This is a genomic window from Pseudomonas sp. PVC-3-1 (genome assembly GCF_057444315.1).
Window position 1 is genome coordinate 2,829,241 of sequence record NZ_CM172023.1, and the last position, 57,671, is coordinate 2,886,911.

Genomic DNA, 57,671 nt, shown 5'->3' on the forward strand with positions numbered 1-57,671 from the left:
GCCGATCTGCTGGCGCAGGTCGGAGACGTCGAGTTGGCGCAGGTCGAGGCCGTCGAGCAGGATCTGCCCTTCGTCCGGGTGATAGAAGCCCATCAGCAGGCGGCCGAAGGTGCTCTTGCCCGAACCGCTCTTGCCGATGATGCCGATCTTCTCGCCGGGAGCCATGCGCAGGCTGACGTGGTTCAGCGCTGGGGTGGTCTGCTCCGGGTAGCTGAAGCTGAGCTGGCGAACCTCCAGCGCGCCGTGCAGCTGGGTGCGCTCCAGCGGGCGTTGCCGGGCCTGGCGCTCCTGCGGCAGTTCCATCAGCGCGTCGGTGCTTTTCATGGTCAGGCGCGCCTGCTGGTAACGGGTAATCAACCCGGCGATCTGTCCCAGCGGGGCGAGTACGCGGCTGTTGAGCATGTAGCTGGCGACCAGCGCGCCGACGCTGAGGTTGCCGTCGAGGATGCTGTAGACCCCGGCGCAGATCATCGCCAGGCCGGCGAACTGCTGGAGGAACAGCGTGCCGTTGGTGGCCAGGGCGGAGAGGAAGCGCGCGTGGTTGTCCAGCCGCGCCAGGGCTCCGTGGGTGGACTCCCAGCGATACTGGCGCTCGCTTTCGGCGCCGCAGGCCTTGAGGGTTTCCAGGCCGCCGAGGGTCTCGATCAACAGGGCCTGGCGCTCGGCGCCCAGGGTCAGGCTCTTCTGCACGGTGTCGCGCAGGCGGCTCTGGATGATCAGGGCGAACACGATGGTGATGGGGAAAGCCAGCAGCGGCACGGCCACCAGCCAGCCGCCGAGCAGGCCGATGACCAGGATCATCAGGAGCGAGAAGGGCAGGTCGATCAGGCTGGTCAGGGTCAGCGCGGTGAGGAATTCGCGCAAGCCCTGGAAGTCGTGGATGCTCTGGGCGAAGCCGCCGACGGTCTCCGGCTTGGCCTTGAGCGACATGCCGGTGATGCGTTCGAACAGGGTGGCGGAGAGCACCACGTCAGTCTTCTTGCCGGCCATGTCCAGCAGGTTGGAGCGCAGTACCCGCAGCAGCAGCTCGAACAACGTACCGATCAGCAGGCCGGCGGCGAGCACCCAGAGGGTCGACAGCGCCTGGTTGGGCACCACGCGGTCGTAGGTCTGCATGACGAACAGCGGCACCAGCATGCCCAGCAGGTTGATCAGCAGGCTGGCCACCAGGGCATCGGTGTAGAGCCAGCGCGACAGCCGCAGGGTGTCGCGGAACCAGGCTTCAACGCGCGGCACCAGGGGTTTGCGCGCGGCTTCCAGTTCGTGGCGCGGGCGCGCGAAGAGAGCCTGGCCGCTGTACTGGGCGGCCAGTTCATCGGCGCTGACGGCCTGTTCGCCGCCTTCGGTCTCGCAGGGCAGGATCAGCGCCTGGCCATCGTCGCGCCACTGGCGCAGCACCGCGCTGCGGCCGTCGTTGAGCAGCAGCAGGACCGGCAGGTTGAGGTTGGAAATGCTCTTCAGATCGCGGCGTAGCAGTCGCCCTTGGAGCCCGGCACGGGCGGCGGCGCGCGGCAGCAGCGCGGCAGACAGGCGCTGGTTGGGCAACGGCAAACCGGCGGCGAGGCTGTTGCGGCTCACCGCGCAGCCGTGCAGTCGGCAGAGGATCAGCAGTCCGTCGAGCAGGGGGTCGTCATGGCTCAGGCGCGGATCGCCCGGCGCGGGTGCGCCGCGCTCCTGGATGATCATGGTCACGCTACTTCCTCCCGGGCCGGGCCGACCCGCGCCGGCGGCATCCGGCGAACACTTGCAGGTGCTCGCCGGGCCACGCCGGTCGTCGGGTTTTCCGTGCCCTGTCGTATCGCTTCACGGCCGTCGCCCCGACACCGGGCGGCGCGGGGCTGAATGACGGAGGCGAGCGACTTTCTTATTTCAGGTCAGGCAGGCGTGCCTCGTTCTTCACATCCGACAGCGCCACGGCTTCGTGCGGCGCCACCACATGCTGCGATTTCAGCAGGTAACCCATGCTGCCCAGCACGCGGTACATCGAGTATTCCTCGGTGTAGCGCACTTCGGTGTAGCGACGGTTGGCGGTGAACAGTTCGTTCTCGCTGTCCAGCAGGTCGAGCAGGGTGCGCTGGCCGAGGGTGAACTGCTGCTGGTACGCCTCACGCACCTTGCGGGTGTAGTCGGCGTATTCGCGGGCCGGCTGGGTCTGCTTCTTGGCGTTTTCCATCGCGTCCCAGGCCAGCGAGAGGTTTTCGTTGAGCAGCCGCAGCGCGTTGTTGCGGATGTCCTGGGCCTCGTTGATCTGGTGCGAGGTGGCGTTGAGGTGGGCCTTGTCGCGCATCCCGTTGAACAGGTTGTAGCGCATCACTACCTGGGCTTCCCAGCTGTTGTAGTGGCCTTCGTCGCCATCGACGTTGTTGTTGGCCGCCTTGGCCAGCTCGGCGTCGAAGCGCGGGTAGAAGGGCGCCTTGGCAGCCTCATACTGGGCTTCGGCGGCGTTGACGTCGGCCTGCGCCGATTTCAGCAGCGGATTGTCGCTGAGCATGTTCTGCCGGGCGACCAGCAGGTCCGGCGGTACTTCGGCCTTGACCGTGGAGGGCGCCTCCAGTTGGTCCGGCATGCGCCCGGTTGCGCTATAGAAGCTGGCCTCGGCATCGGCCAGGTTCACTTCCTCGGTGTAGAGGTTGTTCTGCGCCAGGGCCAGACGGGCGATCGCCTGGTCGTTGTCGGCGGTGCTGCCGACACCGCGCTCACTGCGCAGACGGATCTGGTCGCCGATGCGCTCGTGGGCCTGCAGGTTGTTCTTGGCCAGCGTCACCATCTCGCGGCGCTTGAGCACATCGAGGTAGACCTCGACGGTGCGCAGGGCGGCGGTTTCCGAAGTACCGAGGATACGGAATGCCTTGGAGTTGACGTTGGATTCGTTGCGCTTGACCTCGTTGGGGGTGCCGAAGCCGTCGAACAGCATCTGCCGCAGACGGATCTCCGCATCACCACGGGTCAGGGTTTCATCGTTGTGGTTACCCGCCGCTCGCGTGGTCGGGCTGTCGGTGTTCTCCCGGCCGTAACCGGCCACGAGGTCGACGGTTGGCAGATAGCCTCCCCTTGCAAACTTGAGTTCTTCATCCGCAGTCAGGCGGCTGTTTACGCTCTGACTGATTTCCGGGTGGTACTGCAGCGTGCTTTGTATAGCTTCAGTCAGGGTCATTGCCTGCCCATGGGCCCCTGACACCGCCAAAAATACACCGCTCCATAGTGCCGCGTTACGACTGCGCATGGCTTTGCTCCTGGTGTTCTTGTACTTCGATGCTCTTTGATCGCCAATTTATTGGCTTTTTTCTCTTATCAAGCGTTTCACGCCTGTAACATCAGAGCTAAGAACAACTTTTCGAAAAGCTCAGAAGAATTTTTCACAAGGGTTATTCGGAAAAAATCTTATGAGCCCTGTGAAAAGCAGCACATTGTTTGAACGTGCAAGCCCTCGTGTTTCCTGGGTATGGGCCGGATAAGGCGCTTGCAGAAGAAGCCAGGTACGGTTTGTAGCAGTTAGGGCGGGGACCACCGCAGAAGGACAAGAAAACGCGTGGCCAGCATGACAGAAAATTGTCGCTGGCTTTTTGATGCAAAAACGCTAGCAGTCCTTTTTGCCCCCTTCGCAACTTTCTTCGCAGCATCCCGATACAAGCGTGCCATGGCCTGTTTCGGTCAATCGTGCGTCGGTGGAACCGGCCGCGGGATGTGCAGCGGAGGAAGGACTCATGGCTACTTTGATGGGTGTCGTCAGCAAGGTAATCGGCGAAGTGTTTGCGGTAGCCGCCGATGGATCGCGTCGTCCTTTGGAACAGGGAGACAAGGTTTTTGTCGGTGAGCAGCTGGTCACCGGCGCCAATGGCGCGGTAGCGCTGAAGGTTGCAGGAGGAGGCGAGATCACGCTGGGGCGTGACAGCTCACTGCCGCTGACCTCGCAGATGCTTTCCGCCGCGCACCAGGCGGAGCAGGGTGACCAGGCGGTTGCCCAGCAGCAGCCGGCCACACCGACCAAGCAGGACGTCACTGACGTCAAGGCCCTGCAGGCTGCCATCGCCGCGGGCGTCGACCCGACCCAGGCCGCCGAAGCCACCGCCGCTGGCCCGAGTGCCGCTGGCGCCGCCAACGGCAAACCCGGTGGCGGGCACTCCTTCGTCCTGCTGACCGAGGTCGGCGGGCATATCGATCCCACCATTGGCTTCCCTACCGGGCCGATCGGCTCCGGGCCGCTGCCCCTGCGTGAGTTCGACGGCACCCCGGATGTACGCCCCGAGGCTGAACCGCCCGTGGTTCCGCCGGATGGCCAGCCGACCGCCGGCCCCAGCGGCCCTGGCACCGCCAATGTGTTCGAGGCTGGCCTGCCTGGTGGCCTGCCCGATGGCGCAGGAGAAGGAGCAACCATCACCGGCAGCCTGGGCTACAACTTCGGCCCCGATGGCGTCGGCAGTTTCTCCTGGGGGACTGCGGGGCTGCCCAGCCTGACCTCTGGAGGTGTCGCCATCACCTACAGCGTCAGCCCTGACGGCCATGTGCTCACCGGTAGCGCCAATGGCACGCCGGTCTTCACCGTGACCCTCACCGATATCAACACCGGCGCCTTCGAAGTCACCCTGCTGCAGCCGGTGGACCATCCGGTGAAGGGCTCCGAAGACAGCCTGAATTTCGATATTCCCTACACCATCACCGACGGCAATGGCACTTCGGCCAACGGTTCCCTGACCGTGGGCATCGTCGACGATGCGCCGCAGGCCAGCCTGTCCGCCAACAGCGGCGTGGACGTGCTGCTGCAGACCCACGACGCCAACACCGCGGGCGCGGCCTTCGACACGTCCACTGCCGACTACAGCTCGGCCTTCCAGGTGACCGCCAACTACGGTGGCGACGGCGCTGGCAGCACCCAGCTGAGCTACAGCCTGAACCTGGTCGGCGGCAACGGCGCTGACTCGGGTCTTACCAGCGGCGGGGCGACTATCTACCTGTACAGCGTGGGCGGCGCCATCGTCGCTTCCACTTCCGCCAGCGCCGCCGGCATCACCGGCGAGAACACCATCTTCAGCCTGTCGGTGAACGGCAGCACCGGCGTTGTCACCCTGACCCAGTTCAGTGCCGTCGACCACGCGCTGCCAGGCAGCGAGGGCAACTACGCCAGCCAGAACTCCGTGCTCGATTCCGGCCTGGTGCAACTGCAGGGCAATCTCACGGTAACCGATCGCGATGGCGACAGCGTCTCTTCCAGCAGCTCCATCGACCTGGGCGGCCGCGTCAGCTTCACTGATGACGGCCCGAGCATTGCCGTGGGCAACACCGAAGGCCTGCACCTGACGGTGGACGAGTCCAACCTCAGCCAGGACGCCACCAGCAGCGTGTCTGCCAGCGACCTGTTCAACGCCCAGTTCGGCGCTGACGGCGCCGGCTCGATCACCTACAAGATTCAGACCCAGGACAACACCGACAGCGGCCTGAAGGACACCGCCACCGGCAACTCGATTTTCCTGTTCAACACCGCCAATGGCGTGGAAGGCCGCGTGGGCGGCGTGAACGGCGAAGTCGCGTTTCGCGTGAGCCTGGGCCAGGACGGCAAGATCACCCTCGACCAGGTCCGCGCGCTGGTTCATCCGGACAACACCGATGCCAACGAACCGCTGAGCCTGGCCGAGGGCAAGATCAGCCTGACCGCCACCGTGACCGACGCTGACGGCGACCATCAGAGCGCCGGTCTCGATCTGGGCAGCAAGCTCACCTTCCTCGACGACGGCCCGAGCATTTCCGTCGGCAGCAGCGAGGGCCTGCACCTGACGGTGGACGAGTCCGACCTCAGCCAGAACGCTACCAGCAACGGCTCGGTGGCCGATCTGTTCAATGCCCAGTTCGGCGCTGACGGTGAGGGTTCGATCAGCTACAAGATCGAAACCCAGGACAACACCGACAGTGGTCTGAAGGACACCGCCACCGGCAACTCGATCTTCCTGTTCAACACCGCCACCGGTGTGGAAGGCCGCGTGGGCGGCGTGAACGGTGAGGTCGCGTTCCGCGTGACCCTCGGCCAGGACGGCAAGATCACCCTCGACCAGGTCCGCGCACTGGTGCATCCGGACGACACCAGCAACAACGAACCGCTGAGTCTTGGCGAAGGCAAGATCAGCCTGACCGCCACCGTGACCGACGCCGACGGCGATCACCAGAGCGCCGGTCTGGACCTGGGCAGCAAGCTCACCTTCCTCGATGACGGCCCGCGCATCGCGCCCATCGAAGGCGGCGACCTGCACCTGAGCGTGGACGAAACCACCCTCGGCCAGCCGGCGACCAGCACCGGCTCCGTGGCCGACCTGTTCAGCGGCCAGTTCGGCGCCGACGGCGAGGGCTCGATCACCTACAAGCTTGAAGCCGCGAACAACTCCGACAGCGGCCTGACCGACACCTCCAGCGGTCAGCGGGTGTTCCTCTTCAACACCGCCAATGGCGTCGAAGGGCGCCTGGAAATCAGCGGCGAAACCGCGTTCCGCGTGACCATCGGCCAGGATGGCAAGGTCACCCTGGAGCAGCTGCGCGCGCTGGTGCATACCGATACCAGTGATCCCAATGACTCGCTGAGCCTGGCCGGCAAGATCGCCCTCAGCGCGACCATCACCGACAAGGACGGCGACAGCGCGACCACCTCGATCGACCTGGGCGGCAAGCTGAGCTTCCTCGACGATGGTCCGAGCATCACGCCAAACACGGGGCACGACATCCAGCTGACGGTGGATGAAACCAACCTGAATCTGGATGCCACCAGCACGGCCAGTGTCTCCGACTTGTTCACTGCGCACTTTGGCGCCGATGGTCCGGGGCAGATCACCTACAGGATCGAGACCGAAGACAAGACCGATAGCGGCCTGAAAGACACGGCCACCGGTGACCATATCTTCCTGTTCAACACCGCCAGCGGTGTGGAAGGCCGGGTCGGTGGCGAGAACGGCGCGGTCGCCTTCCGCGTGACCCTGGGCCAGGACGGCAAGATCACCCTCGACCAAGTGCGCGCTGTCGTGCATCCGAATCCGGGTGATAACAACGAAGGTGTCAGCCTCGACCAGAACACCCTGACCCTGACCGCCACCATCACCGACAAGGACGGCGACAGCTCCTCGGCGCACATCGACCTGGGCAGCAAGCTGACCTTCCTCGACGACGGCCCGAGCATCGCGCCGTGCGAGGACGTGGACATCAAGCTGACGGTGGATGAGACCCACCTGAACGTGGATGCCACCAGTTCGGTCACGGTCTCCGACCTGTTCACCGCCCACTTCGGCAACGATGGTGCGGGCGGGATCACCTACAAGGTCGAGACCAACGACAACACCGACAGCGGCCTGAAGGACACTGCCACCGGCAGCAAGATCTTCCTGTTCAACACTGCCACCGGTGTGGAAGGTCGCGTAGGGGGTGAAGACGGCACCGTCGCCTTCCGCGTGACCCTGGGCCAGGACGGCAAGATCACCCTCGATCAGGTGCGCGCCGTCGTGCATCCGGATGCCACCCAGGCCAATGAAGGCGTCAGCCTCGCCCCGGACAGCGTGACCCTTACGGCCACCATCACCGACAAGGACGGCGACAGCGCCCAGGCCCACATCGACCTGAGCGGCAAGCTGAACTTCCTCGATGACGGCCCGAGCATCACGCCGTGCGACGACGCGGATATCAAGCTGACCGTGGACGAAACACACCTCGGCGTGCCGGACACCAGCAGCGCTTCGGTGGCCGACCTGTTCACCACCCACTTCGGTGCGGACGGCGCCGGTACGATCACCTACAAGCTGGCCGGAGCCGACAACACCGACTCCGGGCTGAAAGATACCCAGAGCGGTGAGAAGGTCTACCTCTACAACACCGACAACGGCATCGAAGGTCGCCTGCAGGGCACCGACACCGTCGCCTTCCGCGTCTACGTCGATGGCGATGGCAAGGTCACCCTGGAGCAGCTGCGCGCCCTGGTGCATTCGGACACCAGCAACCCCGATGATTCCCTGAGCCTCAGCGGCCAGGTCACCCTCACCGCGACCATCACCGACAAGGACGGCGACAGCGCCAGCGCACACATCGACCTGGGCAGCAAGCTGACCTTCCTCGACGATGGCCCGAGTATCGTTCCGTGCCTGGACGCCGACATCAGCCTGGAGGTGGACGAGTCCGACCTGTCGAACAACGCCCGCGTCGAAGTCAGCCTGGTGTCCCAGCTGTTCACTCCGAACTTCGGTGCTGACGGCGCAGGATCCATCACCTACAAGGTGACCACGGTCGACGGGACCGATAGTGGAGTGCAAACCACCAAGGGTGAGTCCATCCTGCTGTACAACGTGGATGGCACCGTGGTCGGCAAGGTCGCCGGCACCGGCGCTATCGCCTTCGTGGTCAGCGAGGACCAGGGCGCGCTCATACTCGACCAGCGCCTGGCGCTCAAGCACCCGGATGCGACCAACCCGGATGAGGCGCTGCGCCTGCCCGACGGCAAGATCACCCTCACCGCCACCATCACCGATGGCGACGGCGACAAGGCTTCGGCCCACGTCGACCTCGGCACCAAGATGGTGTTCTACGACGATGCCCCGACCATCACCGCGAATACCCAGGGCGCTCCCAGCCTGGTGGTGGACGAGACCAACCTGGCCAACAATGCCAGCGCGGACTTCTCCGGCCAGTTCAACGGCAACTACGGTGCGGACGGCCAGGGCTCGCTGACCTACAAGGTCGAAGCCGTCGCCAACGGCAGTGACAGTGGCCTGCAGACCAGCCAGGGCCAGACCATCCTGCTGTTCAACGAAGGCGCCAGCGTAGTCGGTCGCGTAGGCGGCCCGGCCGGCGCCATCGCCTTCAAGGTGACGGTGGCCGACGGTGTGGTGACCCTCGACCAGCAGATGGCGCTCAAGCATTCGGACGCCAGCAACCCCAATGATTCGGTGAGCATCGCCGGCGGCAAGATCAACCTGGTCGCCACCATCACCGACGGCGATGGTGACTCCAGCCGCGCCCAGCTCGACCTCGGCGACCGCCTCACCTTCAAGGATGACGGCCCGAGCATCAGCGCCAACAGCCAGGGAGCGCCGGCACTGACGGTGGACGAAACCAACCTGGCCAGCAATGCCAGCGCGGACTTCTCCGGGCAGTTCACCAGCAGCTTCGGCGCCGACGGCGCCGGCAGCCTGACCTACCAGCTCAGCGCTGTTTCAAACGGCATGGACAGCGGCCTGAAGACCACCGATGGCCAGACCATCCAACTGTTCAACGAAGGCGGCAATGTCGTCGGCCGCGTCGGCGGAGACCAGGGCGCTGTCGCCTTCAAGGTCACCATTGCCGGTGGCGTGGTCACCCTCGACCAGCAAATGGCGCTGCAGCACCCGAACGCCAGCAACCCCGATGATTCGGTCAGTCTGCTGAGCAACAAGATCAACCTGGTCGCCACTATCACCGATGCCGACGGCGACTCGCTCTCCGCCAGCCTCGACCTCGGCGGCCGGCTGACCTTCAAGGATGACGGCCCGAGCATCACCGCCAACGCCGGCCAGGCGCCGGTCCTCACGGTGGACGAAACCGTGCTGACCACTGACGCCACCGCCAACTTCAGCGGCGCCTTCACCTCCAACGGTGGTGCCGACGGCGGCACCGTCAGCTACAGCCTGTCGGCGACCGACGGCACGGCGAGCGGTCTGCAGACCACCAGCGGGCAGAGCATCGTGCTGGTCAAGGTCAGCGATACGGTGGTCGAGGGCCGTGTGGGCAACACCGGCGGTGCGGTCGCCTTCAGCCTGACTCTCAACAGCACCACCGGTGACCTGACGCTCGATCAGAAACTGGCGTTCAAGCACGCTGACGCCAGCAACCCCAACGACTCGGTGAGCCTGCTGGGCAGCAAGATATCCCTGGTGGCGACCATCACCGACGGCGATGGCGACCAGCAATCCGCGAGCGTCGACCTGGGCGGCAAGCTAGTCTTCAAGGACGACGGCCCCGCGCTCATCGCCGGTGGCAACGTGAGCGGCCAGGTGATGGAGGATGCGCTGCCCGGTGGCAACCCCGATGGCGCCAGCGACACCACGACAGCCAAGGGTTCGCTTGCCAGCCTGGTGAACTTCGGTGCGGACGGCCCCGGCGCCTTCTCGCTGACCGGCGACTACTCCTCGCTGACCTCGCAGCACCTGACCTCTGGTGGCGTGGCACTGGCCTACAGTGTGGTTGGCAACCTGCTGACCGCCATGGCCGGCGCCAAGACCATCTTCACCCTGTCGGTGGATGCAGCGGGCAACTATGAGTTCAAACTCGTCGGCCCGCTGGATCATCCGCTGCACAACGGCAGTGATGCGGAGCAGCTGGCGCTCAACCTCGGCGGCGTGATCAAGGCCACCGACGGCGATGGCGACCCGGTCAGCCTGGGCTCGGGCTCGCTGGTGATCAACGTGCAGGACGACCTGCCGGTGGTACACAGCGAACCACCGTGCCAGGACGTTTCCGAGGTCCCCGGCTTCGTGCTCAATGGCACGCTCGACGTGAGCTTCGGCGGTGATGGCCGCGGCGCCTTCGACCTCAGCGGCAACACCGCGCCGGACGGCCTGACCTACGTGGTTACCCAATTGGCCGGTGGCGGGTCGCAACTGATCGCCTATGACGGCAACAACGAGGCCTTCTTCGCCCTCAAGGTCAATGCCGACGGTACCTACAGTTTCGAGGTACTCAACTCGCGGCCGATCACCCAGGTGGAATACGACCTGACACAGGTTTCCGCCGGTGGCCCGCGGCCTTCCGTCACCCTGTCCTCGGATGGTCTTTCGGTGGTCTTCACCAGCCCCAACGGCAACGTGAACCCCTCCGACAATGGCATGGGCGTGGGCGGCAACAACCTCATCACCCCCGGTGAGAACCTCAACATCGCCTTCAGCGAGAAGATCTACGACGTCAGCTTCGACGTGCAGAAACTCTCCACCAGCGATGTGCTGAGCTGGAAGGTGCTCGGTGACGGCGGGGTAGTGCTGGCGACCGGGACCTTCTCGCCGCCGGCAGGCTATGGCGAGAACAGCTCGGTGTCCTTCAACTTGCTCACCGATGGCCACTTCACCACGGGCTCGGCCTTCCAGCTCCAGGAAGGCGGCTTCAACTCCGTGGTGTTGAGCAGCAACAGCGGCGACTACCGCCTGGTCACCGTCTCCGCCGGACAGTCAGTCCTGCCGGAGAATATCGACCTCAACTTCCACGTCGGCATTACCGACGGCGATGGCGACAGCACCGGGCTGAACCTGTGCGTGGACCTGAGCGCTCCTCAGCCGCTGCTGGTTGTCGGCAGCAACAGCAGCGACATTGATGGCTCCAGCACCCAGCACACCCTGCCCAACCCGCAGGATGCGGACAAGGCCGGTACCATCAGCGGCGGCGCCGGCAGCGACGTGCTGATCGGCGACCCAGGCGGCGTGTCGGTCTATACCCAGCCGGGCAAGAACTACAACATCTCGCTGATCGTCGATACATCCGGCAGCATGGCCGACGGGTCGGGCACCGTGGGCCAGGATCGCATGACCCTGGCGAAGAACGCGCTAATCAACCTGGTGAACACCATCAAGGGGCATGACGGGGTCATCAACGTCAACCTGGTGTCCTTCGCCGACAATGCCAAGAGCGTCAGCTACAACGGGCTCACCGCGGCCAACGTGACGCTGCTGATCGCGGCGATCAACGCGCTCAGCGCGGGGGGAGCGACCAACTACGACGATGCCATGCAGAAGGCTTCGACCTGGTTCAACACCCAGGTCAGCACCAACCACGCCGATGCGGCCCACGGCTACGTCAACCTGGCGTTCTTCCTCACCGACGGCAACCCCACCGTGTGGAACGGCTACAACGGCAGCGGGGACACCACCAACTACAACGACATCAACGTCGCGCTGACCTCCGGGAATGACATGCTGCATGGCGTGGGCGCGCTCAGCGGAGCCAACGCGGTGGACGTCAATGCCATCGGAATCGGCAACGGCATCAACAGCAACTACCTGAAGTTCTTCGACAACACCGATACCACCGGGACCGGGTCGGTGACAGTCGACAACCAGACCATCACCAATACCGTCGGCCAGCCGCAGATCATCAATACCGCCGAGCAGTTGCAGGCGGCGCTGCAGGAAGGCTTCAGCACCAGCACACCGGTGACCGTGGGCAACGACCACCTGGTCGGCGGCGCGGGCAACGACATCATGTTCGGTGATGTCATCAACACCGACCAACTGGCCTGGGCCGGGCATGCTGCCGGCACGCACAACGGCCAGGGCTTCCAGGCGCTGGTGGATTATCTGACCGCCACCAACGGCACCGCGCCGACGGCGGCCACGATCAGCAACTACATCATCCAGCACGCGGATCAGCTCAACGTCGCCGGTGACACCCGCGGTGGCGACGACATCCTCGAAGGCGGCGCCGGCAATGACCTGATGTTTGGCCAGGGCGGCAACGACAAGCTGATCGGCGGGCCCGGCGACGACATCATGTACGGCGGCACCGGTGCGGATGAGTTCATCTGGAAGTCCGGCGATACCGGCCACGATGTGATCAAGGACTTCAACATCGCCGAGCACGACGTGCTGAACTTCGCCGACCTGCTGCAAGGGGAAGCCGCCACGGCTTCGTCGCTGGCGCACTACCTGACCTTCTCGGTCAACGCTGGCACCACCACCATCGGCGCCAGCCCCACCAGCGGTGGGGCCGTTACCCAGACCGTCGACCTGGCCAACGTCGACCTCGCCGCCAAGTACGCAGGCCATGCCGGCAATGGCGTGCTCTCGGCGGGGGATACCCAGACCGTGCTCAACGGCCTGCTGGGGGACCACGCGATCAAGACCGACACTGTCTGACCCTGTGTGAAACCAGTCGAAACCGCCGCCTCTGGGCGGCGGTTTCGTTTTCCCTGCGCACAACGAGGATGGGGGCAGGGCTATACGGCTGGTGAATGATCGTCGCGGTGCGTCCTCAGCGCCGCTTATGCTCGGACCACACCTTCCCTCAGTCCAACAACAAGCAACGAGGTTTCCCATGCGCGAAGTGGTGATCGTCGACAGCGTCCGTACCGGCCTGGCCAAGTCCTTCCGTGGCAAATTCAACATGACCCGTCCGGACGACATGGTCGCCCAATGCATCGACGCGCTGCTGGCGCGCAACAACCTCGATCCGCTGCTGGTGGACGACTGCGTGGTCGGCGCCGGCTCCAACGAAGGCGCCCAGGGCCACAATATCGGCCGTAACGCAGCGGTGCTGTCGCGCCTGGGCACCCACGTTGCCGGCATGACCCTGAACCGCTACTGCTCCTCGGGCCTGCAGGCCATCGCCATCGCTGCCAACCAGGTGGCTTCGGGCTGCAGCGACATCCTGGTGGCCGGCGGCGTCGAGTCCATCACCCTGACCATGGGCAAGCAGAACCTCGACAATTTCGTGAACCCGCGTCTGAAGGACGAGTTCCCCGGCATCTACTACCCCATGGGCCAGACCGCCGAGATCGTCGCCCGCCGCTACAACGTCACCCGCGAGCAGCAGGACCTGTATTCCCTGCAGAGCCAGCAGCGCACCGCGCGCGCCCAGGCCGAAGGTCTGTTCGACGATGAAATCGTGCCGATGAGCGTGAAGTACCTGGTGGAAGACAAGGCCACCGGCGAGAAGAAAGTCCTCGACGGCGTGGTCGACCGCGACGACTGCAACCGCCCGGAAACCACCCTTGAAGGCCTCAACTCCCTCAAGCCGGTGTTCGCCGAAGACGGTTCGGTCACCGCCGGCAACGCCTCGCAGCTCTCCGACGGCGCCTCGATGACCCTGATCATGAGCCTGGACAAGGCTCTGGAGCTGGGTCTCAAGCCTAAGGCCTTCTTCCGCGGCTTCACCGTCGCCGGCTGCGAGCCGGACGAGATGGGCATCGGCCCGGTGTTCTCGGTACCCAAGCTGCTCAAGGCCAAGGGCCTGCAGGTCGCCGACATCGACCTCTGGGAGCTCAACGAAGCCTTCGCTTCCCAGTGCCTGTACGCCCGTGACCGTCTGGGCATCGACAACGAGAAGTACAACGTCAACGGCGGCTCCATCTCCATCGGCCACCCCTTCGGCATGACCGGCTCGCGCCAGGTCGGCCACCTGGTGCGCGAACTGCAGCGGCGCAACCTGCGCTACGGCATCGTCACCATGTGTGTGGGCGGCGGCATGGGCGCGACCGGCCTGTTCGAAGCCGTTCGCTGAGCACGGCGGGCGAGGGCGCAACCCTCACCCGAGTCGCGCTGGTCGCTCCACGCAAGCGGCCGGTGCCTGGGAAAGCCCCTGGCGGAAACGCCAGGGGCTTTTTCATTGCGGTTGCCCGCCACCCGGCTCTTTGCAGGAGCGAGCTTGCTACCGATGGCGGAGGTGAGTTCACCGCGCCGCAATCGCGAGGTCCTGGAGACACAAAAACAAAACCCCGGCCAGCAGGCCGGGGTTTCTGCGTATCACCCCGTGGGGCTCAGCGTCCGACGCGGGCAAACAGGTTGGATGCCTGCTGCATGCGGGTGATGTACAGCATCACCTCGCGCTCGGCATCGAAGCGGGTGAAGTAGGGGCCTTCGAGCGTCCCCTCGCGGGTAGAGAAGAAGTACTGGCCATTGACCGCACTGATCCGATCGCTGCGGTAATGGGTGGCCGCCTGATTGTCGCCGACACGTTGCTCCAACATACGCTGACCTCCCATACAAAAGGATTAATTGAATCGAGTGTATGCCGCAAACCCCCGCCGTGCCTGGGCTGCGAAGGAATGGCGACGAACGGCAGGCAATCGTCTCAGCGGTGAAACACTCGGCCGCCCGGCCGTCACGTTCCCTTGTCTATGCTCAGTGTCCGGCGGCGGTCGCCGCCGCGCAGGGTCGAGGAAAGATTGATTATTTTGGTTATAAGAAAATCAAAATATATTCTTTTTAATGCGGAAAGACCTTGTGCATAGTGGTTACCAACACGAACAAGGAGAGACCCATGAGCTTGCGACTTGGCGACATCGCCCCCGACTTCGAACAGGAATCCAGCGAAGGCCGCATCCGTTTCCATGAATGGCTGGGCAACAGCTGGGGCGTTCTGTTCTCCCACCCGGCCGACTTCACCCCGGTGTGCACCACCGAGCTGGGCCTGACCGCCAAGCTCAAGGACCAGTTCGCCGCCAAAGGCGTGAAGGTGATCGCCCTGTCCGTCGACCCGGTGGACTCCCACGTGAAGTGGATCGACGACATCAACGAGACCCAGAACACCGTGGTCAACTTCCCGATCATTGCCGACGCCGACCGCAAGGTGTCCGAGCTGTATGACCTGATCCACCCGAACGCCAACGACACGCTCACCGTGCGTTCGCTGTTCGTCATCGATCCGAACAAGAAGGTGCGCCTGACCATCACCTACCCGGCGAGCACCGGGCGCAACTTCAACGAAATTCTGCGCGTCATCGACTCGCTGCAGCTCACCGATAACCACAAGGTCGCCACCCCCGGTAACTGGCAGGACGGCGACGACGTGGTGATCGTGCCCTCGCTCAAGGACGAGGAAGAGATCAAGCAGCGTTTCCCCAAGGGCTACCGTGCGATCAAGCCCTACCTGCGCCTGACCCCGCAACCGAACAAGTGACCCGAAGCGGCTGCGCGTCGGCCAGGCTGCGTTGCCAGCGACAGCGAGATGCTCATGTGCTGTAGCACACTCCGCTCTCACTGCCGCTGGCGCCTTGCCTGGCTCTAGCTCACACGCTTCGGGGCAGAAGTTTCAACCTCGAGCGGTAAATCGGGCCGGTCCGCCGGCCCATTTTTTAACCTTCATGCGCGGACCACGCCGCGCTTTTTTATTCGCTCCACCTCAATGATCTGACTTGCCCGCCAGACGGGAAGAAGACGCAAGCCCACGCCAAGGAGAACGACCATGGGTCATTCCACCTGGCGCCGCAGCCTGGCCGTCGCTCTTCTCGCGAGCCTGCCGATCGGCGCCTACAACAGCCCCGCCCAAGCCGCCGACGCCCCGAAAGAGGTGCGCCTGGACTACGCCTATTACGCGCCCACCAGCCTGGTGCTCAAGCACTTCGGCTGGCTGGAGAAATCCCTCAAGCCACAGGGCACCGAAGTGCGCTGGGTGTTCAGCCAGGGCAGCAACCGTTCGCTGGAATACCTCAACGCCGGCAGCACCGACTTCGCCTCCACGGCGGGATTGGCCGCGGTGCTCAGCCGTGCCAATGGCAGCCCGCTGAAGACCGTCTACATCGCCAGCCGCCCGGAGTGGACTGCACTGGTGGTGCCCAAGGATTCGCCGCTCAAGTCTGTCGCTGACCTCAAGGGCAAGAAGATCGCCGCCACCAAGGGCACCGATCCGTACCTGTTCCTGTTGCGCAGCCTGCAGCAGGCCGGTCTGGACAAGAACGACGTGGAAATCGTCCACCTGCAGCATCCGGACGGCCGCGCCGCGCTGGAGCAGGGCAGGGTGGACGCCTGGGCCGGCCTTGACCCGCACATGGCCGCCAGCGAGCTGCAGGCTGGTTCGCGCCTGCTGTACCGCAACGTCGATTTCAACAGCTACGGCGTGCTCAGCGTCACCGAGAAGTTCGAGAAGCAGCAGCCGGAGCTGATCAAGCAGGTCATCGCTGCCTATGAAGAGGCGCGTCAGTGGGCCGTGGCGCATCCGGAAGAGACCGCGAAACTGCTCGCCGAGGAAGCCAAGCTGCCGCTGGAAGTGGCCAAGCGGCAACTCTCCCGAACCGATTTCAGCAAGCCGCTGCCTGGCGCCGAACAGGTCGCTGCGTTGAAGGCGGCCGCGCCGATCCTGGTGGATGAACAATTGGTTCGTCCGGGGACTGACGTCACCGCCGTGGTCGATCAACTGATCGCTCCGCAACTGGCCGGCGAAGTGATCGGCAAGGCTGGCGCCGTCGCCAAGGCGGAGCAGTAATCCATGCCACCCCAGAGCCTGCCGACCCAGAGCCTGCGCCTGGCCCGCCAGCGTCGCGCATTGAAACTGCGCTGGCCGCGACTGAGCTGGCGCGCCTGGCTGGTGCCGCTGCTGCTGTGCGGCGCTCTGGAGCTGTCAGTGCGTGTCGGCTGGCTCGCCGAGCACCAGATGCCGGCACCCAGCAGTGTTGCGCTGACCCTCTGGCAATTGGCCCAGGGCGAGCTCTGGAAACATGTTGCGGCGAGCCTCGCGCGGGTCGCCGCCGGATTCTTCATCGGTGCGGCCGCCGCCGTACTGATCGGCACCTGGGTGGGACTCAGCCAGCGTGCCGAGGCCTATCTGGAACCGACCTTCCAGGCGCTGCGGGCGATTCCCAGCCTCGCCTGGGTGCCGCTTCTGCTGCTCTGGCTGGGCATCGATGAGACGCCGAAAATCGTGCTGATCGCCCTCGGCGCATTCTTCCCCGTCTATCTCTCCCTGGTGGCTGGCGTGCGCAACGTCGATCGCAAATGGGTGGAGCTGGGCCGCTTGTATCACCTGTCACCCTTCGCCCTGGTGCGGCGCATCCTCCTGCCGGCGGCACTGCCGAGCCTGTTCACCGGCCTGCGCGGCGCATTGAGCCTGAGCTGGATGTTCCTCGTCGCCGCCGAACTGATCGCCGCCACTCGCGGCCTGGGCTATCTGCTCAGCGACGGCCGGGAAACCTCGCGGCCGGATATCGTCATCGCCGCCATCCTGGTACTGGCGGTGCTGGGCAAGCTCAGCGACGGCCTGCTCAAGGCGCTGGAGCAGCGCGCGCTGGCCTGGCGCGATACCTTCCTGGGCAATGGAGAGAGTCAATGAGCGCCCTGCTGGAACTGCGTGAAATCCGCAAGAGCTTCTCCGGCGTGCGCGTACTGGACGACGTCAGCCTGAACCTGGCGCCGGGCGAAGTGGTCAGCCTGCTGGGCCCCAGCGGTTGTGGAAAAAGTACCTTGCTGCGCATCGCCGCCGGGCTGGACGACGAGTTCGCCGGCTCGCTGGAGCGCAATCCGCTGCTGGGCTTCGGCCCGGACGGCGATACCGGCCGTGGCGGCGGTGGCGTCGGCGTGGTGTTCCAGGAGCCGCGCCTGCTGCCCTGGCTCACCGTCGCGCAGAACATTGGCTTTGCCGATGGCTGGCTGGCAGACGACCACCGCATTGAGCACCTGCTGCGCGACGTGGGGCTGGAGGGCAAGGGCGACCTGCTGCCCAAGCAGCTCTCCGGTGGTATGGCCCAGCGCGCGGCCATCGCCCGTGGCCTCTACGGGCGGCCCCAGGTGCTGCTGCTGGACGAACCCTTCAGTGCGGTGGACGCCTTCACCCGCATCCGCCTGCAGGACCTGATCCAGCAACTGGCGCTGGAGTACGACATCAGCATCCTGCTGGTCACCCATGACCTCGACGAGGCCTTCTACCTCAGCGATCGCGTACTGCTGCTGGGCGGTACGCCCAGCCGCCTGCGCCGCGAATTCCCCGTGCCGCTGCCGCGCCCGCGCGACCGTCGCGCCGTGGAACTGGCCTTCCTGCGCGGCGAAGCGCTGACCGAGCTGCACCAGTCCCACGTCATCTGACTCATCACTGTTCTGTAGGAGCGAGCTTGCTCGCGAACCGCTTGATGCCGGAGCTGCCCGGAAAGCGTTCGCGAGCAAGCTCGCTTCTACATATAAATTAAAATCGAATAACCAAATGAAAAAATAACATTTATTGGAATATGAGGTTGCCTGTTAAGGTCTATGCACATTGGTTAGCAGGACGGCATTTGTATCGTCCTGATCGTTATAAGGAAACGTGCAGATGTATGTAGTCACCCTTGCCGGCAGCCCCAGCCAGCGTTCCCGCTCCGGCGTCCTCCTGGACGTCGCACGGAACTGGCTGCACGCCCACGGCGCCGAGGTGCGCTCCTACTCCGTGCACGACTTTCCCGCGGAAGACCTGCTGCATGCACGCTTCGACAGCCCGCGGGTGGTCGAGCTGATCGAGCAGATCCTGCGCGCCGACGGCCTGGTGATTTCCACACCGGTGTACAAGGCGTCCATCGCCGGAGCGCTGAAGGTCATCCTCGACCTGCTGCCGGAGCGGGCGCTGGCGCACAAGGTGGTGCTGCCCCTGGCCACCGGCGGCAGCAACGCCCACATGCTGGCGGTGGACTACGCGCTCAAGCCGGTCCTCGCTGCGTTGAAGGCCCAGGAAACCCTGCACGGCGTGTTCGCCGAGGAGAGCCAGGTGCAATACCCCGAGGGCAATACCCCGGCGCGCCTGGAGTCGACCCTCGAACACCGACTGCTGGAATCCCTGGAACAGTTCCACGGCGCCCTCGCGCGCCGACCGAAACCCATCGACCCCAACCTGCTCAACGAACGGCTGATCAACGCCCGCTGGAGCATCTGACAGACAACTCCACGCAGGAGAGCGCCAAGCCCCAACCCGGCAGGCGGCGACTGCGTCACCCACAAGAAAAGGCCCTCACCGTCCCGTCAACGGGACCGCAGGTCCGGCAATCACACTCGACGAAGGATCACTCCCATGCGGACTCTCACTTTGCGTAGTGGACTGGCGGCCCTGCTGATCGCGGCCCTGTCCTACAACGCGCAGGCGGACGAACAGCCCGGCACCCTGCGTATCGGTTATCAGAAGTACGGCACCTTGGTGCTGCTCAAGGCCCGTGGCACGCTGGAGAAGCGCCTGGCCGAGCAAGGCGTCAAGGTGCAATGGACCGAATTCCCCGGCGGCCCGCAGCTGCTCGAAGGCCTGAACGTCGGCAGCATCGACTTCGGCGTGACCGGCGAAACCCCGCCGGTGTTCGCCCAGGCCGCTGGCGCCGATCTGGTGTACGTCGCCCACGAACCGCCAGCGCCGACCAGCGAAGCAATCCTGCTGCCCAAGGATTCGCCGATCAAATCCGTCGCCGAGCTCAAGGGCAAGAAGGTCGCCCTGAACAAAGGCTCCAACGTGCACTACCTGCTGGTGCGCGCTCTGGAAAAAGCCGGCCTGAAGTACAGCGATATCCAGCCCGTGTACCTGCCGCCGGCCGACGCCCGCGCCGCCTTCGAACGCGGCAGCGTGGATGCCTGGGTGATCTGGGACCCGTACCAGGCCGCCGCCGAGAAGCAGCTCTCCGCCCGCACCCTGGTGGACGGCACCGGCCTTGTGGATAACCACCAGTTCTACCTGGCGACCCGGCCCTACGCGAACAACCACCCGCAGGTGATCACCACCCTGATCGACGAAGTGCGCTCGGTGGGCGAGTGGTCGCAGCAGAACCCGCAGCAGGTGACCGACCAGGTTGCACCGCTGCTCGGCCTGCCGGCGGACATCACCTTCACCGCGGTGAAACGCCAGGGCTACGGCGCCCAGCCGATCACCCCGCAGGTCACCGCCGCGCAGCAGAAGATCGCCGACACCTTCACCGACCTGAAGCTCATCCCCAAGAAGCTGAGCATCAAGGACGTGGTGTGGACGGCTCCGGCCAAGGTCGCCGCCCAATGATTCCTGCGTAGGAGCGGACTTTGTCCGCGATGTTCTCCGGCGCGATGCGGACCCATCGCGGACGGAGTCCGCTCCTACGAAAACCGCTAGACGTGCACCAATCCCATCATCGCGCGGCTACGCCACGCCGGCGCGCTTATCTGGAGTTACTGCGATGAGTCTCAACATCTTCTGGTTCCTGCCGACCCACGGCGACGGCCACTACCTGGGCACCGCTGAAGGCGCCCGCGCCGTGGACCACGGTTATCTGCAACAGGTTGCCCAGGCTGCCGACCGCCTTGGTTTCGGTGGCGTGCTGATCCCCACCGGCCGCTCCTGCGAGGACTCCTGGCTGGTCGCCGCCTCACTGATCCCGGTGACCCAGCGCCTGAAGTTTCTGGTCGCCCTGCGCCCGGGCATCATTTCCCCGACCGTGGCCGCCCGCCAGGCCGCAACCCTCGACCGGCTCTCCGGTGGGCGCGCGCTGTTCAACCTGGTGACCGGCGGCGACCCGGACGAGCTGGCCGGTGACGGCCTGCACCTGAGCCACGCCGAGCGCTACGAAGCGTCGGTCGAATTCACCCGCATCTGGCGCCGCGTGCTGGAAGGCGAAACCGTCGACTACGACGGCAAGCACCTGCAAGTGAAGGGCGCCAAGCTGCTCTACCCGCCGATCCAGCAGCCGCGTCCGCCGCTGTACTTCGGTGGCTCCTCCGACGCAGCGCAAGACCTCGCCGCCGAACAGGTCGAGCTGTACCTGACCTGGGGCGAACCGCCGGCCGCCGTCGCCGAGAAGATTGCCCAGGTGCGCGAGAAGGCCGCCAAGCAGGGCCGCAGCGTGCGCTTCGGCATTCGTCTGCATGTGATCGTCCGCGAGACCAACGAGGAAGCCTGGCAGGCCGCCGACCGCCTGATCTCGCACCTCGACCAGGACACCATCGACCGCGCCCAGGCGTCCCTGGCGCGCTTCGATTCCGTCGGCCAGCAACGCATGGCGGCCCTGCACGGCGGCAACAAGGACAAGCTGGAAGTCAGCCCCAACCTCTGGGCCGGCGTCGGCCTGGTTCGCGGTGGCGCTGGCACTGCACTGGTGGGCGATGGACCGACTGTGGCGGCGCGCGTGAAGGAGTACGCGGACCTCGGTATCGATACCTTCATCTTCTCCGGCTACCCGCACCTGGAAGAGTCTTATCGGGTTGCTGAACTGCTCTTCCCGCATCTGGAACTGGCTCAGGCGCAGGCACCGCAAGCGCGCGGCTATGTCAGCCCGTTCGGCGAGATGGTCGCCAACGACATCCTGCCCAAGGCGGCATCGGCGAGCTGATAAGGCGGTCGGGCGGAAAACGCGCCGCGTGATCCGCCCGACGAAGAATCCGGAGAGACGAAATGAGCAATTCCAATCAACTCGCCCAGCGCCTCGCGCCCTGGGCCCTGCCGGTGGGCCTGGTGGTGATCTGGCAACTGGCGGTGGAATTCGGCTGGCTGTCCAGCCGTATCCTGCCGGCGCCCAGCGCAGTGGCCGAGGCCGGCTACCACCTGGTGGTCAGCGGCGAACTGTGGCAACACCTGGCGATCAGCACCTGGCGCGCCGCCGTAGGCTTCCTCATCGGTGGCAGCATCGGCCTGGTGCTGGGCCTGATCACCGGCCTGTCGAAGTGGGGCGAGCGCTTCCTCGACAGCTCGGTACAGATGATCCGCAACGTGCCGCACCTGGCGCTGATCCCGTTGGTGATCCTGTGGTTCGGCATCGATGAGTCGGCAAAGATCTTCCTGGTCGCCCTCGGCACGCTGTTCCCGATCTACCTCAACACCTACCACGGCATCCGCAACATCGATCCGGGCCTGCTGGAAATGTCGCGCAGCTACGGGCTGTCCGGCTTCGCCCTGTTCCGCCAGGTGATCCTGCCCGGCGCGCTGCCCTCGATCCTGGTCGGCGTGCGCTTCGCCCTGGGTTTCATGTGGCTGACCCTGATCGTCGCCGAAACCATTTCCGCCAACTCCGGCATCGGCTACCTGGCGATGAATGCCCGCGAATTCCTGCAGACCGATGTAGTGGTGCTGGCGATCCTGCTCTACGCCGTACTCGGCAAGCTCGCTGACCTCGCCGCCCGCGGCCTGGAACGCGTCTGGCTGCGCTGGCACCCGGCTTATCAGGTGAAAGGAGGTGCGGCATGAACGCAGTGAATCAGTTGCCGCAACAACTCAAGAAAGGCATCCCGCTGGCGCTGGAAAACGTGCGCAAGCGCTTCGGTGAGCGTGAAGTCCTCAAGGGCATCGACCTGCGGATTCCCGCCGGCCAGTTCGTCGCCATCGTCGGCCGCAGCGGCTGCGGCAAGAGCACCCTGCTGCGCCTGCTGGCCGGGCTCGACGAGGCCAGCGACGGCCAGTTGCTGGCCGGCTCAGCGCCGCTGGAAAGCGCCCGCGAAGAGACTCGGCTGATGTTCCAGGATTCGCGCCTGCTGCCCTGGAAACGGGTGATCGACAACGTCGGCCTCGGCCTGAAAGGCGACTGGCGTGCCAAGGCGCTGGAAGCCCTGGAAGCCGTGGGTCTGTCCGACCGCGCCAACGAGTGGCCGGCCAGTCTGTCGGGTGGCCAGAAGCAGCGTGTGGCCCTGGCCCGCGCCCTGATCCACCAACCGCGCCTGCTGCTGCTCGATGAGCCGCTCGGTGCACTGGACGCCCTGACCCGCATCGAGATGCAGCAACTGATCGAGGGCCTCTGGCAGCAGCATGGCTTCACCGTGCTGCTGGTCACCCACGACGTCGCCGAAGCCGTGGCCATCGCTGACCGGGTGATCCTCATCGAAGACGGCGAGATCGGCCTGGACCTCAATGTCGACCTGCACCGCCCGCGCGCCCGCGGTTCGGCACGCCTGGCCGCGCTGGAAGCCGAAGTGCTCGAGCGTGTGCTGTCGCTGCCAGCCCAACCGCCCGAGCCGGAACCCGTATCCCCACTGCCCACGCAACTGCGTTGGGCGCTCTGATCCAACGTTCATCCGAAGACCCCATTCTCCCAAGGAGCTACGCCATGACCATCAAAGCCATCAACGTCCGCAACCAGTTCAAAGGCACCATCAAGGAAATCGTCGAAGGTGATGTGCTGTCGGAAATCGACGTGCAGACCGCCGCTGGCATCGTCACCTCGGTGATCACTACCCGTTCCGTGAAGGAACTGGAACTGGCCATCGGCAGCGAAGTGATCGCCTTCGTGAAGTCCACCGAGGTGTCCATCGCCAAGCTGTGAATGCGGCGCTGGAAAACAACGGGCAGTCCGGAAACGGGCTGCCCGTTTTCTTTTCAGGTCGCATGCGGTGTCCCATTGGGTGTAGGAGCGGACTCCGTCCGCGATGTGCCACCGGCCAGCGCCGAGCGACCGGAAATCGATCGCGGACGGCGTCCGCTCCTACGATATCCCCACCTTTACGCCGGTGATTGCTGGCTAGAGCAATTACTCTACTTCCCTTAGACTCCGCTCAAACCAACAAGAGAAAGGAGTCCCGCATGTCCCTGAGTCCCTCTGCCTTCGTGCTGCTCGGCCTGGTCGCCTGGACCGTGCTGCTGGTCCTGCTGCTGGTCAACCAGCGCGGCCTGCTGGTGATGTCCGGCCGCATGAAGGTCAACGTCTTCGCCGCCGACGGCAGCAACACCCCCGGCGCCTTCGGCCAACGCCTGGTGCGCGCCCACGCCAACTGCGTGGAGAACGTGCCGCTGTTCTGCGCCGTGCTGCTCTTTGCAATGGTCACCCAGCAGACGGTGATCACCGACCCGCTGGCGCCGACCCTGCTGGTGGCGCGCATCGTCCAGTCGGTGGTACACCTGCTCAGCGCTTCGGCGCTGGCGGTCTGGGTGCGCTTCGCCGCCTTCTTCGTCCAACTGATCATCCTGATCTGGTGGTTGCTGCGTCTCTCCACGCTGATCTGACCGGCGACCGGAACAGTTGCACCACGCAACTGTTCCTATGGGGCGATACCGCCATGACTTAGCATGGCGGACCGCATACGCGTCGAGGCACTCATGCACGTTTCATCCGGCCGCTGGCAATTCGGCCTGTTCCTGGCCCTGGTCACCGCCGTCCTCTGGGGCATCCTGCCGATCAAGCTCAAGGAAGTCCTGAAGGTCATGGACCCGATCACCGTCACCTGGTTTCGCCTGGTGGTGTCCGGTGGCCTGCTGCTCATCTACCTGGGCTTTACCCGCCAGTTGCCACGCTTCTCGCCATTGGGCAAGCGCGGCAAGGGGCTGGTGCTTATCGCCATCCTCGGCCTGACCGGCAACTACGTGTGCTACCTGATCGGCTTGCGCATGCTCACGCCGGGCACCACCCAGTTGGTGATCCAGATCGCGCCGATCCTCCTGCTGCTGGGCAGCCTGTTTGTCTTCAAGGAAAGCTTCAGCATTGGCCAGGCTCTGGGGCTCGCGGTGCTGATTGCAGGTTTCGGGCTGTTCTTCAACCAGCGCCTGGCCGAGCTGTTCGGCTCGCTCGGCGAGTACACCACCGGCGTGCTGATCGTGGTATTCGCCGCCTTCATCTGGACCTTCTATGGTCTTGCGCAAAAGCAGTTGCTGACCCAGTGGACCTCGGTACAGGTGATGATGGTGATCTACCTGGGCTGCGGCGCGTTGCTCACGCCCTGGGCGCATCCGCTTGAAGCGCTGGACCTCTCGCCGCTGCAGGGCTGGCTGCTGCTGGCCTGCTGCCTGAACACCCTGGTGGCCTACGGCGCCTTCGCCGAGGCGCTGGCGCACTGGGAAGCCTCACGGGTCAGCGCGACCCTGGCGATTACGCCGCTGGTGACCTTCGCGTCGGTGGCGCTGGCCGCGTCCCTTTGGCCCGAATTCGTGCTGCCCGAAGACCTCAACGGCCTCGCCTATGTCGGTGCACTGCTGGTGGTCACCGGTTCGGCGCTCACCGCACTGGCGCCGTCGCTGTTGCGCAGCTACCGGGCGCGAAGGACGCGCATCGCCAACGTCTGAGTCCCCCAAGGCCGCCGCAAGGCGGCCTTTTGCTGGCCGTCTCGCTCATCCGACTTCAATTTCGCAAATGATATGTATTATCATTTGTGTAATTCGATAGTTGTCGAGGCCCCAACGCCTCGGTTCTGGGGGCGACGTGGTAGTGGGCAAGCGTGGGGCAGGGCGGCGACGCCGGGAGGCGTGCGTCGATGGATGAGCGCTTTTCCCGTTCAGTGTCCCAGGCCTATCGCTCCTTCCACGGCGAGCTCCTGCGCTTCCTGCGCAAGCAACTGGGCAGCTCGGCGGACGCCGCCGACCTCGCCCAGGACGCCTTTGCCCAATGGCTCAAGTCTTCCTCGCGGCATGAAGTCGAGCAGCCGCGCGCCTTCCTGTTCCAGGTCGCGCGCAACCTGCTGCGCGATCACTGGCAGCGCTCCCGGCGCTTCACCAGCGAGGCGGAAACGGCCAGCGACACCGACCAGCAACCGGCCGCCGAAGGGGGCGAACCCGTGGTGCAGTTCGAGCGACAACGTTACCTTCGGCAGCTTTCCCAGGCGCTGGACAGCCTCCCGCCACGTCGCCGCGAGGCCTTCATCCTGCACAAGTTCGACGGCCTGTCGCAGCCCGAGGTGGCGCGGCGCATGGGGATTTCACTGAGCATGGTGGAGAAGCACGTCGCCAGTGCGCTATTGCATTGCAAGCGGCACGTTCAGGGTGAGGGCGAAGCATGACGCCGCAAGAGGAACGCCAGCGGGTGATCGACGAACTGGCCGCCAAGTGGTTCAGCCGCCAGCGCTCGGGCGCCTGCGATGCCCGTGAGCGCCGAGCGTTCGCCGACTGGCTGGCGGAAGATCCGGCCCATGATTCGGCCTACCGCGAGATCGAGCAGTTGTGGAGCGATCTCGACCTAGTGCGTCGCCCAGCCACCGCGCCGCGTCGTCGCTCCGGTCTGCCCTGGCGCGGGCTCGCCGCTGCCAGTGTGTTCTGCGCGGCATTGTTGCTGGCCAACGACTTCAGCGGCGGCCGCCTGGCTGATCCGCAGCAGGTGCAATCCACCGCGCCGGGCGAGCAGCGCGAGGTGACGCTGAACGACGGCACTCGAGTATTCCTGGCGGCGGATTCGGCACTGCGGGTGGATTACTCGGACGGCTTGCGCGATGTGCAACTGTTGCGCGGCGAGGCTTATTTCGAAGTGACCCGCGACACCGATCGACCTTTCCGCGTGACCGCCGGCGATAGTCGGGTGCGGGTGCTCGGCACCGGTTTCGATGTACGCCGCGAGGACGACGGGCTGACCGTCGCCGTGCGTCACGGCAAGGTAGCGTTGCAGGCGCAGCTCGCTGCGCCGGGCGAGCAGACGCTGACGGCGGGCGACCGTGCCCGGTTGCCCGGCGGGGCAGGGGAGGCGCAGGTCGATCGCATACCGGTTGCCTCCATCGCCGCGTGGCGCGACGGCATGCTCGCCTTCCGCAACCAGCCTCTGGGCGCGCTGGTGGATGAGTTGTCGCAATACCGCGCTGCACCCATTCGCCTGGGTGACGAGCGGCTGGCGCGCAAACCCATCTCCGGCAACGTGCGCCTGGCCCGCCCGGACGACTTCCTCGCCGCCTTGCCGGTGCTGCTGGATGTGCGTGTGCAGCGCAAGGCCGACGGCAGCGTCGTCATCCTCCCCCGCTGATTCCTATGCCCTTGTAGGAGCGAGCTTGCTCGCGAACGGATTTGCCCGCAGCGCCGGAGCCGGGCTGGTTCGCGAGCGAGCTCCTACAGGGGGCTTCGGTACCGCCATGAGCTCAGGCGCGTGGGGCCTGATGCCAATTGTTCGGCCCGAGTGGGGGCAAGCCCATCGCGGACGGAGTCCGCTCCTACCCAACCGGATCACACGTGCTGCAAATCTTTCTTGAGAAATATTTTTATTTGCAGGTGTGGGTTTTTCTCGAATGAGGGTCTTCCCCGTCATTCGCTGCGAAACGCGCAGCGCTTTTCGACCCTGGGGAGGGCTTTGCATGCAGTCTCGTTTCAACTTCCCGTTCGCGCGCCCGCTGGGCTGTGCCGTGCTGCTCGGCAGCCTGATGATGGCCGAGTACAGCCGCGCCGCCGACTGGCAGGTCGACCTGCCGGCACAATCGCTGAGCGAATCCATCGGCAGCCTGTCGCAGCAGGCCGGTGTGCAGGTGCTCTATGACGCCGCCCAACTGGACGGTCTCAAGGCGCCAGCGGTGAGCGGCCGCTACAGCGTGCGGGAAGCGCTGGAGCATCTGCTCAAGGGCTCTTCGCTGGAGCTGGTGGAGGCGGGCGACGGTTTCGTCGTGCGGCGTTCGGGCAAGGTCGACAAGTTCAGCGACAACGCCATCGAACTGGATTCGCAGACCATCGTCGGTAGCGGCCTGTCGGTGGACTCGAGCAACGTCGGCCGTTCGACCCTGACCCGCAAGGACATCGAGCGCATCCAGGCCGACAACATTCCCACCCTGCTGCAGACCCTGCCCGGCGTGACCATGGGCGGCTCGCCCAAGCCGGGGGGGCAGACTGTGAATATCTGGGGCCTGGGCGATGCCGAGGACGTGCCCTTCACCCTCGATGGCGCGCCCAAGAGCGGCTTCGAGCGTTACCAGCAGGGCACCGTGTTCATCGAGCCGGAGCTGATCAAGCGCATCGAGGTGGAGAAGGGGCCGCACTCGGTCTACAACGGCAACGGCGGCTTCGGCGGTACCGTGCACATGGAGACCAAGGACGCTCCGGACATGCTGCGCGATGACCAGAACGTTGGCGCCATGCTCAAGTACGGCTACCACTCCAACGACCAGCAGAAGATCTACAGCGGCGCTGTCTACGGCCGCACCGAGGACCGCAAGGTCGACGCGCTGGCCTACCTGACCGCCCGCGATGGCCGCGACATCAAGCTCGCCGGGCACATTCCCGACCCGAACAACAACTACCCGATCAACCCCAGTCGCCTGCCCAACAGCGCCCAGGACCTGGACGCCGGGCTGTTCAAGCTGAACCTGCACCCCAACCTCGACAACGACATCAGCCTGGCCTACAGCCGCTCCCACAGCACGCGCTGGACGCCGTTCTCCTCGGCCTCCTACCCGACGCCGCCGACCCAGTCGAGCATCGACCGCTATGGCTACGAGGCCGCGCTCAAGCGTCTGCTGGCGCATCGCGACACCACGGACACCACCTGGTCCGGCAAGTACGAATACCACCCCATCGACAACCCGCTGATCGACCTGATGGTGCAGTACTCCGAGTCGCACATCGACCAGACCGACGAGCGCAATCCGGACGCCTTCTTCCAGGTCTCCACCGGTGGCCGCAAGATGGACACCGACTACAAGGACAAGGTACTCGAGCTGCGCAACACCAGCCTGTTCGCCACCGGCCCGGTGCAGCACGCGCTCACCGTGGGCACGCAGTTCCACCGCCACACCCGCACCACGGACATGTATATCCCCGGTTCGACGTACAACACCGCGCGCTACAACTACGGGCACTTCCAGCCGACCTTCATGCCCAGCGGCAAGCAGAACACCAACAGCGCCTACATCCAGGACGCGCTGACCCTGGGCAGCGTGACCATCACCCCGTCGCTGCGCTTCGACCACGTGCGCAACCAGGGCAAGGACAACGACGCGCCGATCTACAACAACGCAGCGCAAGGCCACGATTACAGCTCGCAGACCTACAGCGGCTGGTCGCCGCGCCTGTCGCTGTTCTGGACCGCCACCGAGCGGCTGGGCTTCTTCGCCGACTACAGCCGCACCTGGCGCGCGCCGGTGATCGACGAGATGTACGAGGTGCAGAACAGCAGCACGGTCAGCGCTACCAGCCGCGACCTCGACCCCGAGCGCATTCATGCGCTGCGCTTCGGCTCACTGGTCAACCTGCCGGACCTGTTCATCAACGGCGACAACCTGCAGGTGCGGACCACGCTGTTCCAGAACAAGATCAAGGACGAGATCTTTCGCACCCGCAGCGTCGGTTGCGAACAGCAGGCCATCGACAACGGCACCATCTCCAGCAGCTGCGGCGACTACCTGCCGCTCTCCAACTACCGCAACCTGCCGGGCGTGACCTACAAGGGCTTCGAGATCGAGAGCTTCTACGACAGCCCGTGGCTGTTCGGCGGGCTGTCCTATTCGTGGGTGACCGGCAAGCACGACGGCGCCTACAGCAACCCATGGGGCCCGAACGTGTGGGCGCGCGACGTGCCGCCGGCCAAGTGGGTTGCGACCCTGGGCACCAAGATTCCGGCGTGGGATGCGCAGATCGGCTGGCAGGGCGAGTTCGTGCGCCAGACCGACCGCCTGCCCAGCGACAAGTATTCCGGCGGCATGGGCACCAGCGTCGGCGACATCTTCTGGGACCAGACGGTCAACGACAGCTACGACACCCAGCGTGTGTTCGCCAGCTGGAAGCCGCGTCGCCTGGGCCTGGAAAACACCGAGCTGAACTTCACCGTGGACAACCTGTTCAACCGTGACTATCACCCGGCGCTGGCCGGCGACAGCGTCTACAGCCAGGGCCGCAACGCCAAGTTCAGCCTCACCCAGTACTTCTGAGACGCTCCCCGTCGACTGTAGGAGCGAGCTTGCTCACGAACCCGCCCAGCTTCGGTGCCGCTGGGAAAACCGTTCGCGAGCAAGCTCGCTCCTACAGGCTGCCTTGGCAGGTTCAACACCAACGAAAACGGGCGCCCGAAGGCGCCCGTTCTTATCACCGCAAAGGATCAGGCCGAAGCCGGACGCACCACGCGGTAAACCAGAGCACCGATCACGCCGCCCACCAGCGGGCCGACCCAGAACAGCCACAGCTGCTTCATGAACAGCGGGTCGGCAAAGATCGCTACGCCCAGGCTGCGCGCCGGGTTCACCGAGGTGTTGTCGATTGGAATGCTGATCAGGTGGATCAGCGTCAGGGTCAGGCCGATGGCGATCGGCGCGAAGCCTGCCGGGGCCAGCTTGGCATCGGTGGCGCCCATGATCACGAAGAGGAAGAACGCGGTCAGCAGCACCTCGGTGACCAGCGCCGAGATCATGCTGTAGTGGTCCGGCGAGCCTTCACCGAAGCCGTTGGCGGCGAAGCCGGCCAGTGCATCGAAGCCCGGCTTGCCGGACGCGATGTAGAACAGCACGGCACCGGCGAGCACGCCGCCGATGACCTGGGCAATGATGTAGGGAATCAGTTCAGCGGTACGGAAGCGGCCGCCAGCCCACAGGCCAAGGCTGACCGCGGGGTTGAGGTGGCAGCCGGAGATCGGGCCGATGGCGTAGGCCATGGTCACGACCGTCAGGCCGAAGGCCAGGGCGACACCCAGCACGCCAATGGCGTGGGCCGCGAAGATGGCGCTGCCGCAACCACCGAACACCAGCCAGAACGTGCCGATCATTTCGGCGGATAGTTTGCGAAGCATGCTGCCTCCAGAGGCAAGAGGAACCCCGGATTGGGGCGAACGCATGCTAGGGAAGTCGCAGGTTGGCGCGGTGTAGGCGGTTTCCCAATGTGTTGGGAAAGCCTTCTGAACGCGCAGGATTGTAGGTCGACGGCGAGGCGGACAACGCCTCGCGCGTCATCCGCCGTCGTCTCAGACCTGCGTACCCAACTGTTCCGCCCGGCGCAGCCAGCCCTGCCGTTGCTCCTCGCCGGAGCCGCGCACCGGGCTGAATTCCTCCAGGTGGTGCAGGGCGATGCCGCAGGGTGCAAGGATTCAGCGGGTCATCTGCCGGTGAGCCGGGGCGCCCTGGCGCAGGCGGTAATGCCAGTGGGTCTGGTCGTGGCTCACCAGCAGGTCGGCGCTGCGCCCGCCCAGCAGTGGCTCGAACTCGCGGGACTCCATCGAGCGGTAGCGGAAGGCGAAGCCCGGCTGCAGTACGCGGTCGAAGAAGCCCTGCAACAGTGCGGGCAGGCCGCCCCACCAGATCGGATAGACGAAGGCGATGTGCTGCGCCCAGTGGATCTGCCGCTGGGCTTCAAGCACGTCCGGCTCCAGGTTCTGGCTCTGTTCGTAGCCGCCGCGCAGCACCGGGTCGAAGTTCATCTCGCCGAGCTTGAGCATATGCACCACGTGGCCCTTGGCGCGCGCGCCGTGGGCGTAGGCATCGGCCACCGCATGGCAGAAACCGCCGGGTTTGGGCGAGCCCAGCACCAGCAGCACGCGCTTGCCGTCGCCTTCCAACGGGGTGGCGCCGGAGCGCGTCGGCTCAGCCATTCTGCCCGGCCTCCAGCATGGTCTCCGGACGCACCCACTGGTCGAACTCGGCGTCGGTCAGGTAGCCCAGCTCCAGCGAGGCTTCGCGCAGGGTCTTGCCTTCGGCGTAGGCCTTCTTGGCGATCTCGGCGGCTTTGTCGTAGCCGATGTGCGGGTTCAGCGCGGTCACCAGCATCAGGCCGCGGTCCAGGTGCTCGCGCATCTTTGCCGCGTCCGGCTCCATACCGGCGATGCAGTGGGTGTTGAAGTTGCGGCAGCCGTCGGCCAGCAGGCGAGCGGATTCCAGCAGGTTGTGGATGATCACCGGTTTGTAGACGTTGAGCTGCAGGTGGCCCTGGCTGGCGGCGAAGGTGATCGCGGCATCGTTGCCGAAGACCTGGCAGGCGAGCATCGACAGCGCCTCGCATTGGGTCGGGTTGACCTTGCCGGGCATGATCGAGGAGCCCGGTTCGTTGGCCGGCAGCTTTACTTCGGCAAAACCCGCGCGCGGGCCGGAGCCGAGCAGGCGCAGGTCGTTGGCGATTTTCATCAGCGCCACGGCAAGGGTCTTCATGGCCCCGGCCAGGGTTACCAGCGGTTCATGGCCGGCGAGGGCGGCGAACTTGTTCGGCGCGGAGACGAAGGGCAGGCCGGAGAGGTCGGCCAGCTCGGCGGCGATGGCGTCGGCAAACTCCTTGGGTGCGTTCAGCCCGGTGCCGACGGCGGTGCCGCCCTGGGCCAGCTCGTACACCGCCGGCAGTGCCGCGCGCAGGGCGCGCTCGGCGTAGTCCAGCTGCGCGACGAAAGCGGAAAGCTCCTGGCCGAAGGTGACGGGGGTTGCGTCCATCAGGTGGGTGCGCCCGGTCTTCACCAGGTTGGCGTGGCGCGCGGCCTGCTGGGCGAGGCCACCGCTGAGCTCGGCGATGGCCGGCAGCAGGTCGTTCTGTACCGCTTGCACGGCGGCGATGTGCATGGCGGTGGGGAAGCTGTCGTTGGAACTCTGCGCGCGGTTCACGTGGTCGTTGGGGTGCACCGGTTTCTTGCCGCCGCGGCCGTTGCCGGCAATCTCGTTGGCGCGCCCGGCGATCACCTCGTTGACGTTCATGTTGCTCTGGGTGCCGCTGCCGGTCTGCCAGACGACGAGGGGGAATTGCTCGTCGTGCTCGCCCGCCAGCACTTCGTCGGCGGCTTCCTCGATCAGGCTGGTGATGTTCTCGGGCAGCTCGCCCAACTGCGCATTGACCCGCGCGGCGGCCTTCTTGATCAGCGCCAGGGCATGCACCACGGCCAGCGGCATGCGCTGCCCGCCGATGGCGAAGTTCTCCAGCGAGCGCTGGGTCTGCGCGCCCCAGTAAGCATCGTCGGGGACTTCGATGGGGCCCAGGCTGTCGGTTTCGGTGCGGCTCATGGTGCTTCTCCGGAATAGGGTCTCGGCCAGTTTAGGCCGCTACGGGGCTTCCGGGTTCCACTCTGGCTCAATGGCCGTGATAGAGCGGTTTCAGTGGCGAGTACGGTTACCAGCGTGCGTGGGTGGCGCCGATCCAGCCGAGTGCGCCGTTGACCGGTACCAGTTCGCCGCCGGCTTCGCGCAGGGCCCCGTCGAAGCGGCCGAACCATTGGCTGGTCTCGGCGAACAGCGGGCCCAGGCGTGGGCAGGCGCGGTGCAGCTTGCGCGGGGTGAAGGTGAGGTCGACGCGCTTGTCGGCTCCGCGCAGTTGCCAGGGCGACAGTGGGTCGTGCGGCACCTGGCGGATATCCACGACGCCAGCCAGTGGCTGCAGCTCGCCGCCGAACCACAGGGCGTTCTCGCTCAGGTGGCTGTTTTCCGTCCATCCGGCGCCGAAATTGCCGGCGATGCCGCCGGGCGCGGCAAAGGCGGCGCGGGTCCATTGGGTATTGAACGGCCAGACGCCCCGGCCGAAATCCAGCGCGGCGAAGCTCTGGCCCTCGCTGCAGCGGTAGGTCCGGTGGCCGAGGGTCAGGCTGCCGCTGATCGGCAGGCCCATCTGCCGGCTGCAGGCGTGGAAGCACTTGCCGCTCATGGGCACCACCAGGTTGACCGATTCCAGGTGCGCCGGGCGCTGTACTTCCAGGGAGAGGTTCAGCGGCTGGCCGCCCAGGTTCGGCGCGCAGGCGGTGATGCGCAATTGGCCCGGCTGCTCGTCGAAGCCCAGGCTCAGCTGGCCATGCTCGAAGCGATGGCTCTGGTTCGGCGTATCTGGCAGATGGCAGCCCAGGCCGAAGGGGCTGAACTGGGTGCGGTGCACCGACTGACCGGTTTCCAGGTCGAGGAAATACACGGCGCCGTAGCCCAGGTAGTCGAGGTCGGCGATGGTGATCGAGAGCATCCAGCCCGGCGCGTTGATGCACCAGTGGTTCCAGCGTTTGCGCCGGCCGACGTTGCCTGAGAGCTGGCAGAGCGTCTGCGGCCGCGACGACCAGCCCACGGCCGCGCTGTTCAGGCGGCCGCGCGCATCGCACAGGGGCGGCGCGGCGGCGAGCGTCGGCGGGTGGGTGAGGGTGTTCATCGGTCACATCCATGTGGCAACGCGCCGCAGCATGACGTTTCATGAACTGTCCTACAAGAGAAGCCGATCACTTCCCGGCCATTTGGCGGTCTCTTGAGCGCATTCCGAACTTAGGCGCAGAATGGCGGGTCCCACCCGGACACCCTTCAGACTCACAGGACTGCCCCATGACCGTTCTTCGTTCCCTCTGCACCGCAGCACTTCTGGTTGGCTTCAGTTCCGTGGCACTGGCTGACGCCAACGCCGAGGCGGAGAAATTCCTCAAGCAGGTCCATGCCGACAAGCTGACCGTGCCGGTCTACGCGCAAGTCCAGCAGATGCTCGCCCAGCGCTTCGCCCAGGCCAAGGCGCCGGACAGCAAGAAGGCCGTGCTCGACCGCTACCAGGCCAAGGCCAACGCCGAACTGGACCGCGCGGTGGGTTGGGACAAGCTCAAGCCCGATCTGGTCAAGCTCTACACCAGCAACTTCAGCGAATCCGAGCTCAAGCAGCTGAACGATTTCTACGCATCCCCCCTGGGCCGCAAGGTGCTGGAGAAGATGCCGCGCCTGACCGCCGAATCCGCCCAGCTGACCCAGGCCAAACTGCAGACCGCCGTGGAGCCGGTGAACAAGCTGATGGCCGACATGGACAAGGAACTGGGCGTGAAGGCCCCGGCCGCTCCGGCCAAGAAGCCCTGATCCAGACCCTGTATCATTGCCTGAATCGTACTGACTGCCTGATTGCCAGCGAGACCCGACATGAGCATGCGTGACCGTATCCAGACCGCCCTGAGCGCCCTCGAACCCCAGCACCTCGACGTACTGGACGAGAGCCACATGCACAGCCGCGGACAGGAAACACACTACAAGGCCGTGATCGTCAGCCCGGTGTTCGCCGGGCTGAACGCGGTGAAACGGCATCAGAAGGTCTACGCCACGCTCGGCGATCTGATGAGCCAGTTCCACGCCCTGGCCATGCACACCTACACCCCCGAGGAGTGGGCGCAGCAGGGCGCGGCGCCGGATTCGCCGACTTGCCGCGGCGGCAGCAAGCACGATCTTCCGCATTGATCGGCTGCCGGATGCGGGCTGCGTCCCGCTCCGGTAGAATGCGACACCCAGCGCCGGCTTCTGCCGGCGCTGTCATTTTCAGCTGTCGATCAGCTTTTGTTTCCAAACTGTCTGTTCCAAAGAAACCCGGTCCGCCCTTTACGCGGGCGACCACTGGAGTGATGCATGACCACCGAAAGAATCGTCGTCGCGGCGTTGTACAAGTTCGTCTCCCTGCCCGACTACGTCGCTCTGCGCGAACCCCTGCTGCAGGCCCTGCTGGATAATGGCGTGAAGGGCACCCTGCTGCTCGCCGAGGAAGGTATCAACGGCACCGTCTCCGGCACCCGCGCCGGCATCGACGGCCTGCTCGCCTGGCTGCGCAACGACCCGCGCCTGGCCGATGTCGACCACAAGGAGTCCTACTGCGACGAGCAACCCTTCTACCGCACCAAGGTCAAGCTGAAGAAGGAAATCGTCACTCTCGGCGTGCCGGGTGTGGACCCGAACGCCAAGGTCGGCACCTACGTCGAGCCCAAGGACTGGAACGCGCTGATCTCCGATCCGGAAGTGCTGCTGATCGACACCCGCAACGACTACGAAGTGGCCATTGGTACCTTCGAAGGCGCCATTGACCCGCAGACCAAGTCGTTCCGCGAGTTCCCCGACTACATCCGCGAGCATTACGACCCGGCGAAACACAAGAAGGTCGCCATGTTCTGCACCGGCGGCATCCGCTGCGAGAAGGCCTCGAGCTACATGCTCAGCGAAGGTTTCGAAGAGGTCTTCCACCTCAAGGGCGGCATCCTCAAGTACCTGGAGGAAGTGCCCGAGGCCGAGACCCTCTGGCGCGGCGACTGCTTCGTGTTCGACAACCGCGTGACCGTGCGCCATGACCTGACCGAAGGCGATTACGATCAGTGCCATGCCTGCCGCAACCCGATTTCGGCAGAGGATCGCGCCTCTGAACATTACGCACCGGGCGTCAGTTGCCCGCACTGCTGGGACACGTTGTCGGAGAAGACCCGCGCCAGCGCGCGTGAGCGGCAGAAGCAGATCGAACTGGCGCGCCAGCGCAACCAGCCGCACCCCATTGGCCGTGATCCCCGCGCGGAGAACTGATCCATGACCAGCCGCCTGCTCTACGTGATGGACCCGATGTGCTCCTGGTGCTGGGGTTTTGCCCCGGTGGCCGGGAAGCTGGTGGAGCAGGCGCGCGCCTCAGGTACGCCGCTGGCGCTGGTAATGGGCGGGCTGCGCACGGGGCAGGGCGCGGCGCTGGAGCCGACCACCAAGCGCTACATCCTCGAACACTGGCATGCGGTTCATGACGCCACCGGCCAGCCGTTCCGCTTTGAGAACGCCTTGCCCGACGGCTTCGTCTACGACACCGAGCCGGCTTGCCGCGCGGTGGTCACCGCGCGTCGCCTGGACGAAGACTGCGCCTGGGCGCTGGTAGGTGAGATCCAGCGCGCCTTCTACGCCGAGGGTCGCGACGTTACCCAGGCCGGCGTGCTCACCGAGCTGGCTGAACAGGTCGGCCTGCCGCGTATCGAGTTTGCCGAAGCCTTCGACAGCCAGGACAACCACCTGGCGACCCTCGCCGACTTCTCCTGGGCCCGCGATCTGGGCATCGCTGGGTTCCCCACGCTGTTGGCCGAGCGCGATGGCCAACTGGCCCTGCTGACCAACGGCTACCAGCCACTGGGCGAACTGGCCCCGTTGCTCGAGCGCTGGCTGGAGCGCGGGCGGCATGCCTGAGCTGTCCGCTGACCGCCTGAGCTGGGCGGAAATTCGCCGGCTCGCTTTCCGCCATCGCAAGGCCCTGCTCCTCGCCAACCTGGTTGCCGTGCTGGCGACCGCCTGCAGCGTGCCGATCCCGCTGTTGCTGCCGCTGCTGGTGGACGAAGTGCTGCTGGGCAAGGGTGACGCCGCCCTGCAGGTGATGAACCACTGGCTGCCCGAAGGCTGGCACAAGCCCGCCGGCTACATCGGCCTGATGCTGCTGGTCACCCTGGTGCTGCGCAGCAGCGCGCTGGTGTTCAACGTGCTGCAGGCCAAGCTGTTCGCCCGGCTGTCCAAGGACGTGGTGTACCGCATCCGCCTGCGCCTGATCGAACGGCTGAAACGCATCGCCCTGGGCGAATACGAGACCCTCGGCGGCGGCTCGGTCAGCGCGCACCTGGTGACCGATCTCGACACCCTCGACAAGTTCGTCGGCGACACCCTGAGCCGCTTCCTGGTGGCGCTGCTGACCCTCTGCGGCACCGCCGGCATCCTGATCTGGATGCACTGGAAGCTGGCGCTGCTGATCCTGCTGTTCAACCCGCTGGTGATCTTCGCCACGGTGCAGTTGGGCAAGCGCGTGAAGCACCTGAAGAAGCTGGAGAACGACAGCACTTCGCGCTTTACCCAGGCGCTGACCGAAACCCTCGAAGCCATTCAGGAAGTGCGCGCCGGCAACCGCCAGGGCTTCTTCCTCGGCCGCCTCGGCGTGCGCGCCCGTGAAGTGCGCGACTACGCCGTCGCCTCGCAGTGGAAAAGCGATGCCGCCGGGCGTGCCAGCGGATTGCTGTTCCAGTTTGGCATTGACCTGTTCCGCGCCGCCGCGATGGTTACCGTGCTGTTTTCCGACCTGTCCATCGGCCAGATGCTGGCGGTGTTCAGCTACCTCTGGTTCATGATCGGCCCGGTGGAGCAATTGCTCAGCCTGCAGTACGCCTATTACGCCGCCGGCGGCGCGCTGACCCGTATCAATGAACTGCTGGCCCGCGCTGACGAGCCGCAGTACGAGCACCGCCGCGATCCCTTCGTCGGCCAGACCAGCGTCGGCATCCAGGTGCGCGACCTGAGTTTCGCCTACCGCGACGAACTCGTGCTTGATGGGGTCGACCTGGACATCGCCCCCGGCGAGAAGGTCGCCATCGTCGGCGCCAGCGGCGGCGGCAAGAGCACCCTGGTGCAGTTGCTGCTGGGCCTCTACCAGCCGCAATCGGGGACCATCCGCTATGGCGGCGCGGCACTGGAGGAGATTGGCCTGGACTGCGTGCGCGAGCATGTCGCCGTGGTCCTGCAACATCCGGCGCTGTTCAACGACACGGTGCGCGCCAACCTGACCATGGGCCGCGAGCGTGGCGATGAAGCCTGCTGGCGCGCGCTGGAAGTGGCGCAGCTGGCGGACACCATCCGTGCTCTGCCGCAGGGGCTGGACAGCGTGGTCGGGCGCTCCGGCGTACGCCTCTCCGGCGGCCAGCGGCAGCGCCTGGCGATTGCCCGCATGGTGCTCGCCGAACCCAGGGTGGTGATCCTCGACGAGGCTACCTCGGCACTGGATGCCGCCACCGAGTATGCCTTGCACCAGGCCCTCGAGCGCTTCCTCGAAGGCCGCACCACGCTGATCATCGCCCACCGCCTGTCTGCGGTGAAACAGGCCGACCGCGTGCTGGTGTTCGACGGCGGGCGCATCGCAGAGGACGGCGATCACCAGCAGTTGATCGCCGAAGGCGGGCTCTACGCCCGCCTGTACGGCCACCTGCAGCAGAGTTGATCAGCCGTAGCGGGTGACTTCGAGGAAGGCCACGCAATTGCCCAGGTCGTGGAAGACCCGCGCGCTGCCGATGTCGTTGTAGGGAATACCCAGCAGCAGGTCGAGCAGGGTGGCGTCGCTGCGATAGTGCGGACGCCAGTCCAGCAGGCCTTCGAGGTAGGCGATATCTGGCACGCCGGGCAGGAAGTTGCCCATCAGCAGGCGTCCACCGGGCAGCAGGCGGGCGAACAGGTTGCGGGTCAGGTCGCGGGCGTCGTGGTCGTCCAGTATCTCGTACAGGCCCGCCGAATAGATCAGGTCGAAATGGAGCAGGTCCTGGCGCCCGTAGAACAGGTCATCCAGGGTGCACTGCTGGGTCTGGATGCCCAATGCGGCGTAGCTGGCTTCCACCGTCTGCAGGGACAGCGCCTGCGCATCCACGGCGGTGAATTCGAGGAAGCGGCCGTGGCGCAGCGAACGCGCCAGTTCGACTTCACGCAGGTGCCCGCAGCCCACGCAGAGGATGCGCGCCTGGCCGTTGAGCTGGTCGCAGCAGCGGTCGATCTCCCGCGCCAGCAACTGGCGGCGCGAGCGCAGCGCGCGGGAGGCAGGGGCGGAGCTGGCGTAGCGGAACAGCTCCTCCGTAGGGCCGTCGGGCAGCAGCGAGCGCAAGGTGCTGTCGATGCCATAGAGGTAGTCCATCAGCACGGCGTTGCCGGCGCCTTCACCCATAGGCCGTTCACGCCGTCGGGCAAAGGGCACCACGCGCGGGGATTGCGCGGGCGGCGCGCTGCCCGCGGCGAGGGCCAGCAGGTCGGTCTCGTCATCCCGGAGGTGACGCAGCTGCTGTTCGAGTTGCTCGATGGCTTCGGTTAGCGAGTTCGGATTCTGCTGAGTGCCCTTGTCCATTGCCGTCCACCTGGGATGCCCGCTCAGTGAAGAAGAAAGCGCCACCGGCCGCCCTGGCCGGTGATCCGTCCAACACCTTAGGAGCCGCTTGGCCCCAGGCCATCATCTGAATGAATGACGGCCATGAAATTTCAGCGCTGCCCGAGCCGTACCAGCAGGCTGACCAGTTCGGCCTGGCGACTGGTGTGGGTCTTGCGGAACAGCCCGCGCAGTTGGCTGCGCACTGTGTTGATCGAGGTGCCGAGCTGGTCGGAGCATTGCTCCGGCGTCAGCCCGCGCACCAGCAGGTCGCCCAGGCGTTGCTCGGCCGGGGTGAGGCCGAATAGTTCGCCCAGCAGCCGGCTTTGGCGGTGCGCGTCAAGCAGCGCCAGCAGCACCAGCGGGCGCTGGAAGGGCTGGTTGAAGCTCGCCTCGGCGGGCACCGGGGTGACCAGCAGTTCCTGCCCTGTGCCATCGCCCAGCGGCAGCCACCCGGCCTTGCCCTTGCCGGTGCGGGGCGCAGCCTGGCGCACCAGGGCCTGGAGTCTGGCGTCGTGCTGGCGCAAGTGCAGGCGGCCGAAGACTTCATGGAACAACCCGGCGCGCAGCCCGAGCCGCTGCTGTGCGGCCTGGTTGGCGTAGAGCACGCGGGTGTTGCCTTCCAGCAGCCAAAGCGGCGTGGGGTGCTGGTCGAGCAGCAGATCGCGGTGGGCCAGTTGCTGGCGCATCTCGTCGATGCGTCCGAACATCCGAGCGGCGCGGATCAGGTGCTCGCTCAGGCGGGTCAGCAGGGCCTGTTCCCGGGCGTCGGGGTAGCGAGCACCGAGGCTGGTCAGCACCGACAGGTAGACGCCGGAGTTGGCTTGTTCGTTGAGCTTCAGGCAGGACACGTTGTGCATGCCATTGGGGCGCTGGAATTCCTGGTAGTACGGGTCGCGGGCCATACGCTGCGGGCCGTATTCCTCGCGGTCGTGGTACCAGCGGCCGACAGGGCGGTGGAGCATGAAACCCTTGGATGGGTCGATGGTGCAGAACTCGCGGTTGTAGGTCTCGATGGCGCCGGGATCACAGAGGTTGATCTCGCTGGCCAGTGCGCCGCTCTCGGTCTGGTCCCAGAACAACAGGGCGCCCTGCTGGCGGCCGCTGGCGGAAATCAGCTCGGTGAGCAGCGGCAGCCAGTTCGCCTCGTCGAGCACGCACTCGTAGGTCAGGCCCACCAGACGGTCATAGCGAATGTTCAGATCGCGCCGTGGCATGGCTGCTCCGTCCCTTGCTTGCGGATTGCATTTTCCACCGTGGGCTTTTCACCTTGCAGAATGCACTTTGCAGATTGCACGATCGTCTGAGGTATGGCACATCGCCTTCGCTGTCGCAAGGCCACTAATCGGCTCTTTCCGAGGGGGACTTCGGCAGGCGACGGAAGGTGTTTTAAGGGGGGGCGCATCACTTTTCCGCCGGGCGGCGGGCCATCAGCCGACCAAGCGTCATGGCTCATGGTTTGTGGATTTCCCGCGATCGGCTAGAAGTTAAGGAAGGGGCGGCCTGGCAGAGAAGTCCCCGAGGCGGAGTGGAAGCTCCTCCCCTGTGGCCTGGCAGGAATCAGAAGAAGGAAGTCGAAACTGGTTATGGATGCAATGGGACTGTTGCCGACCCGGCGTACGACGCGTCTGCTCAAGCTGGTCTGGCCGTTCATGGTCGTGGTCCTGCTGCAGACGCTGATCGGCAGCGGCAGCTTCTTTATTCTCTCCGGCGTGCGCGCCTATGTGGGCGGCGAGAGCCTCTGGTCCAAGGGCCAGAAGGACGCCATCCATTACCTGCAACTCTATGGCCAGAGCCGCGACACGGCGGATTACGAGCGCTACCGCACCGCCATCGCCATTCCCCAGGGCGACCGTACCTTCCGCGTCGCCCTCGACCTCAGCCAACCCGATCTGGAACTGGCCCGCGCCGGCGCCCTGCAGGGCGGCATCCATCCCGACGATGTCGGTGCACTGATCTGGCTGTACCGCTATTTCCACGAGTACAGCTACTTCGACCAGGCCGTGAAGATGTGGGTTATTGGCGACGCCTATCTCGACCAGTTGGAACTGCTGTCCGATGAGATGAACGCGAAGATCCGCGCCAACGACGTCCGCCCTGGCGACCTGAGCTACTGGAACAGCCGCATCCAGGCCATCAACGATGGTGTCACACCGGCCGCCATGGCCTTCTCTGCCGCGCTCGGGCAGGGCTCGCGGATGATCATGTGGGTGCTGCTGATCACCAACGGCGTCACCGGCCTTGCGCTGATCCTCCTGGCCGTCTGGCGCACGCGCATCCTGCTGCATCAGCAGCGCGCCTTCGAAAGCGCGCTGGACACCGAGAAGGAGCGCGCGCAGACCACCCTGGCAGCCATCGGGGACGGTGTGGTCACCCTCGACGAATACGAATGCATCGCCTATTTCAACCCGGCGGCGGAACGTCTGATCGGTTGGGACAACTCCATGGCCGTCGGCCTGCCGCTGCGTTCGCTACTGCGGGTACTCGACGAGAACTCCCAGGCCGAGGGGCTGCCGCTGGTGGGGCAGATTCTGCGTGGCGAGGTGGACGGCGGCAGCGAGACCAGCAAGCTGATCCAGCGCCTGGACGGCACCAGCGTGGCGGTGACCCTGGTGGCTACGCCCATCCACGCCGATGGCCGGGTGGTCGGCGTGGTGCTGGTGCTGCACGACATGACCCGCGAGCGCCAGTACATGGCCAGCCTGTCCTGGCAGGCGACCCACGACGCGCTGACCGGCCTGACCAACCGCCGCGAATTCGAATTCCGCCTCAAGCAGGCCCTGGAAAGCTCGGCCGATGCCCACGACCAGCATTCGCTGATGTACCTGGACCTGGACCAGTTCAAGTTGGTCAACGACACCTGCGGCCACGCCGCCGGCGACGAACTGCTGCGCCAGGTCTGCTCTGTACTGCAGCAGTGCCTGCGCGATGGCGACACACTGGCGCGCCTGGGCGGCGACGAGTTCGGCATCCTCCTGGAACATTGCCCGCCGGACATGGCGGTGCAGATCGCTGAGCGCATCCGCCTCACCGTGCAAGCATTGCACTTCATGTGGGAAGGCCGTGGCTTCAACATCACCGTGAGCATCGGCGTGGTGCATATCTCCGCCATGCTGGTATCGGTGGAGGAAGCCCTGCGCTGCGCCGACATGGCCTGCTACATGGCCAAGGAAAAGGGCCGTAACCGCGCCCAGGTGTTCCGTCCGGACGATACCGAGCTGTCCAACCGCGTCGGCGAGATGGCCTGGGTGCAGCGCATCCGCCTGGCCCTGGAGGAGGAACGTTTCTGCCTCTTCGCCCAGGCGATATTCCCGGTCGACGAGCGAGTGACGGAGGGCGCGCACGTCGAACTGCTGCTGCGCCTGAACGACGAGTGCGGCCGGCTGGTCGCGCCGATCAACTTCATCCCCGCCGCCGAACGCTACGGCTTGATGCCGGACATCGATCGCTGGGTGGTCGAGAACGCCTTCCGGACCCTGGCCGAGCGCATCGCCGAGGGCGGTTACGAACCGATCCACACCTGCGCCATCAACCTTTCCGGCGCTACCATCGGTGACGACACCTTCCTCGACTTCCTCCGCGAGGTGCAGCCGCGCTACCGCATCGAACCGTCGAGCGTGTGCTTCGAGATCACCGAGACCAGCGCCATTGCCAACCTGGTCAACGCCACGCGGTTCATCCAGGAGCTCAAGGCTCTGGGTTACCGCTTCTCCCTGGACGACTTCTGCGCCGGGATGTCCTCCTTCGTCTATCTCAAGCACCTGCCGGTGGACTACCTGAAGATCGATGGCAGTTTCATCAAGGACATGCTCGAAGACCCCATCGATCGCGCCATGGTCCAGGTGATCAACCAGATCGGCCATGTGATGGGCAAACGCACCGTGGCGGAGTTCGTCGAGACGCAGGAAATCCTCGAAGTCCTGCGCGAAATAGGCATCGATTACGCCCAGGGCTACGGCCTGGCGCGGCCGCAACCCTTCAATCGGAGCTTCCTGCGTGAGACGCACGTCGCAGCCGTAGCATCGGACACAACCTCCGGACGGTGACGTGAAGCCAGGACAGGACTAACCTGAGGCCTGAATTACCGGTGCTTGCATGGATCGACCAGCAACGGAGCCTTGGATGAACGACACCTTTGTTCGCAGTGGGCCGCTCAAGGAGCTTTCCAGCTATCCGCACTGGGCCCAGCGCCTGGTGCAGGAGTGCGAAACCAGCCGTCTGTCGGTGGTCGAGCATCCTCTCTATGCGCGCATGCGCGATGGTCAGCTGAGCCGACAGACCATGCGCGCCTTCCTCATCGGTGGCTGGCAGGTGGTGGAGCAGTTCCCCCTGTACATGTCCCACAACCTGCTCAAGACCCGCTTCGGCCGCAGCCCCGGCGAAGACATGGCGCGGCGCTGGCTGATGCGCAACATCCGAGTCGAGCTCAATCATGCCGACTACTGGGTGCGCTGGGCGGAGGCCTACGGCGTGACGCTGGCTGAACTCAAGGCCCAGTTGGTTCCCGCCGAACTCCACGCCCTCGGCCATTGGTGCTGGCACAGCTGCGCCACCGAAGAGCTGGCCCTGGCCATGGCGGCCACCAACTACGCCATCGAAGGCGCGACTGGTGACTGGTCGGCGCTGGTGTGCTCCACCGATACCTACGAACGTACCCTGCCGGCCGGCACCCGCAAGGACGCCATGCGCTGGCTGAAAATGCACGCCCGCTATGACGACGATCATCCCTGGGAAGCCCTGGAGATCATCTGCACCCTCTGCGGCCCGCAGCTCGCCATGCCGCGTTGCCTGGCGCTGCGCGAGGCGATCTGCAAGAGCTACGGCTACATGCGCATCTTCCTCGACCAGTGCCTGGCGCTGGAGCAGGCGCAGGCCGGAACGCGCCGGGCGGCTTCGATGAAGGCGGCGGGGTAGGTTTTTCCCAGGTTTGGCCTGACGGTTTGGCGTGGGACTTGCCCCCTCCCTTCAGGGAGAGAGGCTGATTGGCGCAATGGATGAGCTTTGACTCTCGTCAGAGAGTCGGTCCAGCGATCCCAGGATCGCGATGCTATTACCGGCCTGCTCGGGCGGCTCCCTCTCCCTTCTGGGAGAGAGGCTGGTTGGCACGATGGGTGGGCTTTGACTCTCGTCAGAGAGTCGGTCCAGTGATCCCAGGATCGCGACGCTATTACCGGCCTGCTCGGGCGGCTCCCTCTCCCTTCAGGGAGAGGGCTGGGGAGAGGGGCTCTCCGGCGACCTCAAGTTCAGTCTCAGGGCACGAGAATGATCTTCTCGCTGCTGCCCTCGTTGATCTCGTGATAGCGCTGCACACCCTCGCTCAGCGGCACTTCGCGCAGGCCGCTGGGCAGCGGCAGCCTGCCGTCGTCGAACCACTGGCCGAACTGGCGCAGCATCGCGGCGCAGGCGACCGTGTCGTACAGCAGCGAATTCACTCCCACCACCGAACCGCCACGGCGATACAGCGCCAGGGCTGGCAGTTGCACGTGACCGTCCACCGGCGCGGCGATGATGGCGATGCGGCCGAAAGTGGCCAGGGCGGAAACCGCTGCCGGCAGCCAGAAGCCGGTGGTGTCGAAGATCACCTCGGCGCCCCCGGTGAAGTGTTCCTCTACCTGGGCAGCCAGCGTCTCGGCGCTGCCCAGCAGGATGCTCGGCACGCCCTGCGCCTGCAGCTCCACTTGTGACTCGGCGCGGCGCACCGCGCCCAGCACCTGCGCGCCACGAGCCTTGGCCAGCGAGATGGCCGCCGCGCCGACCGCGCCGGAGCCGATCACCAGCAGGCGAGTACCGGCACCGACCTGGCTGCGCTCCAGGGCGTCCCAGGCCGTGGTGAAGGGCACGCCACAGCTGGCGGCCTGGGCGAAGCTCATGCGCTCGGGCATCAGCGCCACACCGCCGACCGGCACGCTCATCAGCTGGGCGTGGCTGCCGTTGCGGGTGAAACCCAGGCCTTTGCCGGTGCCCCAGACGGATTTGCCCAGCAGCTCGGCCGGGCCTTTCACTACGGTGCCGGCAAAGTCGCGGCCCGGTACGCGGGGCAGGGTGGTGTAGGGGAAGCGGCCGAGTACGTTCTTCACGTCACTGGGGTTCAGGCCGGCGGCGTGGACTTCCACCAGCACCTCGTCGGCGGCGGGAACCGGGTCGGCAATCTCGGTGAAGCTCAGGGCGGCGAGGTCGCCGGTGCGGTCGAATTGCAGGGCTTTCATGGCACGGGTCCTTGGCAATCAGTGGGAGAGGGGGATCAGTGGAGCCAGCGGGTCAGCAGCGGCAGGGCGTTCTCGCCGATCTGCATGCCCAACAGGCCGATCAGCGCCACTAGCGGCGGCGCTGGCGAACGGAAGTCGAGGAAGTGGTAGGCCAGGCCGACGGCAATGCCGATGGCCAGGGAGATCAGGTAACTCATGGTGTCCTCCGAGGATCGCTCCGGCGGCTGGGTGGGTTGGAGGCAGTCTAGGGGCTGCTGGAGGGCGTCGCCGGACAGGGACTTCGGAATATCGGACAGATGTCGGTGGGGAGTATTGGATGGACGTGCACCCGCGTAGGAGCGGACTTCGTCCGCGATGTGCTTGCGTTGCGCTGAAGTCGCATCGTAGGGCGCATAACGCGCCAGGGTTATCCGCCCTACGGTCCTGCGTGGGCTTGAGGTTTTCAGCGTCGCGACGGCGTGCGCGCAAACTCTGTGTTTCGCCCCCTCGGGCGACCTTCTTTGGCAAACGCCCCAAAGAAGGCAAAGGTCTTGCCCCGGACATCCGGTTTTTCGCTTAGGTGAAAAATTCCCTCGTTGAATTGAAGTTTCAGGGGCACGCGCTGACGGGCCATCCTTGGCCCGACAGCGCTCTCGCGACATCCATGTCGCTCAACCCCTGAAACTCCAATTCAACGAGGGCTCCTGAACGGGGCCGCCCGGAGTGCGCGGATATTTCTCTGCAAGTCTTCAAGAGCCAGAGCCAGAGCGGCGGCGTGATGGGCTTTTGTAGGAGCGAGCTTGCTCGCGAACGCAAGGCACCGTGCGGTTCCGTTCGCGAGCAAGCTCGCTCCTACGAAAGGCCCGGCCTACCGGGCGCAGTATTCCGACGGCGCCACGCCCAGCTCGCGGCGGAACATCTCGCTGAAGCTCCCCGGTTGATATCCCAAGCCATGGGCGATCTGGCTCACCGCGATGCCCTCATTGAGCTGCGCCACCGCCGTGGCCAGCTGCACCTGCCGCCGCCATTGGGCGAAGCCCATGCCCAGGCTGCGCTGGAACAGGCGGGCGAGGGTGCGCACGCTGGCGCCCGCGTCGGCGGCGTGCTGCTCGAAGGAAATCTCCTGGGTTGGCTCGGCCATCACCGCCAGGCACAGGTTCAGCAGGCGGCGGTCGGAGTCATCCGGCAACGGGACGCGCAACAGCAGGCTGCGAGCGCGTTGCAGCTCCAGCACGGCCAGCTGCGACAGCGCCTGGTAATACGCGGAGTCGGGCTCGCTCTCGTGCTGCACCAGGGTGACGATCAGTTCACGCAGCAACCCGCCCACTTCGAACGCCTGCACCTGCTCGCCCAGGGCATCTGCCGTCCCCGGCCGCAGGTAGATGTTGCGCATCTGCAGCTCGCTGACCACACGGATGCCATGGGGTACCTGCGGGGGCAGCCAGACGGCGCGATTGGGCGGCACCAGCAGGGCCTCGGAAGGCGTCTCCAGCCACATCACTCCGGACATCGCATAGAGCACCTGCCCCCAGTCATGGGAGTGCGGCTCGATGTGCAAGCCGCGCGGGTAGCTGCGGGCGAGGGCGCGCAGGGAGGCCGGGGTGGCGTCGAAATCAGGAGGAGCGGCGCGGGCCATGGGCGGATTCGGGCAGGGGAGATGGGCGCATGGTAGCCGCCGCACTGCGTACTGACGAGCGCGCCGCATTCGCACTGGCAGGCTGGCGCACCACCTTGTCACGAATTCTTTACGGTGCGGCGGCATGCCGCACGGGGCTTTGGGCGGCGTAAGGATTTCTTTCCGGGCCATCAGCCCCGGCACGCCGCAAACCCTCGGCGGCCAGCTTGTTCCAAAGCCCCGCGACGGTTGTGATGAAGGCATTCCAAACGCCTGGACGGCCTGTGCGCCGCCCCAGCCGATAACGACAACGAGGAGGCCGGATGAACGCCGTGACCAAGATCGAGCAACACAACCCCATCGGCACCGACGGCTTCGAGTTCGTCGAATTCACCGCCCCCGACGCGAAGGGCATCGAGCAACTGCGCCAGCTGTTCACCGGCATGGGCTTCACCGAGACCGCCAAGCACCGTTCCAAGGAAGTCTTCCTGTTCCAGCAGAACGACATCAACATCGTGCTCAACGGCAGCCCCACCGGCCACGTCCACGAGTTCGCCAAGAAGCACGGCCCGAGCGCCTGTGCCATGGCCTTCCGGGTGAAGAATGCAGCGCAAGCCGCCGCCTACGTCGAATCCCAGGGCGCCAAGCTGGTGGGCAGCCACGCCAATTTCGGCGAACTGAACATTCCCTGCGTCGAAGGCATCGGCGGTTCGCTGCTGTATCTCGTCGACCGTTATGGCGACAAGAGCATCTATGACGTCGACTTCGAGTTCATCGAAGGCCGCTCGGCCTCCGACAACGCCGTCGGCCTGCTGTGCATCGACCACCTGACCCACAACGTCAAGCGCGGCCAGATGGACGTCTGGTCCGGCTTCTACGAGCGCATCGCCAACTTCCGCGAGATCCGCTACTTCGATATCGAAGGCAAGCTCACCGGCCTGCTGTCCCGCGCGATGACCGCGCCTTGCGGGAAGATCCGCATCCCGATCAACGAGTCGGCGGACGACAAGTCGCAGATCGAGGAATTCATCCGCGAATACCACGGCGAGGGCATCCAGCACATTGCCCTGACCACCGAAGACATCTACGCCACCGTGCGCCAGTTGCGCGCCAACGGCGTGGACTTCATGAGCACCCCGGACACCTACTACGCCAAGGTCGACACCCGCGTCGCCGGCCACGGCGAGCCGCTGGAGCAACTGCGCGATCTGAACATCCTGATCGACGGCGCGCCGGGCGACGACGGCATCCTGCTGCAGATATTCACCAACACGGTGATTGGCCCGATCTTCTTCGAGATCATCCAGCGCAAGGGCAACCAGGGCTTCGGCGAGGGCAACTTCAAGGCCCTGTTCGAATCCATCGAGGAAGACCAGATTCGCCGTGGCGTGATCTCCGAGCAGTAACCTGATCGAGGGCGGTCGCCTGACCTGTGCGGCCGCCCCGGAGAACCGCCATGCTCACCCTGTATTCCTACTGGCGCTCCAGCGCCGCCTACCGCGTGCGCATCGCCCTCGGCCTCAAGGGGCTGGCCTACCGCCAGGTGCCGGTGCACCTGGTGAAGGATGGCGGGCAGCAGCACTCCGCCGAGTACAAGTCGCTCAATCCGCAGGAGCTGGTGCCGTTGCTGGTGGATGGCGACGCGCGCATTGCCCAGTCCCTGGCGATCCTCGAATACCTCGAGGAAACCCACCCGCAACCCGGCCTGCTGCCGCGCGATCCGCTGCAACGTGCGCAGGTGCGTTCGCTTTCGCTGCACATCGCCTGCGACATCCATCCGCTGAACAACCTGCGCGTGCTGCAATACCTCAGCGGCCCGCTGGGTGTGGCGGACGAGGCGAAGAATGCGTGGATTCGCCACTGGGTCGAAACCGGCCTGCACGCGGTGGAAGAGGGCATCTCCAGCTGGAGCGGTCCGCTATCGCTCGGTGAGCGCCCCGGCTATTTCGAGGCCTGTCTGATTCCCCAGCTGTACAACGCTCGGCGCTTTGACTGCGACCTGTCCGGTTGCCCGCGCCTGCTCGCCATCGCGGCTCGTTGCGAATCCCTCGAAGCCTTCCTGCAGGCTGCTCCGGAGGTGCAGCCGGACGCCCAATAAATTCATCCGCTCCACCGCTCTTTAGCCTTGCCTTGCCCGCACCGCCCGGCCACAAGCCGGGCGGCCGATTCCCGTCACAGATAAAAACAACAGGTGACGCATGACGCGTGAAACTCAACACGCAGGCCAGCTCCAGCGCGGCCTGAAGAATCGCCATATCCAGCTGATCGCCCTCGGCGGCGCCATCGGTACCGGGCTGTTCCTCGGCTCGGCCGGGGTGCTCAAGTCCGCCGGCCCGTCGATGATTCTCGGTTACGCCATCGCCGGCTTCATCGCCTTCCTGATCATGCGCCAGCTCGGCGAGATGATCGTCGAGGAACCCGTCGCCGGTTCCTTCAGCCACTTCGCGCACAAGTACTGGGGCGGCTTCGCCGGCTTCCTTTCGGGCTGGAACTGCTGGGTGCTGTACATCCTCGTGGGCATGTCGGAGCTTACCGCGGTGGGCAAGTACATCCACTACTGGTGGCCGGATGTACCGACCTGGGCAACGGCGGCGATCTTCTTCGTGGTGGTCAACGCGATCAACCTGTTCAACGTGAAGGCCTTCGGCGAGGCGGAGTTCTGGTTCGCCATCATCAAGGTCGCCGCCATCGTCGGCATGATCGCCCTGGGCTGCTACCTGCTGGCCAGCGGCACCGGTGGCGAGCAGGCGGCCGTGAGCAACCTGTGGGCCCATGGCGGCTTCTTCCCCAATGGCATCAGCGGGTTGGTGATGGCCATGGCGATCATCATGTTCTCCTTCGGCGGGCTGGAAATGCTCGGCTTCACCGCTGCCGAGGCCGACCAGCCGAAAAAGGTGATCCCCAAGGCGATCAACCAGGTGATCTACCGCATCCTGATCTTCTACATCGGCGCGCTCACCGTGCTGCTTTCGCTGACCCCGTGGGACGCCTTGCTGCAGACCCTGAATGCCAGCGGCGACTCCTACAGCGGCAGCCCCTTCGTGCAGATCTTCTCGATGATCGGCAGCAGTACCGCGGCCCACGTCCTCAACTTCGTCGTGCTCACCGCCGCGCTGTCGGTCTACAACAGCGGCACCTACTGCAACGGCCGCATGCTGGTGGGCCTGGCGGAGCAGGGCGATGCCCCGCGCGCCCTGGCCAAGGTGGACAGCCGTGGCGTGCCGGTGCGCTCGCTGATGGTTTCGGCGGCGGTAACCTTCCTCGCTGTGCTGGTGAACTACCTGGTGCCCGCCCGTGCGCTGGAGCTGTTGATGTCCCTGGTGGTCGCCGCACTGGTGATCAACTGGGCGATGATCAGCCTGGCGCACCTGAAGTTTCGCGCACGCATGGATGCCGACGGCAAGCGCACCGCCTTCCGCGCCGTGGCTTACCCGGCGGCCAACTGGCTGTGCCTGGGCTTCGTGGTGTTCATCCTCGGCGTCATGCTGCTCACGCCGGGTATCCAGGTCTCGGTCTATGCGATCCCGGTGTGGCTGCTGGTGATGTACGGCTGCTATCGCCTCAAGCGCCAGCCGGCGCGGCATGGCTCGGCGGGCGTGGCACTGGCCGACTGACCTGCCAGACTTTGTGCCGGGCCGCGCGTGATTGACCGCGCGGCCTGTCCTTTCCTAGAGTGACCAGGCCATTTTCGTCAGAGGGATACTCATGAAAAAAGCACTTTGGCTGCTCGCGGCGGCTGTGCCGGTCATCCTTGTCGCCTGCGGCGGCGAAGAGAAGAAAGCGCCCCAGGTCGACGCGCTGGTTCTACCCGGCGATGCCAAGCTGGATTCGCGCAGCGTCTCGTACAAGTGCGAGGACGGCCGCAAGATCAGCGTGCAGTACCTGAACAAGGGCGACAACAGCCTGGCCGTGGTGCCGGTGACGGACGCCTCCAGCCTGGTCTTTGCCAACGTCATCTCCGCCTCCGGCGCGCGCTATGCGGCCGGGCAGTACGTATGGTGGACCAAGGGCGAAGACGCGACCCTGTACAAGGACTGGAAAGGCGGTGAACCCGCGGACGGCGTGGCCTGCAAGGAGAGCTGATTCTTCTTGTGGTACCCGAACGAAAAAGCCCGGCAGATGCCGGGCTTTTTCATGCCAGCGCCGCTGTGCGGAACGCTTTTGTAGGGCAATAGCGCGCCGGCGTTATCCGCCCTGCGACATTGGGGACGGTGCCAGGCGGGTTCGCGAGCAAGCTCGCTCCTACAAGAGCCGGTCCGCGCTGGGCTAGCTTTTCGTAGGAGCGAGCTTGCTCGCGAACCGTCCAGCGCTCCGAAGCTAGAAGGTGAACTCCAGGTTCACCGTCGGCGTCGAGGTGCGCGTGCCGCGCCCGCCGTCCACGCCGAACTTGTTGTGCCAGTACTCGTAGCCCACGCCCAGCCACAGGTTCGGCTGGCGCTTGGTGCCCGGCAGGGTGGCGAACATCAGCGAGGTACGGATCAGCGTCTCCGGCGCGGTGTCGTTGTCGTTGTAGTCCTCGCCCTTTTCACCGGTGTAGTTCAGGAAACCCTGGAACTTCGCCCCGTGGTCGCCCAGCTGGAACGGCCGCAGCCAGGTCAGGTTGAGCATGTAGGTCGGGTCGAAGGTGTGGTCCGGGTGTTTCACGTTGGGAATACCCGAGTGGTTCTTCTCGCGGTAGTAGAACAGCGACAGGTCCAGCACGCCGGGGCCGTTGAACTTGATGGTGGGGCCGAACACCAGCGCGCGCTTCTTCGCCGAACCGAGGTTGTTGTTGCGGCTGGCGTCGAAGCCGAAGGTGAAGGCGTGGTCCTTCACCAGCCCCTTGCCCTGCGGCAGGTCGAACACCCGCGAAGCGTACAGCTGGCTACGGAACACGCCGTAGACCTCGCTGCTGCCGTGGTCGGTGCCCTTGCGCGGATCATCGCTGTCGGACTGCAACACATCGAGGTGGAAGAAGTTGCTGCCGTAGCGGTAACCGTCCGCGTGGCTGAAGCTGAAGATGCGCTTGCTGATGTCGTGCGGGTTGTTCGGGTTGGTGAAGCCCTTGCCGTAGCGGAAGCCCAGCGTGTTGCTGGTCCATTCGAAGAAGCGATCCTCCTCGGCCTGTGCGAGCCCCAGCGGGGCCAGCACCAGAGCGGTACCGAGAGCGAACCGGCGGCCGTTGCTCAGGCGGCGGCTGGAACGCGGTTGGGGGCGGGCGGCGCCAAGGGCCGTCATCGCGGAAGAAACCATGCTGCACCTCTGTGTTGTTCTTATTTTTTGTGGCTTCGGGGCCGGCGTCCCGCAGGGTGAACTGCGGTCGGTGACAGGCTGGGTTCTAATAGTGAATTGATGACATTGCAAGTAAAACTTGTACACAAATACGTATACAAAAAATTGACGCAAAAGTCAGGAACGGTTGCTGCGGGCCGAACCAGATGGCTTCGGGACAGGCGCGGCGCTGCGCGGTATCCTGACGATAATTTCCTCGCTGAATCCTCCCCATGCTGCAGATTTCCAACACCGTGCAGATTCCTGACGCCGAGATCGAGCTCAACGCTATCCGCGCCCAGGGCGCCGGCGGGCAGAACGTCAACAAGGTGTCCAGCGCCGTGCACCTTCGTTTCGATGTGCGTGCCTCGTCGCTGCCGGAGTTCTACAAGGAGCGTTTGCTGGCACTGAGCGACCAGCGCCTCACCAGCGAGGGCGTGGTGGTGATCAAGGCGCAGCAGTTCCGCACCCAGGAGCAGAATCGCGAGGATGCGCTCAACCGCCTGGCGGAGTTGATCCGCAGCGTGGCGAAGGTGGAGAAGAAGCGCCGCCCGACCAAGCCGACGCTGGGCTCGAAGACGCGCCGGCTGGAAGGCAAGAGCAAGCGCGGAACAATCAAGGCGGGGCGGGGGAAGGTGGATTACTGAGGGGGAGCGCTTTGGTTGGATATCGGCGCTGGGGTGAGGGGCTCTTGGCCTTCGTAGGAGCGAGCTTGCTCGCGAACCAGGCCCCGCAGCGGAATCGGTTCGCGAGCAAGCTCGCTCCTACAGGTTTACCTTCAGCGCCAGCGGGATCGTCAGTGCACCAGCATCCCCGTGAACACATAGGCCTGCGCCAGCGTGATCAGGCCGATGAACGCCGCGAAGATCAGGCTGTGCTTGACCGTGAAGCGGAACAGGTCCGACTCCCGCCCGACCATCCCGGTAGCCGCGCAGGCCACGGCGATGGATTGCGGCGAGATCATCTTGCCGGTCACCCCGCCGGTGGTGTTGGCTGCCACCAGCAGCGTGTCACTGACCCCGAGCTGGTGCGCGGTGGTCGCCTGCAATGAGCCGAACAGGGCGTTGGACGAAGTGTCCGACCCCGTCAGGAACACCCCCAGCCAGCCCAGGAAGGGCGAGAAGAACGGGAAGGCCGCGCCGGTTCCGGCGAGCACCAGCGCCAGGGTCGTGGACATCCCCGAGTAGTTGGTGACGAAGGCGAAGGCCAGCACCATGCCGATGGTCAGTACCGGCCACTTCAACTCCTTCAGCGTCTCGCCGAAGGTCGCCGCGCCGCTCTTCACGCCGATGCGCAGGATGGCCATGGAGATCAGCGCCGCGAAGAAGATTGCCGTGCCGCTGGCCGACACCAGGTCGAACTTGTAGATCGCCGGCATCGGGGTCGGGTTGGCGACAATGGGCGCTGCCTTGAGCACCAACTGGTCGAGGTAGGGCACGTTGATCACCGCCACCCAGCTCTCCAGCGCGCCGCCGGGCAGGAACATCGCCTTGAATGGTTTCATGGTCCAGATCGTCACCAGCACCGTGAGGATCAGGAACGGCGACCACGCCTTGAAGATCTGTCCGAAGTTGTATTCGGATTCACGCTGGGCGCTGCCGCTTCCGCCCCCCAGTCCACCGAGTGTCGCGGTGCCGTCGGCGTTGATGCTGGAGAACTCCGTCTCGCGCAGATTCACCGGCTGCCACACGCGCAGGAACAGCGTCAGGCAGACCATGCTCAGCAGCGCCGAAGTGATGTCCGGCAGCTCCGGGCCGATGAAGTTGGAGGTGAGGAACTGGCTGACCGCGAAAGTACCGCCGGCCACCAGCAGTGCTGGCCAGGTTTCGCGCAGCCCGCGCCAGCCATCCATCATCGCCACCAGCCAGAAGGGCACGATCACCGACAGGATCGGCAACTGCCGGCCGGCCATGGCGCCGATCTTGAAGGCATCCACGCCTGACACCTGCCCGGCGACGATGATCGGGATGCCCAATGCACCGAAGGCCACCGGCGCGGTGTTTGCGATCAGGCACAGGCCGGCGGCGTACAGCGGATTGAAGCCCAGGCCGACCAGCAGCGCCGCGGTGATTGCCACCGGTGCGCCGAAGCCTGCCGCGCCTTCGAGGAAGGCGCCGAATGAGAAGCCGATCAGCACCACCTGCAGGCGCTGGTCGGTGGTGATCGACAGTACCGAACTGCGGATGATCTCGAACTGCCCGCTCTTCACCGTCAGCTTGTAGAGGAACACTGCCGCCACGATGATCCAGGCGATCGGCCAGAGCCCGTAGAAGAAACCGTAGACCGCCGAGGCCAGCGCCTTGTCCACCGGCATGTGGTAGACGAACACGGCGATCAGCAGCGACAACAGCAGGGTGATCGCCCCGGCGACGTGGCCCTTGAGGCGGAACACCGCCAGGGCGAGGAAGAAGAAGATGATCGGCACGAGGGCCGCCAGTGCCGACAGCCCGAGGCTGCCAAGCGGTGTGTAGAGCTGCTGCCAGGTTTGCATGGGGGATTGTCCCTTGTTGTTGTCGGAGGCAAAGCGTCAGCGGTGGATAACTCTTTCAGGTGGCACATGCCTGGGCGGCGCACGCGCCGGCAGGTATTGAAAAAGCCCCGCAACGCGGCGCGTAGCGGGGCTTCTGCAAGCTGATTCGGGCAAGCTTTTCGGGGTGCCGCCGCCGGCTCGCTTGTGACCGGCGGCGACCCTGACTCGGCCTGTGGCCACCTGTCGCCAGGGGCGCAAGAGGGCTTTCAAAGCGCTGCCACTCCGACGCTGGCGACCTGGGCATCCTCGCCGGCCTTCACCCCGGAGACGCCCACTGCGCCGATCACCTGTCCATCGACGATCAGCGGAATGCCGCCTTCGAGCGAGGTAATCAGTGGCGCGGTGACGAAGGCAGTGCGGCCGCCGTTGACCATGTCTTCGTAGCCTTTGGTTTCGCGCCGCCCCAGTGCTGCGCTGCGGGCTTTTTCCGTGGCGATATAGGCGCTGGCCGGGGCACTGCCGTCGAGGCGCTCCAGCGCCAGTGGATGGCCGCCGTCGTCGACCACCGCGATGGACACCGCCCAGCGGTTGCGCAGCGCTTCCTCCCGCGCGGCGGTGAGGATGCGGCTGACTTCCTGCTGGCTTAGAACGGCTTTGTTGAGCATGTGTCCACCTCGTCATGCGGGCGCGATTGCGGCGCGTCGGCCAGGGTTTCTTCCACCAGTTCGATCCAGTGCCTTACCGGCGTGCGGCCGGCGCCGCCCAGGTGGGTCTGGCAGCCGATGTTGGCAGTGACGATGACTTCCGGGCTGCCGCTTTCCAGCGCCTGCAGACGGTTGTCGCGCAGCCGCTTCGACAGCTCCGGCTGGGTCAGCGAGTAGGTCCCGGCGGAGCCGCAGCACAGGTGGCTGTCAGGCACGGCAGTGAGGCTGAAGCCCAGGCGCGTGAGCACGCCTTCCACCGCGCCACCCAGTTTCAGCGCGTGCTGCAGCGTGCACGGGCAGTGGAAGGCCAGGCGGCGCTCGCCCCGCAGGTGCAGTTCCTCCAGCGGCTCGTCGCGCAGCACTTCGGACAGGTCGCGGGACAGTTCGCTGACCCGCCGGGCCTTCGCCGCGTACTGCACGTCGCGCTCCAGCAGATGGCCGTAGTCGCGAACGAAGGCGCCGCAACCGCTGGCCGTCTGCACGATGGCCTCGGCGCCGGCTTCGATGGATGGCCACCAGGCGTCGATGTTGCGCCGGGCGCGGTCCAGCCCATCGGCCTGGGCATTGAGGTGATAGTCCACCGCGCCACAGCAGCCAGCATCCGCCGCCGGGATCACACTGATGCCCAGGCGATCCAGCACCCGCGCGGCGGCGGCATTGGTGTTGGGCGACAGCGCGGGCTGCACGCAACCTTCGAGCATCAGCATGCGCCGCGTGTGGCGCGGCTTCGGGCGTTCAACCGGCGGATGTGGGTAGCGCGGCAGCTTGCTTTGCAGGCTCTGCGGCAGGAGCGGATGGAAGGTCCGCCCGGCCTTGGCCAGTGCGCTGAACAGCGCCGCATTCGGCACCACAACGCGCAGGCTGCGACGCATCACGCGCTCGCTGAACGTGCGCGGCACCTGCTGTTCGACCACCGCGCGGCCGATGTCCAGCAGGTTGTGGTAATCCACACCGGAAGGGCAGGTGGTCTCGCAGTTGCGGCAGCTCAGACAGCGGTCCAGGTGCTCACGGGTGCTGGTGCTGGGCTCGGCACCTTCGAGCACTTGCTTGATCAGGTAGATGCGCCCGCGCGGGCCGTCCAGCTCGTCGCCCAGCAACTGGTAGGTCGGGCAGGTGGCTGTGCAGAAGCCGCAGTGCACGCAGGAGCGCAGGATGCGCTCGGCTTCCTCGGCGCGTGGCAGGCGCTTGGCCTGTTCGCTCAGGTTGGTTTGCATCAGAGTTCCCTGTACATCCGGCCGGGGTTGAAGATGCCTTGCGGGTCGAGCTGTTGCTTGAGGCTCCGGTGATAACGCAGCAGCGCGGCGGGCAGTGGGTGGAAGCTGTCGTCGCCCGGCGTGCAGCGCATGGCATGGCCGCCGACTTCGGCGACGCTGTGGCGGATCAGCTCGGCGTCCGCGTCGGACTTCAGCCAGCGCTGTGCGCCGCCCCAGTCGATCAGCTGTTCGCCCGGCAACGAAAGTGCCGGCGTGGCGTTGGGCAGCGACAGCCGCCAGAGCGTGCCGGGGCTGGCAAAGAAGCCCAGGCGCTGTTCGCGCAGGTTCTGCCAGTAGCTGCTGTCGATTTCCTCGCCACCCAGGCGCAGCCGTGCAGAACACACCGAGCCTTCGCCACCCTCCAGGCGCAGGTGCAGCGCGCTGCCGTCATGGCAGGCGGCGGTGATCGGAATCGGTTGTGCGCCCCATTCGGCGAGTTCGCCCAGCGCCTGGTGGATGTCCATTTCCAGGCGCAGGCTGGCGCACATCCGTGGCTTGGGCAGGACCTTCATCGACACTTCGGTGATGACGCCAAGGCAACCGAAACTGCCGGCGAGCAAACGGGACAGGTCGTAGCCGGCGACGTTCTTCATCACCTCTCCACCGAAGCGCAGCAGCTTGCCGTGGCCCGTGATCAGCCGCGTGCCCAACACGTAG

Annotated in this window: 44 protein-coding genes and 2 pseudogenes (2 of these 46 only partly in view); 29 read left to right on the forward strand and 17 right to left on the reverse strand. The window is 65.4% G+C overall.

What is annotated here, in order from left to right:
• Window positions 1-1,686 carry the 5' portion of a type I secretion system permease/ATPase gene (locus tag AC2T4A_RS13320; protein ID WP_416745646.1) on the reverse strand. It extends 477 nt beyond the left edge of the window, so 1,686 of the gene's 2,163 nt are visible here — the first part of the coding sequence; it begins with the start codon at window positions 1,684-1,686; its stop codon lies off the left edge, out of view.
• 178 nt (window positions 1,687-1,864) lie between these two features.
• Complete coding sequence (locus AC2T4A_RS13325) at window positions 1,865-3,154, reverse strand: TolC family outer membrane protein (protein WP_486743477.1); 1,290 nt, start codon at window positions 3,152-3,154, stop codon at window positions 1,865-1,867.
• 550 nt (window positions 3,155-3,704) lie between these two features.
• Here AC2T4A_RS13325 and AC2T4A_RS13330 point away from each other — a divergent pair.
• Window positions 3,705-12,836 (forward strand): retention module-containing protein, encoded by a 9,132-nt coding sequence (locus tag AC2T4A_RS13330; RefSeq protein ID WP_486743478.1) that lies wholly within the window; start codon window positions 3,705-3,707, stop codon window positions 12,834-12,836.
• Between the two features lie 178 nt (window positions 12,837-13,014).
• Window positions 13,015-14,199, forward strand: a complete 1,185-nt coding sequence (locus AC2T4A_RS13335) for a thiolase family protein (protein WP_486743479.1) — start codon at window positions 13,015-13,017, stop codon at window positions 14,197-14,199.
• Window positions 14,200-14,455: 256 nt separating this feature from the next.
• Here AC2T4A_RS13335 and AC2T4A_RS13340 read toward each other — a convergent pair whose 3' ends face one another.
• Window positions 14,456-14,665, reverse strand: a complete 210-nt coding sequence (locus tag AC2T4A_RS13340) for a DUF6316 family protein (RefSeq protein WP_486743480.1) — start codon at window positions 14,663-14,665, stop codon at window positions 14,456-14,458.
• A gap of 293 nt (window positions 14,666-14,958) precedes the next feature.
• On the opposite strand from AC2T4A_RS13340, the gene AC2T4A_RS13345 reads away from it, so the two are divergent.
• The 15 genes from AC2T4A_RS13345 (at window position 14,959) to AC2T4A_RS13415 (ending at window position 29,900) form a co-directional block, all read left to right on the forward strand.
• Window positions 14,959-15,597 (forward strand): peroxiredoxin, encoded by a 639-nt coding sequence (locus AC2T4A_RS13345; RefSeq protein WP_184589427.1) that lies wholly within the window; start codon window positions 14,959-14,961, stop codon window positions 15,595-15,597.
• Between the two features lie 285 nt (window positions 15,598-15,882).
• Entirely contained in the window at window positions 15,883-16,899 is a 1,017-nt protein-coding gene (locus tag AC2T4A_RS13350; RefSeq protein ID WP_486743481.1) for an aliphatic sulfonate ABC transporter substrate-binding protein, read from the forward strand.
• Window positions 16,900-16,917: 18 nt separating this feature from the next.
• Window positions 16,918-17,742, forward strand: a complete 825-nt coding sequence (locus AC2T4A_RS13355; protein ID WP_416745644.1) for an ABC transporter permease — start codon at window positions 16,918-16,920, stop codon at window positions 17,740-17,742.
• Window positions 17,739-18,491 carry an ABC transporter ATP-binding protein gene (locus AC2T4A_RS13360; protein ID WP_416745210.1) on the forward strand — a complete coding sequence of 251 codons (753 nt, stop codon included), beginning with the start codon at window positions 17,739-17,741 and terminating at the stop codon, window positions 18,489-18,491. Before AC2T4A_RS13355 ends, AC2T4A_RS13360 begins: the two co-directional genes overlap by 4 nt.
• Before the next feature lie 223 nt (window positions 18,492-18,714).
• Window positions 18,715-19,308, forward strand: coding sequence for an NADPH-dependent FMN reductase (gene ssuE / locus AC2T4A_RS13365; protein ID WP_416745209.1), 594 nt, complete (start codon window positions 18,715-18,717; stop codon window positions 19,306-19,308).
• A 135-nt stretch (window positions 19,309-19,443) separates the two neighbouring features.
• A complete protein-coding gene (locus AC2T4A_RS13370; RefSeq protein ID WP_416745208.1) occupies window positions 19,444-20,406 on the forward strand; it encodes a sulfonate ABC transporter substrate-binding protein in 963 nt (320 codons plus the stop codon).
• A gap of 154 nt (window positions 20,407-20,560) precedes the next feature.
• Window positions 20,561-21,709 (forward strand): FMNH2-dependent alkanesulfonate monooxygenase, encoded by a 1,149-nt coding sequence (ssuD, locus tag AC2T4A_RS13375; RefSeq protein WP_478379794.1) that lies wholly within the window; start codon window positions 20,561-20,563, stop codon window positions 21,707-21,709.
• Window positions 21,710-21,771: 62 nt separating this feature from the next.
• Entirely contained in the window at window positions 21,772-22,560 is a 789-nt protein-coding gene (gene ssuC, locus AC2T4A_RS13380; protein WP_024764383.1) for an aliphatic sulfonate ABC transporter permease SsuC, read from the forward strand.
• Window positions 22,557-23,369 carry an aliphatic sulfonates ABC transporter ATP-binding protein gene (gene ssuB, locus AC2T4A_RS13385; protein ID WP_478379793.1) on the forward strand — a complete coding sequence of 271 codons (813 nt, stop codon included), beginning with the start codon at window positions 22,557-22,559 and terminating at the stop codon, window positions 23,367-23,369. The genes ssuC and ssuB overlap by 4 nt, the downstream gene beginning before the upstream one ends.
• Window positions 23,370-23,413: 44 nt before the next feature.
• Window positions 23,414-23,629 (forward strand): TOBE domain-containing protein, encoded by a 216-nt coding sequence (locus AC2T4A_RS13390; RefSeq protein ID WP_017517652.1) that lies wholly within the window; start codon window positions 23,414-23,416, stop codon window positions 23,627-23,629.
• Between the two features lie 257 nt (window positions 23,630-23,886).
• Entirely contained in the window at window positions 23,887-24,306 is a 420-nt protein-coding gene (locus AC2T4A_RS13395; protein WP_486743482.1) for an MAPEG family protein, read from the forward strand.
• Window positions 24,307-24,399: 93 nt separating this feature from the next.
• Window positions 24,400-25,359: a DMT family transporter gene (locus tag AC2T4A_RS13400; RefSeq protein WP_416745203.1), complete on the forward strand. Its 960-nt coding sequence runs from the start codon at window positions 24,400-24,402 to the stop codon at window positions 25,357-25,359.
• A 188-nt stretch (window positions 25,360-25,547) separates the two neighbouring features.
• Entirely contained in the window at window positions 25,548-26,069 is a 522-nt protein-coding gene (locus AC2T4A_RS13405; protein ID WP_478379792.1) for an RNA polymerase sigma factor, read from the forward strand.
• Window positions 26,066-27,016, forward strand: a complete 951-nt coding sequence (locus AC2T4A_RS13410; protein ID WP_486743483.1) for a FecR family protein — start codon at window positions 26,066-26,068, stop codon at window positions 27,014-27,016. The genes AC2T4A_RS13405 and AC2T4A_RS13410 overlap by 4 nt, the downstream gene beginning before the upstream one ends.
• 325 nt (window positions 27,017-27,341) lie before the next feature.
• A complete protein-coding gene (locus AC2T4A_RS13415; protein WP_486743484.1) occupies window positions 27,342-29,900 on the forward strand; it encodes a TonB-dependent receptor in 2,559 nt (852 codons plus the stop codon).
• Window positions 29,901-30,067: 167 nt separating this feature from the next.
• On the opposite strand, the gene aqpZ is transcribed toward AC2T4A_RS13415, so the two are convergent.
• From aqpZ to AC2T4A_RS13435, 4 genes and pseudogenes are all read right to left on the reverse strand, one after another.
• Window positions 30,068-30,751, reverse strand: coding sequence for an aquaporin Z (gene aqpZ, locus AC2T4A_RS13420; protein WP_416745199.1), 684 nt, complete (start codon window positions 30,749-30,751; stop codon window positions 30,068-30,070).
• Between the two features lie 171 nt (window positions 30,752-30,922).
• Window positions 30,923-31,546, reverse strand: a pseudogene (locus tag AC2T4A_RS13425) (NAD(P)H-dependent oxidoreductase).
• Window positions 31,539-32,933, reverse strand: coding sequence for a class II fumarate hydratase (locus AC2T4A_RS13430; protein WP_486743485.1), 1,395 nt, complete (start codon window positions 32,931-32,933; stop codon window positions 31,539-31,541). The pseudogene AC2T4A_RS13425 and the gene AC2T4A_RS13430 overlap by 8 nt, the downstream one beginning before the upstream one ends.
• A gap of 106 nt (window positions 32,934-33,039) precedes the next feature.
• Entirely contained in the window at window positions 33,040-34,053 is a 1,014-nt protein-coding gene (locus AC2T4A_RS13435) for a DUF2804 domain-containing protein (protein ID WP_486743486.1), read from the reverse strand.
• 121 nt (window positions 34,054-34,174) lie between these two features.
• Here AC2T4A_RS13435 and AC2T4A_RS13440 point away from each other — a divergent pair.
• The 5 genes and pseudogenes from AC2T4A_RS13440 to AC2T4A_RS13460 all read left to right on the forward strand — a co-directional run bounded on the left by AC2T4A_RS13440 (window position 34,175) and on the right by AC2T4A_RS13460 (window position 38,631).
• Window positions 34,175-34,733 (forward strand): annotated as a pseudogene (locus AC2T4A_RS13440) (DUF2059 domain-containing protein).
• A 60-nt stretch (window positions 34,734-34,793) separates the two neighbouring features.
• On the forward strand, window positions 34,794-35,105 hold the full coding sequence (locus AC2T4A_RS13445; protein WP_416745195.1) for a BolA family protein: 312 nt from the start codon (window positions 34,794-34,796) through the stop codon (window positions 35,103-35,105).
• A gap of 165 nt (window positions 35,106-35,270) precedes the next feature.
• Window positions 35,271-36,206 (forward strand): oxygen-dependent tRNA uridine(34) hydroxylase TrhO, encoded by a 936-nt coding sequence (gene trhO, locus AC2T4A_RS13450; protein WP_486743487.1) that lies wholly within the window; start codon window positions 35,271-35,273, stop codon window positions 36,204-36,206.
• Window positions 36,207-36,209: 3 nt separating this feature from the next.
• Window positions 36,210-36,845, forward strand: coding sequence for a DsbA family protein (locus AC2T4A_RS13455; protein WP_416745193.1), 636 nt, complete (start codon window positions 36,210-36,212; stop codon window positions 36,843-36,845).
• A complete protein-coding gene (locus AC2T4A_RS13460; RefSeq protein WP_486743488.1) occupies window positions 36,838-38,631 on the forward strand; it encodes an ABC transporter ATP-binding protein in 1,794 nt (597 codons plus the stop codon). The genes AC2T4A_RS13455 and AC2T4A_RS13460 overlap by 8 nt, the downstream gene beginning before the upstream one ends.
• Here AC2T4A_RS13460 and AC2T4A_RS13465 read toward each other — a convergent pair whose 3' ends face one another.
• Together AC2T4A_RS13465 and AC2T4A_RS13470 are read right to left on the reverse strand one after the other, a co-directional pair.
• A complete protein-coding gene (locus AC2T4A_RS13465) occupies window positions 38,632-39,519 on the reverse strand; it encodes a class I SAM-dependent methyltransferase (protein ID WP_486743489.1) in 888 nt (295 codons plus the stop codon).
• Window positions 39,520-39,650: 131 nt separating this feature from the next.
• A complete protein-coding gene (locus tag AC2T4A_RS13470) occupies window positions 39,651-40,754 on the reverse strand; it encodes a helix-turn-helix transcriptional regulator (protein ID WP_486743490.1) in 1,104 nt (367 codons plus the stop codon).
• A 378-nt stretch (window positions 40,755-41,132) separates the two neighbouring features.
• Here AC2T4A_RS13470 and AC2T4A_RS13475 point away from each other — a divergent pair, with 378 nt between their 5' ends.
• Together AC2T4A_RS13475 and AC2T4A_RS13480 are read left to right on the forward strand one after the other, a co-directional pair.
• The gene (locus AC2T4A_RS13475) at window positions 41,133-43,583 is read left to right on the forward strand and encodes an EAL domain-containing protein (RefSeq protein WP_416745642.1); all 2,451 of its coding nucleotides are present in this window, start codon (window positions 41,133-41,135) and stop codon (window positions 43,581-43,583) included.
• A gap of 76 nt (window positions 43,584-43,659) precedes the next feature.
• Window positions 43,660-44,451, forward strand: coding sequence for an iron-containing redox enzyme family protein (locus tag AC2T4A_RS13480; protein WP_416745189.1), 792 nt, complete (start codon window positions 43,660-43,662; stop codon window positions 44,449-44,451).
• Window positions 44,452-44,786: 335 nt separating this feature from the next.
• On the opposite strand, the gene AC2T4A_RS13485 is transcribed toward AC2T4A_RS13480, so the two are convergent.
• The 3 genes from AC2T4A_RS13485 to AC2T4A_RS13495 form a co-directional block, all read right to left on the reverse strand.
• Complete coding sequence (locus AC2T4A_RS13485; protein ID WP_486743491.1) at window positions 44,787-45,743, reverse strand: quinone oxidoreductase family protein; 957 nt, start codon at window positions 45,741-45,743, stop codon at window positions 44,787-44,789.
• A gap of 35 nt (window positions 45,744-45,778) precedes the next feature.
• Window positions 45,779-45,940, reverse strand: a complete 162-nt coding sequence (locus tag AC2T4A_RS13490; protein WP_017517667.1) for a DUF1427 family protein — start codon at window positions 45,938-45,940, stop codon at window positions 45,779-45,781.
• 650 nt (window positions 45,941-46,590) lie between these two features.
• The gene (locus tag AC2T4A_RS13495; protein ID WP_416745186.1) at window positions 46,591-47,358 is read right to left on the reverse strand and encodes an AraC family transcriptional regulator; all 768 of its coding nucleotides are present in this window, start codon (window positions 47,356-47,358) and stop codon (window positions 46,591-46,593) included.
• Between the two features lie 302 nt (window positions 47,359-47,660).
• Between AC2T4A_RS13495 and hppD the strand changes: the two genes are divergently transcribed.
• The 4 genes from hppD to AC2T4A_RS13515 all read left to right on the forward strand — a co-directional run bounded on the left by hppD (window position 47,661) and on the right by AC2T4A_RS13515 (window position 51,420).
• A complete protein-coding gene (gene hppD, locus AC2T4A_RS13500) occupies window positions 47,661-48,743 on the forward strand; it encodes a 4-hydroxyphenylpyruvate dioxygenase (protein WP_486743492.1) in 1,083 nt (360 codons plus the stop codon).
• Between the two features lie 50 nt (window positions 48,744-48,793).
• Complete coding sequence (maiA, locus tag AC2T4A_RS13505) at window positions 48,794-49,435, forward strand: maleylacetoacetate isomerase (RefSeq protein ID WP_486743493.1); 642 nt, start codon at window positions 48,794-48,796, stop codon at window positions 49,433-49,435.
• 100 nt (window positions 49,436-49,535) lie between these two features.
• Window positions 49,536-50,951, forward strand: a complete 1,416-nt coding sequence (locus AC2T4A_RS13510; RefSeq protein WP_486743494.1) for an amino acid permease — start codon at window positions 49,536-49,538, stop codon at window positions 50,949-50,951.
• A 91-nt stretch (window positions 50,952-51,042) separates the two neighbouring features.
• Complete coding sequence (locus AC2T4A_RS13515) at window positions 51,043-51,420, forward strand: MliC family protein (protein ID WP_416745182.1); 378 nt, start codon at window positions 51,043-51,045, stop codon at window positions 51,418-51,420.
• 234 nt (window positions 51,421-51,654) lie between these two features.
• On the opposite strand, the gene AC2T4A_RS13520 is transcribed toward AC2T4A_RS13515, so the two are convergent.
• Window positions 51,655-52,569: a nucleoside-binding protein gene (locus tag AC2T4A_RS13520; protein ID WP_416745181.1), complete on the reverse strand. Its 915-nt coding sequence runs from the start codon at window positions 52,567-52,569 to the stop codon at window positions 51,655-51,657.
• Between the two features lie 251 nt (window positions 52,570-52,820).
• Between AC2T4A_RS13520 and arfB the strand changes: the two genes are divergently transcribed.
• Window positions 52,821-53,234: an alternative ribosome rescue aminoacyl-tRNA hydrolase ArfB gene (arfB, locus tag AC2T4A_RS13525; protein WP_486743495.1), complete on the forward strand. Its 414-nt coding sequence runs from the start codon at window positions 52,821-52,823 to the stop codon at window positions 53,232-53,234.
• Window positions 53,235-53,383: 149 nt separating this feature from the next.
• Here arfB and AC2T4A_RS13530 read toward each other — a convergent pair whose 3' ends face one another.
• The 4 genes from AC2T4A_RS13530 to glcE form a co-directional block, all read right to left on the reverse strand.
• Window positions 53,384-55,078, reverse strand: a complete 1,695-nt coding sequence (locus AC2T4A_RS13530) for a lactate permease LctP family transporter (RefSeq protein ID WP_486743496.1) — start codon at window positions 55,076-55,078, stop codon at window positions 53,384-53,386.
• A gap of 245 nt (window positions 55,079-55,323) precedes the next feature.
• Entirely contained in the window at window positions 55,324-55,722 is a 399-nt protein-coding gene (locus tag AC2T4A_RS13535; RefSeq protein WP_416745178.1) for a heme-binding protein, read from the reverse strand.
• Window positions 55,701-56,975, reverse strand: a complete 1,275-nt coding sequence (gene glcF, locus AC2T4A_RS13540; protein WP_486743497.1) for a glycolate oxidase subunit GlcF — start codon at window positions 56,973-56,975, stop codon at window positions 55,701-55,703. Before glcF ends, AC2T4A_RS13535 begins: the two co-directional genes overlap by 22 nt.
• Window positions 56,975-57,671: the 3' portion of a glycolate oxidase subunit GlcE gene (gene glcE, locus AC2T4A_RS13545; protein ID WP_486743498.1), read on the reverse strand. 344 nt of this gene lie beyond the right edge of the window; 697 of the gene's 1,041 nt are visible here — the last part of the coding sequence; the start codon falls outside the window, past its right edge; its stop codon occupies window positions 56,975-56,977. Before glcE ends, glcF begins: the two co-directional genes overlap by 1 nt.

Bases quoted from the DNA above. Each gene is read 5' to 3' on its own strand.
- AC2T4A_RS13335 (WP_486743479.1), top strand. From the start codon at position 13,015: ATGCGCGAAGTGGTGATCGTCGACAGCGTCCGTACCGGCCTGGCCAAG.
- ssuB (WP_478379793.1), top strand. From the start codon at position 22,557: ATGAACGCAGTGAATCAGTTGCCGCAACAACTCAAGAAAGGCATCCCG.
- AC2T4A_RS13345 (WP_184589427.1), top strand. From the start codon at position 14,959: ATGAGCTTGCGACTTGGCGACATCGCCCCCGACTTCGAACAGGAATCC.
- maiA (WP_486743493.1), top strand. From the start codon at position 48,794: ATGCTCACCCTGTATTCCTACTGGCGCTCCAGCGCCGCCTACCGCGTG.
- AC2T4A_RS13370 (WP_416745208.1), top strand. From the start codon at position 19,444: ATGCGGACTCTCACTTTGCGTAGTGGACTGGCGGCCCTGCTGATCGCG.
- AC2T4A_RS13325 (WP_486743477.1), bottom strand. From the start codon at position 3,154: ATGACCCTGACTGAAGCTATACAAAGCACGCTGCAGTACCACCCGGAA.
- trhO (WP_486743487.1), top strand. From the start codon at position 35,271: ATGACCACCGAAAGAATCGTCGTCGCGGCGTTGTACAAGTTCGTCTCC.
- AC2T4A_RS13350 (WP_486743481.1), top strand. From the start codon at position 15,883: ATGGGTCATTCCACCTGGCGCCGCAGCCTGGCCGTCGCTCTTCTCGCG.
- AC2T4A_RS13430 (WP_486743485.1), bottom strand. From the start codon at position 32,933: ATGAGCCGCACCGAAACCGACAGCCTGGGCCCCATCGAAGTCCCCGAC.
- arfB (WP_486743495.1), top strand. From the start codon at position 52,821: ATGCTGCAGATTTCCAACACCGTGCAGATTCCTGACGCCGAGATCGAG.
- AC2T4A_RS13330 (WP_486743478.1), top strand. From the start codon at position 3,705: ATGGCTACTTTGATGGGTGTCGTCAGCAAGGTAATCGGCGAAGTGTTT.
- AC2T4A_RS13445 (WP_416745195.1), top strand. From the start codon at position 34,794: ATGAGCATGCGTGACCGTATCCAGACCGCCCTGAGCGCCCTCGAACCC.
- AC2T4A_RS13395 (WP_486743482.1), top strand. From the start codon at position 23,887: ATGTCCCTGAGTCCCTCTGCCTTCGTGCTGCTCGGCCTGGTCGCCTGG.
- ssuD (WP_478379794.1), top strand. From the start codon at position 20,561: ATGAGTCTCAACATCTTCTGGTTCCTGCCGACCCACGGCGACGGCCAC.
- AC2T4A_RS13530 (WP_486743496.1), bottom strand. From the start codon at position 55,078: ATGCAAACCTGGCAGCAGCTCTACACACCGCTTGGCAGCCTCGGGCTG.
- AC2T4A_RS13465 (WP_486743489.1), bottom strand. From the start codon at position 39,519: ATGGACAAGGGCACTCAGCAGAATCCGAACTCGCTAACCGAAGCCATC.
- AC2T4A_RS13470 (WP_486743490.1), bottom strand. From the start codon at position 40,754: ATGCCACGGCGCGATCTGAACATTCGCTATGACCGTCTGGTGGGCCTG.
- AC2T4A_RS13510 (WP_486743494.1), top strand. From the start codon at position 49,536: ATGACGCGTGAAACTCAACACGCAGGCCAGCTCCAGCGCGGCCTGAAG.
- glcF (WP_486743497.1), bottom strand. From the start codon at position 56,975: ATGCAAACCAACCTGAGCGAACAGGCCAAGCGCCTGCCACGCGCCGAG.
- AC2T4A_RS13400 (WP_416745203.1), top strand. From the start codon at position 24,400: ATGCACGTTTCATCCGGCCGCTGGCAATTCGGCCTGTTCCTGGCCCTG.
- ssuE (WP_416745209.1), top strand. From the start codon at position 18,715: ATGTATGTAGTCACCCTTGCCGGCAGCCCCAGCCAGCGTTCCCGCTCC.
- AC2T4A_RS13515 (WP_416745182.1), top strand. From the start codon at position 51,043: ATGAAAAAAGCACTTTGGCTGCTCGCGGCGGCTGTGCCGGTCATCCTT.
- AC2T4A_RS13490 (WP_017517667.1), bottom strand. From the start codon at position 45,940: ATGAGTTACCTGATCTCCCTGGCCATCGGCATTGCCGTCGGCCTGGCC.
- AC2T4A_RS13390 (WP_017517652.1), top strand. From the start codon at position 23,414: ATGACCATCAAAGCCATCAACGTCCGCAACCAGTTCAAAGGCACCATC.
- AC2T4A_RS13435 (WP_486743486.1), bottom strand. From the start codon at position 34,053: ATGAACACCCTCACCCACCCGCCGACGCTCGCCGCCGCGCCGCCCCTG.
- hppD (WP_486743492.1), top strand. From the start codon at position 47,661: ATGAACGCCGTGACCAAGATCGAGCAACACAACCCCATCGGCACCGAC.
- AC2T4A_RS13415 (WP_486743484.1), top strand. From the start codon at position 27,342: ATGCAGTCTCGTTTCAACTTCCCGTTCGCGCGCCCGCTGGGCTGTGCC.
- AC2T4A_RS13485 (WP_486743491.1), bottom strand. From the start codon at position 45,743: ATGAAAGCCCTGCAATTCGACCGCACCGGCGACCTCGCCGCCCTGAGC.
- AC2T4A_RS13520 (WP_416745181.1), bottom strand. From the start codon at position 52,569: ATGGTTTCTTCCGCGATGACGGCCCTTGGCGCCGCCCGCCCCCAACCG.
- AC2T4A_RS13460 (WP_486743488.1), top strand. From the start codon at position 36,838: ATGCCTGAGCTGTCCGCTGACCGCCTGAGCTGGGCGGAAATTCGCCGG.
- AC2T4A_RS13360 (WP_416745210.1), top strand. From the start codon at position 17,739: ATGAGCGCCCTGCTGGAACTGCGTGAAATCCGCAAGAGCTTCTCCGGC.
- AC2T4A_RS13535 (WP_416745178.1), bottom strand. From the start codon at position 55,722: ATGCTCAACAAAGCCGTTCTAAGCCAGCAGGAAGTCAGCCGCATCCTC.
- AC2T4A_RS13480 (WP_416745189.1), top strand. From the start codon at position 43,660: ATGAACGACACCTTTGTTCGCAGTGGGCCGCTCAAGGAGCTTTCCAGC.
- aqpZ (WP_416745199.1), bottom strand. From the start codon at position 30,751: ATGCTTCGCAAACTATCCGCCGAAATGATCGGCACGTTCTGGCTGGTG.
- AC2T4A_RS13475 (WP_416745642.1), top strand. From the start codon at position 41,133: ATGGGACTGTTGCCGACCCGGCGTACGACGCGTCTGCTCAAGCTGGTC.
- AC2T4A_RS13455 (WP_416745193.1), top strand. From the start codon at position 36,210: ATGACCAGCCGCCTGCTCTACGTGATGGACCCGATGTGCTCCTGGTGC.
- AC2T4A_RS13340 (WP_486743480.1), bottom strand. From the start codon at position 14,665: ATGTTGGAGCAACGTGTCGGCGACAATCAGGCGGCCACCCATTACCGC.
- ssuC (WP_024764383.1), top strand. From the start codon at position 21,772: ATGAGCAATTCCAATCAACTCGCCCAGCGCCTCGCGCCCTGGGCCCTG.
- AC2T4A_RS13410 (WP_486743483.1), top strand. From the start codon at position 26,066: ATGACGCCGCAAGAGGAACGCCAGCGGGTGATCGACGAACTGGCCGCC.
- AC2T4A_RS13495 (WP_416745186.1), bottom strand. From the start codon at position 47,358: ATGGCCCGCGCCGCTCCTCCTGATTTCGACGCCACCCCGGCCTCCCTG.
- AC2T4A_RS13405 (WP_478379792.1), top strand. From the start codon at position 25,548: ATGGATGAGCGCTTTTCCCGTTCAGTGTCCCAGGCCTATCGCTCCTTC.